Here is a 49370-nt window from a genome sequence, read left to right as displayed (position 1 = left end):
TATTTACAACGCGGAGCGGCCGCATCATGCGTTGAAATACAGAACCCCCGATGCGGTACATAGGGGGTTCTGAGTAGAGAAATGCTAGTTGAAAATGTGTAAACCTATTTCTGGACTAGACACGGGATCTGCCATCATTCATTGCAGAGCAGAGCAGAGCAGAGCAGAGCAGAGCAGAGCAGAGCAGAGCAGAGCAGAGCAGAGCAGAGCAGAGCAGAGCAGAGCAGAGCAGAGCAGAGCAGAGCATAGGCCATTGTGGAATAGGAAGAGTGGGTTAGTGCCAGATTTCAGCGCAGATGGTGGGGGGGAGGTGACGCCACACTAATGAACCTGATCTACATCTCTCTAGCGGGGCAGATAGCAAGAAGGGAGCCTGAGGCTCCCTTCTTTGTTAGCGGTAATGTGATGGCTGCTGGCTAGAACCAGAAGCCGATGATAAAGGAGCCCGCCAGGGTCAGCATCACGTTGGCCACCGCATAGGTACCGGCATAACCGAGCGCCGGAATGGAGCTGTTGGCTGCCTCGTTGACCACATCCATCGCCGGGGCACAGGTACGGGCACCTGTGATGGCACCGAGCAGCAGTGCCGGGTTCATCTTGAGCACCCAGACCCCGAACAGATAGCCGACCAGCACTGGCAAGGTGGTCACCAGCATGCCGGAGAAGAGCACTACCGTACCCACCTCGCTGAGGTGGTCGAGGATGCCGCCACCGGCTTTCAGGCCCGTGCTCACCATAAAGACCGCCAGACCAAGATCCTTGGCCAATCTGAGCGCGCCGGGCGGCACATAGCCGACCGTCGGGTGGTTGGCCCGCAGGTAACCCATCAGAATGCCTGCCAGCAGCAGGCCGACGGCGTTGCCGAGACCGAATTCGATCTGACCGAACACCAGCGAAACGGAGCCGATCAGCAGGCCGAGTACGAAGAAGGTGGTGAAGGCCACCAGATCCGTGGTCTGGCTGTGGATGCTGATAAAGCCGATCTTGTTGGCCAGCAGTTTGACCCGCTGCTTCTCGCCGCTGATCTGCAACACGTCGCCCTTTTGCAGCATGATGTTGCGATCGAACGGCATCTCGATCTGGGAGCGCACTACCCGGTTGAGGAAGCACCCTTTCTCGGTGAGGTTGAGCTCCACCAGATGGCGGCCTACCACGGAGTCATTCTTTACCACTATCTCTTCGGTAACGATCTGTAGGTCAAGCAAGTTGCGGTCGAAAACCTCTTTACCGTTGCGATAGTTGACGTCCAGCTTCTCGTGGCTCTCGGGATAGCCCACCAGGGCGATCTCATCCCCTTCCTGAATGACGGCATCGCCATCGGGACTGGCCAGAATGCCGTTGCGACGGATTCGCTCTACATAGCAGCCGGTATGGGGATAGATGCCGGTCTCGCGCAGGGTACGGCCACCGATCCAGGCTGCCAGTTCGGGGCCCACCCGATAGGCGCGGATGATGGGCAGATAGGTCTTGCGACTCTCGCTGTCGGAGAGACCCCGCTCGCGGGCGATTTTTTGCGCCTCGGTATTGAGATCGAGTCGTGCCAGCGACGGGAGATAGCGCACCACCAGCATCAGGCCAACCAGACCCACCAGATAGGTCAGGGCGTAGCCGATGCCCATGTTGTCCAGCACCGCCTGCATATCGGTTTGATGAGGCAGGTTGAGCAGACCGCTACGCAAGGCATCCTGGGCACCCACCAGCGCCGGGGTCGAGGTGAGGGAACCGGCCAGGATCCCCGCCGCCATGCCCGGCCCCAGATTGAAGAACTTGGCCAGCCCCACCGTCAGCAGCAGGGCGGTCAGCAAGATCACCAGGGTCAGGGTGATGTAGTGGATGCCGTCGCGCAGGAAGACGCTGAAGAAGTGAGGGCCTGCCTCGATCCCCACACAGAAGATGAATAGCATAAAGCCGACGTTTTCAGTGGTGGCCGCAAATTCGAAGCCCATCTGGCCAAACAGCAGGGCGGTAAACAGCACACCTATGGTGTTGCCAATCTGAAAGTTGCCAATTCGCACCTTGCCAAGCAGCAGGCCGAAGGCCAATACCACGAACAGCAGCAGGGAGTCGCTTTGATGTAGCAGTGTCACGAAATCTATGGTCATGCCCGGAAAAACCGAGGAAAAAAGTGGGGTCGATATTGTGCCGGATCTATCCCCAATAAAGAAGCGCAGGGAAGCGATTAATCGGACGTTATCGGACGCTATTTGTGGAACCGGCGGCGTGATAGGGAGACAAGCGGATGAAATCTGGCAATTTTTGCTGTAACCGTCGTTGTCAATTAGTGAAATCTGCTGCCCGCGACCGAAGTGCTCTGGCGCAGGCCGATATTTTAGATTCTGCTGTTCAGCTGCTTGGCGGGGATCAGTTTCAGCAGATTCAACCGATGGCCGCCATGGTGGATAGAGGGGCAAATCAGCTTGATATTTGCCCGTTCGCCCACGGGGCATGGGTTGGCAAAAAGATGCTTCTGAAAAGTGCCAATAGAGCCTGTCACCAGGTGGTTTCGGAGGGAGCAAAAAAACAGCATAAAATCAGGTTGGCCAGCAAAATGACTCTTTGCCGGGGGCCATCAAGGGCAATCCTGCGTCCTGACGGGGCTTGCTGCACTTACCCACAGAATCTGTGGATAACCCTGTTTATGAAACTTGTTTATCGCCCTGAAAGCCGCGCCAGCACTGGGATGCAAGGGCTGTTCAAAAAATACCGGAAGAAAAATGTTTGTATAAAAATCAAATAGTTAGATGCGACAGGAGAATACTCTGTCGTGCCGGAACGGGTAACAAAAGGGAGCGTCAGCAGCAAGAAGGATCTTGTGCATTAAAATTGGCAGGAGAGGGCACTAAAGTGGATAACTTGCACCGAGATGGTGAGAAATTGGCTCCCCCGACTGGACTTGAACCAGTGACATACGGATTAACAGTCCGCCGTTCTACCGACTGAACTACGGGGGAACATCAGGCAAGGAGGAGCATCATACAGAAGGTGTCCTGGGTGGTCAAGCCATTCGCGGGATGATGGCACCGGTGTACCGCTGCCAAACCCTCGGTTACACTGCTCCTCTGCTGTTTTGTGTCGGGAGTGTTCATGAGCAAATTGTTCAAGTTAGCCAGCCAGTTTCAACCCGCCGGGGATCAGCCCTCGGCGATTGCCCAACTGCTGGATGGCATCGAGTCAGGGCTGGCCCATCAGACCCTGCTCGGGGTGACCGGTTCGGGCAAGACCTTCACCATGGCCAACGTCATCGCCACCCTGAACCGCCCGACCATGATCCTGGCTCCCAACAAGACCCTGGCCGCCCAGCTCTATGGTGAGATGAAGGAGTTCTTCCCCGACAACGCGGTGGAGTATTTCGTCTCCTACTACGACTATTACCAGCCCGAAGCCTATGTGCCGACCACTGACACCTTTATAGAGAAGGATGCCTCGATCAACGATCACATCGAGCAGATGCGATTGTCCGCCACCAAGGCACTGCTGGAGCGGCGCGACGTGGTGATCGTCGCCTCGGTGTCGGCCATCTATGGTCTGGGGGATCCCCAAGCTTATCTGAGCATGATGCTGCATCTCAAAGTGGGGGATGTGATCAACCAGCGGGATATCCTGCGCCGTCTCGCCGAGCTGCAGTACACCCGTAACGACATGGCGTTTCAACGCGGTACTTTCCGGGTGCGCGGTGAAGTGATCGACATCTACCCTGCCGAATCGGACAAGCTGGCCCTGCGGGTAGAGCTGTTTGATGAAGAGGTGGAGCGCCTCTCCCAGTTCGACCCGCTGACCGGCGCCATCGAGCAGACGGTGGTGCGCTATACCATCTACCCCAAGACCCACTACGCTACCCCGCGGGAGACCATTCTGGGGGCTATCGAGCATATCAAGGAGGAGCTGCGCAGTCGCCGCGAGCAGCTGTTGTCTCTCAACAAGCTGGTGGAGGAGCAGCGCATCAGCCAGCGCACCCAGTTCGACATGGAGATGATGCAGGAGCTGGGTTACTGCTCCGGCATCGAGAACTACAGCCGCTACCTCTCCGGCCGTGCGCCGGGGGAGCCGCCGCCCACCCTGTTTGACTACCTGCCGGGGGATGGTTTGCTCATCATCGATGAGTCCCATGTCACGGTGCCGCAGATTGGCGCCATGTTCAAAGGGGACCGCTCCCGCAAGGAGACCCTGGTGGAGTACGGCTTCCGGCTCCCCTCGGCGCTGGACAACCGGCCGCTCAAGTTCGACGAATTTGAAGCGCAGATGCCGCAGACGGTGTTTGTTTCGGCGACTCCCGGCCCCTACGAGCTGGAGAAATCCGGCGGCGATGTGGTGCAGCAGGTGGTGCGCCCAACCGGCTTGCTCGATCCGGAGATCGAGGTGCGTCCGGTGACCACGCAGGTGGACGATCTGCTCTCCGAGATCCGCAAGCGGGTCGCCGTCGAGGAGCGGGTGCTGGTCACGACCCTGACCAAGCGGATGGCGGAAGACTTGACCGAGTATCTGGCGGAGCACGACGTCAAGGTGCGCTATCTCCACTCCGATATCGACACGGTCGAGCGGGTGGAGATCATCCGCGATCTGCGCCTCGGCAAGTTCGATGTACTGGTGGGCATCAACCTGCTGCGGGAAGGTCTCGACATGCCGGAGGTGTCGCTGGTGGCGATTCTGGATGCGGATAAAGAGGGCTTCCTGCGCTCGACCCGCTCGCTGATCCAGACCATCGGCCGGGCGGCGCGTAACCTCAACGGCAAGGTCATTCTCTACGGCGATACCATCACCAACTCGATGAAGGTCGCCATTGAGGAGACCGAGCGGCGCCGCGCCTTGCAGCATGCCTATAACCTCAAGCATGGGATCACCCCCAAAGGGCTCAACAAATCCATTGGCGATGTGATGGATATGGGGGGCAGCCGCACGGCAGGCAAACCAGGCAAGGGGATGCGCAAGGCAGCCGAGCCGCAAGGGGAGTACCATGTCCGCTCAGCCAGCGAGATTGCCAAAGAGATCAAGCGGATGGAGGAACAGATGTTCCAACATGCCCGGGATCTGGAGTTCGAACAGGCGGCGGCACTGCGGGATCAGATCCAGCGGCTGCGCAGCGAGTTGATCGAATCATGAGCCGTAAACGCTGGCTGATTTGGCAACGACTTCGTCGTCTTTATCAGGGCTTTCGCCATCCCGGTACCCCCTGGTGGGCGAGGGGCCTGGTGATCCTTATCCTGCTCTATGGCATCAGTCCGGTGGATCTTATCCCCGACGTGGTGCCCTTGCTGGGTTGGTTCGATGATGTGACCCTGCTGCTGGTGTTGCTATGGGGCTGGGAGCGTTGTCTTCCCCCAGCAGTGCGCAGCGAGCTGGAACAGGCCTCCTAGTTCACCTTTTCAACACCACGCTCGACATCACTCTTTGTGTTCCCACCCTCGACGGAAGCGGAAAAACGGTTTCATTTGAAGGTGGGCGCTGCGGGATGAAAAAGAGGCTGCCCCGGTGATTGTCGCCCGGATGGCATTGGCGTAGACTCCACGCCGTTCACTTTATGGGTATGGAAAAAATGGATCTGATCCTCTTTGCAATCGACTTTATCCTGCACGTTGACGTGCATTTGAAAGAGCTGTTCGAGAACTATGGCGTCTGGGTTTACGCCATCCTGTTTCTCATCATCTTCTGTGAAACCGGCTTGGTAGTGACGCCGTTCCTGCCGGGTGACTCCCTGCTGTTTGCCGCCGGTGCGCTTACCGTGGGCAGCGTGCTGGACGTCCATACCCTGGCGGCCGTGCTGATCATCGCTGCCGTGCTGGGCAACGTGGTCAACTACACCATTGGTCACTTCTTCGGCGAGCAGCTGTTCCGCAACCCGGACTCCAAAATCTTCCGCCGGGATTATCTGGAGAAGACCCACGCCTTCTATGCCAAGCATGGTGGCAAGACCATCATCATCACCCGCTTCCTGCCTATTGTGCGTACCTTTGCGCCGTTCGTGGCAGGGATGGGGGCCATGACCTATCCGCGCTTCCTGGCGTTCAACCTGGTTGGCGGCCTGCTGTGGGTACTCTCCTTCGTCTATGCCGGCCACTTCTTTGGCAATCTGCCGGTGGTGCGTCACAACTTTACCCTGCTGATCTTCGGCATCATCGGTATCTCCCTGTTGCCCATGGTAATCGGCGCGGTCAAGGCCAAGATGAGTACAGCCAAGGCATAACCAGAAATACGGTCAACCAGAACGAGAAGGGGGAGCCATGATGGCTCCCCCTTTTTATCTCCACACGGCCATGATGATCAGTTGCAGCAGCGCCCTTTCACCAGATTGCCGATGGCCACTACGGTGAAGACCAACAGGTAAGCGGCGAAGATGACGACCAGCCACTGGGGCATGGAGTAACCGAAGAACTGCCAGGTGATCTGGGCACAATCCCCTTCCGGCATAAAAAGCCAGGGGAGCCACTGATCGAGCGGAGCCCAGCTCGGGAAGTCGGCAAACGGGCTGCAGACGTTGAACGGGGAGGGGTTGACCTGATAGTCCACATGCTTGAGGGCCAGCTGGAAGCCGCGGAAGGCACTGTAGCCCCATAGCAACATGGCACTCCAGCGAACATACCACTTATCCGGCGCCACCATGCCGAGCAGACCGGCGGCCAGCACACCCAGGGTCGCCAACCGTTCGTAAACGCACATCACGCACGGGGAGAGGCCCAGCACATGCTGGAAGAAGAGGGCGCACAACTCGAGGAACAGGGCTGATGCTGCCAACAGACCCCAGGCCAGCCGATGGGCGGCGATACGGCGGAGAAACTCGATCATCTCATTGATCTCTCAGAAAAAACAGTGGCTGAATTAGAGCAGAGCGGGGCAGAAAAGAAAAGGGCCCTGAAAGGGCCCTCGGGTTCCGTTGCAGCGGATTAATGCAGCGCCGGCTGTACCGCTGGCAGCGCACTCTCCATCATCAGCCATCCATGCTGATAGAACCACTCGGTGGCAGGACCAAGCAGCAATTCGACAGAGAAAAAGCCGATCAGCCCCAGCACCAATGTGTAGGGCAGCGCCATCCAGACCATGCGGCCATAGGAGAGACGCAGCAGCGGCGCCAATGCCGAGGTGAGCATAAACAGGAAGGCGGCCTGACCATTGGGGGTGGCGACCGACGGCAGGTTGGTACCTGTGTTGATGGCTACCGCCAGCAGATCGAACTGGGCGCGGTCGATGGCACCATTGAGCATGGCCGTCTTCACCTCATTGATGTAGACGGTGCCGACAAAGACGTTGTCACTGACCATGGAGAGCACCCCGTTGGCCAGATAGAAGAGGGCCAGCTGGTTCTCCGGTTTGGCTGCCAGTACCAGCTGGATCACCGGCTTGAACAGCTGCTGATCGATGATGACGGCGACCACGCTGAAGAAGACCGCCAGCAGGGCGGTGAAGGGGAGTGCCTCCTGGAAGGCTTTACCCAGCGAGTGCTCCTCGGTGATCCCGGTCAGGGAGGTGGCCAGCACGATGACCGAGAGGCCAATCAGGCCAACGGCTGCCAGGTGCATGGCCAGACCGACGATCAGCCAGACCGCAATCAATGCCTGAACGATCAGCTTGGCCTTGTCTTGCGGGCTGCGTTTTGCCTCTTCGTAGCGGTTGTACTCCTCCATGATGGCACGCACCGTGTCCGGCAGGCGTGCACCATAGCCAAACCAGCGGAACTGCTCTACCAGCACGCAGGTCAGCAGACCGCAGATAAAGACGGGGACGGTCACAGGGGACATACGAATGGCAAATTCGGCGAAGTTCCAGCTGGCTTGCTCGCCGATGATGAGGTTTTGCGGCTCACCCACCAGGGTGCAGACACCACCCAGCGCCGTACCGATGGCGGCATGCATCATCAGGCTGCGCAGGAAGGCGCGAAAATCGTCGAGATCCTGGCGATTGAGCTCGGCGACTTCCTTATCATCGGTATGGTCATGGCTGTGACCAAACTCCTTGCCGGACGAGACCTTGTGATAAATGGCGTAAAAGCCGGTGGCGACGCTGATCACCACGGCAATCACGGTCAGGGCATCGAGAAAGGCTGACAGGAAGGCTGAGACCAGACAGAAGGAGAGGGAGAGCAGGATCTTGGAGCGTACACCGATTAGCAGCTTGGTGAAGACATAGAGCAACAGCTGCTTCATGAAATAGATGCCTGCCACCATGAACACCAGCAACAGCAGCACTTCGATATTGGCGACCAGCTCGTGTTTGACCTGATCGGCGGAGGTCATGCCGATCAACACGGCTTCGATCGCGAGCAGACCACCCGGTTGCAGGGGGTAGCACTTGAGGGCCATGGCCAGGGTGAAGATAAACTCAACGACCAGTAACCAGCCCGCAATGAAAGGATCAAGGTGGAAGGCAATCGGATTGATCACCAGAAATAGCAAGATGGCGCTTTTATACCACTGTGGTGCATTGCCCAAGAAGTTCTTGGCAAATGCCTGCCCTAGGCTTATTGGCATGATAATGGGTCTCAACTTTGTTGTTAGGATCTGCTTCTATGCAGTCAAGGATGATTCGACCTGTGCCTCCGGATGTTGGCCTTTATCTGTCTGATTCCTCGTGATTTTAATCAAAAAGCGTGACGATTATAAATGATAGCCGATGGATCTCTGCCCATGTGTCTGTTTTATAACCACCTTGTCGGGGTTGGCTGGCTCCCCTGCGGCGATTAGATACATATTCCCAACACTATATTTGCCATATGTGAGCAGAGGACTGACCTTATGCTTGCCAGCCATCATCGCTTTGATATCATTCGTCAGCCTTTTTACGCATTACAACAGAGTCAATTCATGGTTATAAAAGCGCAGAGCCCAGCTGGGTTTGCCGAGGAATACATCATCGAGTCCATCTGGAACAATCGCTTTCCTCCCGGATCTATTCTGCCCGCCGAGCGTGAATTATCCGAGTTGATCGGGGTGACGCGGACCACCTTGCGCGAAGTGCTGCAGCGACTGGCCCGTGATGGCTGGTTGACCATACAGCATGGTAAGCCGACCAAGGTGAATAATTTCTGGGAAACCTCCGGCCTCAATATTCTGGAGACGTTGGCTCGTCTGGATCAGGACAAGGTACCTGATCTGATAGCTCAGCTGCTTTCCGCCCGTACCCACATCTGCACCATCTTTATCCGCGGGGCGATCCGTCACAATCCGGAACAGGCCGCCGAGATCCTGCGTGGTGCCGATGGGGTCGAGAACAACGCCCAGGCTTATGCCGAGTTCGATTATCGCCTGCACCACCAGCTGGCATTTGCTTCCGGCAATCCGATCTACGCCCTGATCCTGAACGGTTTCAAAGGGTTGTACAGCCGGGTCGGCAGCTACTACTTCTCCGACAAGCAGGCCCGCGAGACCGCAGATGCCTACTACAAGACCCTGCTCAATCTGGCGGAGACCAAGAACCACGAAGCCGTGTTCATGACGGTGCGTCAGTACGGTATCGAGTCCGGCAAGCTGTGGACCCGTCTGCGTCAGGACATGCCAAGCGATCTGTGCGACAACTGATCCCTTGCCTGTGCTGTCCAAGAAACGCGCCATTCGGCGCGTTTTTTTATTCTGCCGTGTTTGTGTCTATCCTTGATTGGCGGTGGTAATTGCTTGAACTGCATGGATATTTGGCCAAAAAGCTTGATCCAGCGCAAATGAACCCTGCATTTATCACTTTGGTGGCATAGGACCCAACCGCTGATTGAGGTCAAATGGAGGCATCAAGAGCGGAGCCAATATCCGCCAGAAGGAACACACCTTTCACCGGATGAAGGACACAACAATGAGTCTTCTTGAACACACCATCTGGACAGTACTGGGATACGGGGCCATGCCCTTTATCTTTCTGAGCGGATTCGTGGCGGTGGCAGTGACCTGTTGCATGCTGCTGAACGCGTTCGGGGTACAGTCCGCCGAGAAGTGAGTCGCTTCTCCATGCCGCCAAATGCCAGTCTTCGGACTGGCATTTGTTTTTTGTGTCTTTTAAAGCACTTATCCCGGCAGGGAAGGGGAAATCTTTGGTCAGGATGGTCGAACCTGCCGCCGATTTTGATTACACTGGCGCCCGTATTTCCCACTCACCCTTCTCTTATCAGGTGTTCAAGGTTTTCTATGGCTCTCAAGGCAACCGTATTCAAGGCCCAGATCAGTTTGTCTGATATGGATCGCAATCTGTATCAGGACTTCTCCCTCACGCTGGCGCGCCACCCCTCCGAAACCGATGAGCGGATGATGATCCGGCTGGCGGCCTTTGCCTGGCACGCTGCCGAGCGACTGGAATTCACCAAGGGATTGAGCGCCGATGATGAACCCGAGCTCTGGTGCAAGAACTACTCGGACGAAATAGAGCTCTGGATCGAGCTGGGCCAACCCGATGAAAAACGGCTCAAAAAAGCCTGCAACCGCGCCCGTCAGGTGGTGCTCTACCTCTACGGCGGTCGTGGCACCAGCGTCTGGTGGAAGCAGAACCAGGGCAAGCTGAGCCAGCATGACAACCTCAGCATCATCGAACTCTCCGACAGCCAGACTCTGCCGCTCACCGCCATGGTCGAGCGCACCATGCAGCTCACCTGCACTATCTCCGATGGTCAGCTCTGGGTAAGCAATGGCGCACTGGAAGTGACGCTGGATCCGGTGGTGCTGATGGGCAAACCGGCCCGCGAACTGTAACGGACGCCGCCCATGTTCAGCGCCTTGCTCAATATCGTCATTCCGGTGTTCGGTGTGGTCGGGCTCGGCGCCCTCTACGGGCGATTGCGACCGGGGGCCGCGCTCGGTTACGTCAATCGGGCCAATATCGAGCTGTTTACCCCGGCGCTGGTCTTCTCCGCGCTGGTCAAGTATCCGCTGGTGCTGGCGGAGCATCTGCCGCTGATTGCTGCGGGGGCGCTGGTTATTCTGTTACCCGGTCTGCTGCTCGCGCTGCTCAAACTCAAAGGAATTGAGCGGGCAGCGCTGATCTTGCCCGCCATGTTCCGAAATACCGGCAATCTTGGTATCCCCTTGATGGTGCTGGCATTTGGCGAGCAGCAACTGGGGGCCATCGTGATCCTCTTTGTGCTCTCCAATCTGCTGCACTTTTCGGTCGGCATGTTTATCCTCTCGGCCAATACCTCCCGCTGGCTGTGGCTGCGCAGCCCTGTGTTGTGGGCCGCGCTGGCAGGTTTGCTGGTGGCCAACCTGCATATCACGTTGCCGGAATATGTGGTGACCACGGCCTCGCTGCTCGGCCAGATCTCGGTGCCCCTGATGCTCTTTGCGCTGGGTATTCGCCTGATGGAGGGAGAGCTCGATCACCTTGGCCTCGCGCTCAAGTGCAACCTGCTCTATCTGCTGGCGGGAGGATTGTCGCTGCTGCTGGCGATCTGGCTGTTGCCCCTCAAGACGGAGTGGATCCCGCTGTTGATGTTGTCGGTTTCCTTGCCCCCTGCGGTCTTGAATTACATGCTCTGCGAGCAGTATCACTGTCAGCCGGACAAGGTGGCCAGTATCGTGCTCGGCGGCAATGCCCTCTCTGTGCTGGTGATCCCGCTGGCGGTCTGGTTGGCACTTCATCTGCCCGGCTAAGTCAGATTGCATCGCTGCGGCTCTTCTCGTGGAAACGGTTCGTACCACATCATTGCCTCGTGATACATCTGTCGTCCCCCTATCCAACCCTGAGCCCCGGGCCTAACGGCGACAGCTATAGTTGAAAAAGAGCTGACTGACACTGTTTAACCAATGCCAGTGAGGGAAACCGGATGGGCACAAGTGAGCAATCTGATCCTGTGGGGCAGGCAAAATCGCGCTATGACCCGGCATTGCCTACCGGTTATGACTGGCGCAGACACCGCCGTTTTATCCTCAGTGGCGGTGGTTACAAGGCAGAATGTCGCCGTCGCAACTGGTTTCTGGAGTTGCTCAACCCGGTGCCCTATGTAGTAGTGCGCGACATAGCCATCGGCGGCATCGGTATTCTGGGGGCCATACGGTTGAAAGAGGGGGATGAGTTGGTGATTGCCATTCCCTCTGGCGAGAAGCTGCGCGGTCTGGTCGTGAGATCCCAGCCAGACCCACTTTTTCCCAAACTCTATCGCACCGGTATTCGTCTGCATCGATATCCGACGGCCGAGCTGTTTGCCCGCTGGCAAAGTTACATTCAGCCGCAAGATAAAGCGGATTTCGACCATGAGTGCCAAGTCTTGAAACAGGTACGCGGCGCGTGAACCAAATGTCATATCAGAGGTTGTTTTCCCCACATTCAGCATGATCTGTCGATGGAGTCCGCAGATCAGCAGGCTTGGTTGGCCCGAGTGGCTTATTCCACCGCATGTGTTTTCATCTTTATGTTTTTATTGAATTTTATCTGTGCCTCGGAAGTCGCAGTGGATGCGAGTGATTTTCCGTTTTTATGCTCTTTCGTAAATTTATTCATGGCGCAAATATTGCTTTGTTCGCCGCTTAGACGAGAGTGGAGAGCGAATAATGATCATTGGTACAGCCCGATATCAATTAGTGCAGCCAGCGCTGGGGACGACCCGGACGAGTGAATATGCCGAAACGCAGCAGAAAAGTATCCAGCTTGCTGACGACAAGGTGACCTTGAATGCAAGTCGGGATGCATTTAATGCGACCTATGAACGTCCTGTGTTGGCTCGCAAGGAGCAGGAGCGAAGCCTGACCCAGATTGCTTGGGATAATTTGGTGGCGCAGCGTATCGGGCTGAGCCGGGAAAAGCTTGATGAGCTGGAGCAGCAGAAAAAAGAGGTTGAGCATAACAGCGAGCTGTCAGATGAAAAGAAGCAGCAGTTATTGGCGGATCTCGACAAGCAGAAGGAGGAGCTCATCAAGGAAGCAATCGAGCGGCGTCAGGCACGTGGAGACGAAGAGCGCCAATCCAATCCAGACTCAGGCTCACCCAGTTAAAAATTGCTATTGGCGGCAACAGGTTGCCGAATGCCAGGCAGCCTTTTGCCGTTTATAACACCCCATTCTCTTTCCCCAGACCAGCCTGCACATAGTGCGAGCTGTAGCGACACGCCATTTCCCTTTTCGTGATCCCCCCCGAAGTAGTTCCCCCTGATATCCCTTAGTATCTGGCCAGCATGACTCCCTTTAGGGGGAGGATAACAAGAACAAAAAGGAATGATGGATGAGATCCGTGAGCAACCAGTGTCTGTTGATGCAGATCCAGCCGACCATCTTGCGCTTTGCCAAGATGCTGGCCAGTGTGCTGCAGCTTGAGGTCGAGATTGTGGATGCCGATATGGTTCGGGTGGCTGGCACCGGGCCCTATGGCAAGTTCTTCGGACGTCAGCTGGAGGGCGACTCCCGCCTGCTGCGCTATGTGATTGATAACCAGCGGGAGAAGATCGTTACCCACACCAGCGATGATCCCGTGTGTGACGGTTGTACCTGCAAGGAGAGCTGCCGTGAGCGCGCCTTCCTCGGGGTGCCCATCATGGTGGACGAGCGCTGCATCGGCGTGATCAGTCTGGTGGCCTTCAGCGACGAGCAACAGGCGCGCCTCAACAACAATCTGCAGGATGTGTGTGACTATGTGCGCCACATCTCCACCATCTTTGTGGCCAAGTTGCTCGATTCACGCGGGCTGTCGGACGGGGTCAACAAGGTGTTCCTCAATCTGATGACCAACATGGATCAGGGTTGCCTGCTGCTCGATGACAAGAGTCAACTGCTCTACGCCAACGAGGTGGCACTCCATCATCTGGGTTGCCAGCAGGAACAGCTGCAGGGGCGTGAAGTGGGGATCCGACCGCTCACCTTCTCCCAACAGGGGCTCAGTGGTCATCTTCAGCACATCATCACCTTTGAAGGTCGTCAGGAGCTGATCATCGGCCAGCTACATCATGTGCAGGGCCAGCAGCTCTTTTTGATGGCCTTTCACCAGTCCCACTCCGGTCAGGTTCAGGAGCCGGATCCGGATGTGCGGGTCGATCAGCTGATCGGCGAGAGCAAGCCGATGCGCACCCTCAAACGACTGCTGCACCGCATCGCCCAGAGTCCTTCCAGCGTGCTGATTTGTGGCGAGAGCGGCACCGGTAAAGAGGTGGTGGCCCGCGCTGTCCATCGCCTGAGTCCGCGGCAGGACAAGCCTTTTATTGCCATCAACTGTGCCGCCATTCCCGAACAACTGCTGGAGAGCGAGCTGTTTGGCTATGTGAAGGGCTCCTTTACCGGTGCCTCCAGCGGTGGCAAGCAGGGCCTGATCCAGGCGGCCCATCAGGGCACCCTGTTCCTTGACGAGATTGGCGACATGCCGCTCACCATGCAGGCCAAGCTGCTGCGGGTGCTGGAGCTGCGGGAGGTGACCCCCATCGGGGCCAGCCGACCGGTGCCGGTGGATATTCGCATCATCGCCGCCACCCACCAGCATCTCGATCAATACATAGCCGAGGGGAAGTTTCGCGAGGATCTCTACTACCGCATCAACGTCATCCCCCTCAACCTACCGCCACTGCGGGAGCGGGAAGGGGACGTGGAGCTGCTGACCCACTACTTCCTCAACCTCCACACCAGCCGCATTGGCATTGTCTATCCCGGTCTGGCGCCCGAGGTGATGGCGCTGCTCAAGGGGTATCGCTGGCCTGGAAACGTGCGCGAGCTCAGCAACCTCATCGAATATCTGGTCAACGTCAGCCAGGCGGGCGAGGTGATCGATGCCAGCCTGCTGCCCCCCAACATCATCCGCAATCAGGAGCCCCATCGCGTGGCGGCCCAGTCGATCCCGGTGACCAATCTGGATGCGGCGTTCAATGTGCCTGCCACAGCTCCACTCGCCGCCACGCCGGAGAAACTGCCTGAGCCCGTTCCGGGTGAGAGCGGCCTTGAGAGCATGGAGAAACAGATGATAGAAGAGACCCTGCAGCGGCTTGGCAACAAAAAACTGGCCGCACAGGCGCTGGGGATTGGGATTGCCACCCTCTATCGCAAGATAAAGAAGTACGAGATTGCCGTGCAGAGCTGAGGCGCTGGCGGCATAGATCTGGCCCGTGTCGTTTATCGGATGAGACGGGCTTTTTATGGGAACAAGGCTCTGCGCCATTGCCGAATTGTGCTGAACGGATTGGCGGGGCAGGGGAGTGGCTGCATGGCAGAATGCAAAAAGCCCGCTCTATGAGCGGGCTTTTTTAATCTGGTGCGTCCTAGTGGATTCGAACCACCGACCCCCACCATGTCAAGGTGATGCTCTAACCAGCTGAGCTAAGGACGCAGGGTGCGCAATGCGACTTTTATTTCTTTATGCAGAAGTGGTGGGTTTAATTGGATTCGAACCAACGACCCCTACCATGTCAAGGTAGTGCTCTAACCAACTGAGCTATAAACCCACATCTGCATTTCTTTCAAACTGAATGGTGCGTCCTAGTGGATTCGAACCACCGACCCCCACCATGTCAAGGTGATGCTCTAACCAGCTGAGCTAAGGACGCATAATCAGTGTTTTGTGATGGTGCGTCCTAGTGGATTCGAACCACCGACCCCCACCATGTCAAGGTGGTGCTCTAACCAGCTGAGCTAAGGACGCATCACAGAAAAAGTGGTGGGTTTAATTGGATTCGAACCAACGACCCCTACCATGTCAAGGTAGTGCTCTAACCAACTGAGCTATAAACCCACTTTCTCTTACTTCACTACGCCAGCGCTGCTGACGTGGTCGGCATACTACCCATGCCCCCCAAGGCTGTCAACAGGCCATATGCACAAAGGAGACTGTTTGCCCAGTTCTTGCGCAGCCTGTTGATTTTGCAGGCGAGTTGTCGCTTGCCAAGCCCTGTTACTGAGATCGCGACAGGGTGGTGCAGGCCTCCGGAGTGGCAAAACGGCCATAGATGTAGCGCAATCTCGCCCCCAGCATCAGGGCCGCACTGGTGAGGCCGACGATAAAGCCGATCCAGAAGCCCTGCGGCCCCATCCGCGGCACCAGCCAGTCGGTCAGACCCAGGATCATGCCGGTGGGCAGCCCCAGTCCCCAGTAGGCGACGATGGTGACGTAGAAGATCGCCTGGGTATCCTTGTAACCGCGCAGCGCGGCGGCCGCGACCACCTGCACCGAGTCGGAGATTTGATAGATGGCGGCGAAGAATAGCAAAATGGCCGCCAGGACGATCACCTGCTGATCATCGGTATAGATGGAGGCGATCTGCTCGCGCAGCAGTACCGTCATGGCGGCAGTGGCAGCAGCGATGGCCATCCCCAGCATCAAGCCGGTGCGAGCCGCCACTCGGGCGTGATGGGGTTGCCCTTCGCCGATGCTGTGACCGACCCGGATGGTGACACCCACCCCGATGGAGAGGGGCAGCATAAAGACCAGGCTGGAGAAGTTCAGCGCAATCTGGTGGCTCGCCACCGTTTCGGCGCCGAAGGGGGCCAGCATCAGGGCCACTACGGTAAACAGGGTCACCTCGCAGAAGATCGCCATGGCGATGGGGAAGCCCAAGCGGAACAAGCGCCAGATCCGGCTGCCGTTGGGGCGAGCCAGCTGGGAGAAGAGCCGGATCTCGGTGAAGTGACGGGAGAGCTTCACATAGAGGATCATCGCCAGCAGCATGGCCCACAGCACGATGGCCGTGGCCACGCCACAACCCACCCCGCCCAGTTTCGGCATGCCGAAGTGGCCGTGAATGAAGATGTAGTTGGCGGGAATATTGACCGCCAGCCCGACAAAACCGATCACCATGGTGGGCATGGTGTGGGAGAGCCCCTCACTGAAGTTGCGCAGCACCTGGAACATCACGAAGGCGGGCAGGCCCCACAGGATGGCGTGCAGATAACCAGTGGTCTTGGCCGCCATCACAGGCTCCACATCCATGAACTGCAACGCCAGCGGGCTGTAATAAAGCGCGATCATCGCCAGCGGGGTGACGATCAGTGCCAGCCAGAAACCCTGATGAACGGCCGGGCGAATGGCTTCGCGTTTACGGGCACCATTGAGCTGGGAGACGATGGGGGTGAGCGCCATGATGATCCCCTGCACCAGCAGGATCACCGGTAGCCAGAAGCTGGAGGCCACCGACACGGCAGCCAGATCGACCGCACTCACCTGTCCCGCCATCACGGTATCGACGAAGTTCATGGCGACCTGGGCCACCTGGGCGACCAGAATGGGGCTGGCTAGACGGACGAGCTGCTTCGCCTCGGACCAATAACGTTGCACTGACACCTCCGAGTGGATCAGATAGATAGAGAAAGAGCGGAAATCAGGAAGAGCCTTTGCACTTTCGGACGAAAGTGCAAAGGGTGGGGGAGGCATTCTAGCCTGAAATTCAGCCAGGACGAAATAGTTGCCACCCCGAGGGGCAGGATCAGGCGTCTTCGTGATCGCTGATCAGCAGGTTGGCGGCAGCATAGGCAGCCTGTTCACGCAGCTCGGCGGGTACCCGCTCATCGGCGGCGACCGCGTTGAGGGCGCGAATAGTGGCGGCAATGGCGTTTGGCACATAGCCCTGTTCGCCGGAGCCAATCTGGTTATAGGCGATACGGATCGCTTCACAACATTGATATACCTGCATTTCTTTTTTCCTTGTTTACCCGGATGTGAACGGCGTCACTATAGCGATCGGGCGCAAGCTTGTCAGCCTGTACCCTTGTCTCACCCTCTGCCCGAGGTTAACCTGCCCTTTTTGCCGTAGCAGGAGACGAGAGATGTTCACTGGCATAGTACAGGGGACCGCCGAACTGGTGGCCATCGAGGAGCAACCCAACTTCCGTACCCATGTGATCCGCATGCCCAGCCGGGAGTGCGGGGAAGGGCTGGCCCTCGGCGCTTCGGTCGCCCACAACGGCTGCTGCTTGACCGTTACCCGGGTAGAGGGTGAGCTGGTCAGCTTCGATCTGATGCAGGAGACCCTGCGCCTGACCAACCTCGGCAAGCTGCAGGTGGGGGACAAGGTCAATGTGGAGCGGGCTGCCCGCTTTGGCGACGAGATCGGCGGTCATGCCATGTCTGGCCACATTATCGGGATGGCGGAAGTAACCTCGGTGATCGACACCCCCAACAACCGTCAGGTGTGGTATCGCCTCGCCCCCGAGCTGATGAAATATGTGCTGACCAAGGGGTACATCGGCATCGACGGCATTAGTCTGACCATAGGTGAGGTGCGCGAGCGGGAGTTCTGCGTTCACCTGATCCCCGAGACCCTGGCCCGCACCAATCTGGGTTGGGTCAAGGCTGGTTGGCAGACCAATATCGAGATCGATCCTCAGACCCAGGCCATCGTCGATACGGTGGAGCGGGTACTGGCGGCGCGCGCGGGTCACTGAAAGGAAACGGCTCGGTTTCAATCGCCTCATAAGCAAGGGCCTGCAGTGTGCAGGCCCTTGTTTTTTACATGGTGAAAATATCCACTCAACCTTCTATGACTCGCAGTCACAACATCTGCTCAGCTCTTTGCGACTTGCAGGCAAAACAGATGCTCGGCCTTTTGTGACTCGCAATCAAAACAGTTGCTCGTCGTCTGCATCCACAAACAACTGCAAACAGTCGCGGGCTTCGTCGCGGTGAAGCCGCAGGTGGATCGGATTGCAACAGGCCATGCAATCTTCGTAAAACTCCTGATCACCCTGGCTGGCATCCAGCTCGACCCGGGTATGGTGGCCACAGTGAGGGCAGACGATGCGCTTGCTGGTGTACTCGATCATGATAACCTCCTCGGGCCATGAGGCCGCCTATCTACCCTGATTCTAGTCGGGCTGCAGGGGGTTAACCGCGAGCAAACGCACGTTTATGACAGAGGTCAAGTTAGAGCGATGGCAAGGTGCAATCGGCTGGAGTGGTCGTGTGCGAGAAGAACAATCTGGTTGTGAATGACGAGTGAAAAGAGGGGGATTGCCACCGGTTTTGTCTGGTAATAACAGGGGGCTGGAGCCCCCCGCGAGTATGAGAATGCGAGCGCAACAAGGCACCGATAGGCGCTACTTGACCCAGCTGGCCAACATGTCGGCATTCAGCTCGGCCAGCGAGCCGAGCTGGTAGTTGGCGATGGCAAGGCGTGTGTCACCCACTAAAGCGGGATCCGGCACGATCAGCGCGGTCATGGAGGCCGCCTTGGCCGCCAGCAGGCCGGTAAAGCTGTCTTCGATGGCCAGACAATGAACCGGCTCTACCCCCAGTTTCTCGGCGGCGTGGATATAGACATCCGGGTGCGGTTTGCCGAAACGCTCCACCTCTGCGGAGTGCACCGCCATAAAGCGGTCGCGAATGCCGAGTTTGCCGAGCACCGCTTCTACCATCGCAAAGGGGGAGGAGGTGGCCAGACCCACTTTCAGGCCGCGGGCTTCGATAAGGTCGAGCGCCTCCAGCACACCGGCTTTGGCTTGACCTTCGGAGAGGATCAGTGCGTTGACCCGATCCAGAATGCGCTGTACCACCTCTTCCTGAGTTGGGCCGCTCCACGGGCGCAGGCGATACCAGTGGGCAACCAGCTGATCGATGCGCACGCCGATGGTCGACTCACAATCCTCGACGGTGTGGGGGTGACCCAGTTCGGAGAAAACGGCGATTTGGGCCCGTTGCCAAAAGGGTTCCGAGTCGATCAGAACACCATCCATATCGAAGATCACGGCAGCTAACATCTTGTACTCCTGACAAATTTGAAGAGGGGATTATAAGCCTGACGGGGAAATGCAAAAGGGGCATTGCTATGCCCCTTGCGCCCGATCACATCGGCAAACGTTTGTTTTGCTGTGGCAAAAAAGCCCTTAGAACAGCACCTCGACCTTGGCGGCCACGGCTTTGGCTTTTTCCACCGCATCCTGGCAATCCGCTGCGCGGGCCAGCGCCACGCCAAGACGGCGGCGACCGGCGATCTCCGGCTTGCCAAACAGCCGCAGCTGGGCGCCCGGCACCAGAGCCAATGCCTCACCAATTCCCTGATAGCGAATATCCTGGCTGTGCCCTTCGCGCAGTACCACGGCAGAGGCACTCGGCCCGTACTGGGTGATGGTGCCGACCGGCAGCCCCAGAATGGCGCGCACATGCAGGGCGAACTCGGAGAGATCCTGCGAGATCAGGGTCACCATGCCGGTATCGTGGGGACGCGGTGAGACTTCGCTGAACCACACTTCATCGCCTTTTATAAAGAGCTCGACTCCGAACAGGCCGTAACCACCGAGGGCCTCGACTACCTTGGCCGCTACCTCTTTGGAGCGGGCCAGCGCCAGCTCGCTCATCACCTGCGGCTGCCAGGATTCGCGGTAGTCGCCATCTTCCTGACGGTGGCCGATCGGCTCGCAGAAGTGAATGCCATCGACGGCGCATACCGTGAGCAGGGTGATCTCGTACTCAAAGGGAACGAAGCCCTCGACGATCACCTTGCCACGACCGGCGCGGCCACCCTCCTGGGCGTAGGTCCAGCTCTCATCTAGCTTGGCGAGATCGCGCAGTACGCTCTGCCCCTTGCCGGACGAACTCATCACAGGTTTCACCACGCAGGGCAGGCCGATGGCTTCAACTGCGGCGACAAACTCCTCCTTGCTCTGGGCAAAGCGGTAGGGTGAGGTGGGCAGACCCAGGGTCTCGGCGGCGAGGCGGCGGATCCCTTCCCGGTTCATGGTGAGCTGGGTAGCGCGGGCGTTGGGCACTACCTTGACCCCTTCTTGCTCAAGGGCAGCAAGGGTATCGGTGGCAATCGCTTCAATCTCGGGGATGATGAGGTCGGGTTTAACCTCGGCGACCAGGGCACGCAGGGCGTTGCCATCGAGCATGTCCAGCACGTGGGCTGCGTGGGCCACCTGCATGGCGGGGGCATTGGGGTAGCGGTCGGCGGCGATCACTTCGATCCCGAACCGTTGCAACTCGATGGCGACCTCCTTGCCAAGTTCGCCGGAGCCCAGCAGCAGGGCACGGGTGGCGCCGGGGCGGGTTGCGGTTCCAAACATACGATCTCTCCTGATGTCGATGGTCATTGTTGATGATCGCTATTACACAAATAGCGGACAAAAAAAGAGGCACGCATGGCGTACCTCAGGAAACGGGTTTGTGAGCGCGCTGCTCCAGATGGGTCAGCAAGGTAATGGCGCCAATGATGATGGCGGCGCCAAGCCACAGACGGCCGGGGGGCGCCCAGCCAAATACCAGCCAGCCCGCCAGCACGTTCATCGGCAGCTTGGCAAAATCGAAAGGTTGTACGAAGGAGGCCTCCGCCACGCTGTAAGCGCGAGCAATGGACATCTGGGCCAGTGCCGTCAGCACGCCGGAAGCGGCTACCAGCAGCCACTGGTTCTCATTTGGCCACTGCCACTCCGGCAGGGCCAGCATGACGTTGAACGGGGTACTGAAGATAAGCAGATACACCACTATGGTGTGGGATGATTCGTTGGCTGCCTGATAGCGCACCATCAGGGAGTAGCCGGCCCAGAACAGCGCCGCTGCCACCGGCAGCAGGGAGGCCCAGTTGAATTCGTCAGTCCAGGGGGCGAGGATCAGCATGGCGCCGGCAAAGCCCGCCAGGGTGGCCAGAATGCGGGCGCGGCTCACCTGCTCCTTGAGCAGCAGTGCGGAACCCAGGGTGGCAAACAGCGGCGAGGTCATCAGCAGGGCGATCCCCTGCCAGATGGGGACGGGGTACGCCAGCGCCCAGAGCCAGAGCTGGATGCCGATCACCGCCAGCAATACCCGCAACAGGTGCAGCCGGAACTGATTGGTCATCAGGGATTGGCGCAAGCCATGACGAACCAGCCAGGGCAACAGGCAGATCAGGGCGATCAGGTATTGATGGAAGGCGACCTGGGTAGAGGCAAGGCCGAGTTTGAAGCTGACATACTGGCTCAGGCTGTTGACGGCGGCGAAGCAGAGTCCTGCCACCATCATCCAGACTGCACCGGCCAAAGGAGAGTGCCTGCGCGAGGGTATCATGGGATCCGGGTCGCTGGAAAAAAGTGCGGCGGATCATAACGGCAATCGTTTGTTCTGCCAAGGGTTGAAGCGCGGTCGCGGGGCTGGCTGGCGAGGAAGTGGCCTTGTATCAAAAATTTTGAACAAGTTGAGCATCTATTTTCGCTATCAGCAAATAAGCACAATGTTTAGAGTGACCTCCATCGACAGCAACGCTGTTCAACCGACAACCAAATGGAGTTTCACCATGGCCAATATCCTCGTACTCAAATCCAGCATCCTGGGTCAATATTCCCAATCCAACGCCCTGATCGACGGCTTCCTGGCTGATCATCAGGATGATGCCGTCACCGTGCGTGATCTGGCTGCCCTCAACCTGCCGGTGCTGGATGGCGAGTTGGCCTCCGGCCTGCGCGGTGGTGACAACCTCAATGAACGTCAACTGGCGGTGATCGCCCAGTCCGACGAGCTGATCGCCGAACTCAAAGCGAGCGATCTGGTGGTGATTGCGGCCCCCATGTATAACTTCAACATCCCGACCCAGCTGAAAAACTGGATCGATCTGGTGGCTCGCGCTGGCGTCACCTTCCGCTATACCGAGACCGGTCCGGTCGGTATGGTTGAAAATACCCGTGCGCTGGTGATCAGCCCCCGTGGCGGCATGCACGTCGGCAGCGCCACCGATCTGGTCACTCCCTACATGCGTACCGTGCTCGGTTTCATCGGTATCAAAGAGGTGGATTTCATCTACGCCGAGGGGATGGGTATGGGCCCGGATGCCCAGAGCAAGGGGATGGAAGCGGCCAAAGCGCAGCTTGAGGCTCTGGCTATCTAAGGGCTCTCTTCTATAAGGGCTCTCTATCCAGTCAGGGGTTATCTCTTCAAGGGGTTGCCCGCCAGATACCACAACGCAGCCATCAGGCTGCGTTTGTTTTTTGGTTAGATATGATTGCGACAGACGTTGCTGCTACAGAGAGTATCGTGGCAAGCGGTCGGTATAGACGCTCTGGCGGAGTCACTACTCCATCATAAAGCGGCGACAACCACGTACCAGCAGCAATGCCACCATGACCAGCAGGCCAAGCAAGAGGGTGGTTAGCCACTGTTCGGTACTTTGCGGTAAGTGGGGTGTGAAGAGGCTGATCATCAACAGGGTACAGAGCGTGATCAACAGGCTCTGTCGGGTCATCAATATCATGGGGTCATCCTTGGTTTGCTCACCTGAAACGATTTTAATGCCCTCTTGTGACAGGGTGATGTATCCGTGCATCACCCTGTTGGGGCTCTTCAGACCATATCAGGTTTTTACCGCAGAGCCAGCGCCATCACTGGCGCTGTGATCCCGATCCCGCTAGCTCTCTTTATCTGAACTGTTTCTGCGCTGGCTGGTAGTGAAAATCGCCGCTGGCGAGCCGCGCTTCCAGTGCAGCCTGATCGATCTCCTGAGCCTTGCAGAGATCATCCAGATCGTCATAGCGATCACGCAGCTGCATATTGACGACGCTCAGCAGCATGTTGATATCCATGGTGGCGAACTTTTTCAAATCCATGATTATTTCTCCCGATCCAGTGATTGCAGCTGCTCAATGGCGGCGCTGACGCTGTGCAGATGCTGGCGGATCGCCTCGCGGGATTCGCTCGGCAGATAGTCGGTCAGGGTGTGTTGCCAGCTGCCCGCTTCGCTCTTGAGTTGCAGGAAGAGGGCGAGCCCGGCATTGGTGAGGGAGACCAGGCTGATGCGTTTATCCTGCTCGCTGCTCTCGGTAAAGATGATCCCTTTTTCGACCAGACGGCGGATCTCACGGGAGATGCGCACCTTGTCCATGCCGCTCGCCTCGACCAGCTCTTTCTGACTGATGGGGTAGTTGGGGCCGAGCACCATCATCAGGCGCCACTGCGGCACGGTCAGCTGGTAACGCTGCTCATAAAACTGTTCGAAGGTATCCCGTAGCATCTCGGCGGCATGTACCAACTGATAGGGCGGGTAGTGAGCGAGTAACGCTATGATTTTTGACATATTACACCCTGCTGTGACGGCTGCATCAGATGCAGTTTCTTTTGATACTTTGACATTGATGATACGAAACTCAAGCTGATTTGTCTGACCCGGTTGCGATGAAATGTGCGGTGGCGCACGCCCTCAAGTAAAAACCGGGTCTGACCGACGGGATTTTAAGCCAACGCTGTTCAGCCTTTACGCAACCAGATGAGGGCGTTCTGCTTGAGCCAGGCCTCGCGAGTGTGGATGGCGTAGAGCGCGGCCTCGTCGCGGCTGCCCGCTTGCCAGCTTTGTGGCTCCTGTTTGGGCAGCTTGCGCTGACCCAGCAGGCAGGCCGGAATGTGCGGGTTGGCCTCGATGGCGACCAGCAGATGAGGCTTGGCTGCCTCGGTACCCTCGGTGGCAAAGACCATCAGAGCCTTGTTATAGAGCAACCAGCTGGAGGCTTCATCGAAGCGCACCAGCAGGGCGGCCAACGCCTGCCAATCCCCTTGCAGTGCATAGAGGGTGGAGAGGTTGTAGCGGCAACCCAGCTCATCGGCCATGCAGATTGTCAGCAGCGCCAGATACTCCGCTTTGGCCTCGCCCAGCTTGCCAAGGCGCAGCAGGCAGTCGGCGCGGCCGGCTCTGGCGGCCAGCAGAGGACGCAGCTCGGGGGCACTCCAGCCGTGGCCGGCGATTTGCTGCCAGAAGGCGTCGTCAAAGAGCGGAGTGGCATCGGCGATGATCTTCTCGAACCAGCCGAGGCGGGCCTGATGATCGCGGCAGCTGTCGGCCAGTTCGAACCAGGTCTGCCACTGTTGGGCCTGCTCGCCATTGAGGGCCACATCAGCGCTGGGGGCGGCCTGATACTGGTCGAGGTTGAGCAACTGGTTGAGGGCGGTTTTCATGTTCTGGCGCTGGCGTTTGCAGAACTCGACAAAGGGGAGTTCACTGGCGGCGGCGCTATAGAGCATCTGGGCCATCTGCTTGTCGCGAAACAGGCTCAGCTCGGCGGCCAGACTGAAGCGGTACTGGGTGGTCGGGTCGTTCAAATCCTTGGGCTTGGGCCAGGTGGCAAAACCCATGCTGAAGCCATAACACCATTGACCGAGGGGGTGGCTCTGTTCGAACACCTGCTCGGGGCTATCGCTGGGCAGGCGGCATTGACTCGGCAGGGACAGCTGGGCGTCGTCGGCTTGGGATTCAAGCTCGGCGATCAGGTGGTTGAGGGCTTCTGCGCATTTTTCATCCAACTCAGCATCCTGTTCCAGCAGACCAGCCAGCGGGCGTTGCCAGTCAGGGGTCTCTGGCCCCACCAGACGGGCACAGAGAAAACCGTGCAGGGCCGGGTAGGTCATATCCTGATCGCTGTGGCTCTGGATCCATTGATTAAGATGGCGGGTACGAGTGGATGGGTTCATCGACAGTTCCTCTGGATTTGAACAGCCGCGAAGTCTACCTAAAAGTGGGGTTATTTGCAGCAAATGGCCGCCTGTTTGGCGATTTAATCACCATTGGCGGATAAGATAAGGGCGAAAGGGCGGCTCGTGGTGGCTTGGGGACTAGGCCGGATCACCGCTCTTGAGGTAACATGCGCGCCCATAGGGGCCATGTTCAGTTGGCCCATCCGGGTAATGAAAAAAGAGAGCACCATGATACAGATTGGCAAGATGAACACCCTCACCGTTGTTGAACTCGAAGATCGCGGCGCCTGGCTTGCGGCCGATGAGTACGGTGAACTGCTGCTGCCCAAGCGTCAACTGCCGGAAGGGGTGAAAGAGGGGGATAGCGTGCAGGTCTTCCTCTATCTGGATGCCGATTGCGAGCCGGTGATCACCACCGACAAGCCATTTGCCATGGTGGACGAATTTGCCGGTCTGAAAGTGGTCAATGCCAACAAGATTGGTGCCTTCCTCGACTGGGGCATGAAAAAGGATCTGTTTGTGCCCAGCCGCGAGCAGAACAAGCCGATGCAGGTGGGCCACGTTTATCTGGTGCGCCTGCAACTGGATAACGAAGGGCGCATGGTAGGCACCAGCCGCATCGAGAGCTTCCTGACCCCGGCCGGCAGCAATTTCAAGGTTGGTGACGAAGTGACCGCGCTGCCGGGGGAGCACTCGCCCCTTGGCATCAAGGTGATCGTCAACGGTCAGTATCCCGGCATGCTGTTCAAGAACGAAGTGTTTGGCCGGGTGATGACCGGTCGGCCGCAAACCGCCTGGGTCAAGCAGGTGCGCGAAGATGGCAAGCTCGATCTGACCCTGCAAAAGCCGGGTCTGGCGCGGGTTGATGATGCCGGTGAACGCATTCTGAGCCGGATGAAAAAGCAGGGCGGCAGTCTGGCGGTGGGTGACAAGAGCGAACCCGAGCTCATCTACAAGCTGTTCAGCATGAGCAAGGGCACCTTCAAGAAGGCGATCGGCGGCCTCTACAAGCAGGGCAAGATTGTCATCGAAGATAACGCCATCACTCTGGTGGCCACAGAGACCGACTCGGCAGTGGATAGCGAATAAGATGCCGAGCCCCTGTGTTGGCCTCTGCAAGGCGAAAGATGGGCTTTGCCTTGGTTGTGGCCGCACCCTGAGCGAGATCGGCCACTGGTCGGCGATGGATAGCAAGGCCCAACTGGCGGTGATGGCCGAGCTGAATGGCTCGAAAAGCACCCACCGCTGCCCGGGTTGTGGCGAACCGGCCTATTGCGCCGTCTCTGCCGGTCAGACCATCGCCCAGTGCTGGTGCAGCCAGTTGCCGGTATTGCCGATGCAGGAGGCCAGCGCTTGCTGGTGCCGCCGCTGTCTGGCCAAGGCCATCGCGGCGCAGGATTAGCAGAGAACAGCAATAAGAGTGCACAGAAACAAGAAAGGCGCCGATGGCGCCTTTTTTATGCCTGCTGCTGGCGATGCCAGCGCACATGCACTTGATCTTCGGTCAGTAAACGGGGCAGCAGGAAGGTGGCGAAGATCACTTCAAACTCATCCTGATGATCCAGCAAACCGACCCACACTTCGACCCAGCGCTCCATATCGACCGGCTCACCCAGCTCGGTCGACCAGTCGGCATTGGGCAGAGTCGCCTCCACGGCGCCACGCTGCTCAAACTCCAGGGTGATGTCGACTATTTGTTCGGGGGCCAGCATATCGGCGGCCTGCTCAAGAAACTGATCATAGGCCCATTCGACCAGCTGATCCGGGGTACGCTGTTCCATGAAATCACTCCAGATACATCGAGGTTCGCTACTGTAACAATTATTGGCTGTGGCGGCCAGACCAGTGCGCCGGGCGTGCCTGACCTGTCCAAGTTGCCGTTGGGGGAGTATGGTTAAGGCGCGGATCATCTGGCAGGGAGTAAGGGGATGAAGCAGCGGGGACGGCGGCAACAGATCAAGCGACGGCGCGAGGCCTGGTGGTGGCACTATCTGCCGCTTCACCGCGAGACGGTGGGCGGTCATCTGGGCCCACCGGAGAAACCCGATGGAGCCCTGAGGATCAGTCGGCCTGATGCACCCGATTGAGGGTGATCTGACCCAGTTGCCCCATCTGGCGGCGGATCCAGACCGAGCGCTTCTGCACATAGGGTGAAGGGGGCTTGACCCGATAACGCCACGGATTGGGCAGGGCGGCGGCCAGCAGGGATGACTCGTAGCGGGTCAAGCGGCTGGCCGGTTTGCCAAAGTAGGTGCGGGCGGCGGCTTCGGCGCCATAGATGCCGGGGCCGAACTCCACGATATTGAGATAGACCTCGAGAATGCGGGCCTTGTCCCAACCCAGCTCCATCAGCAGGGTAAACCAGGCCTCCAGCCCCTTGCGCAGGAAGCTGCGATCACTCCACATAAAGAGGTTTTTGGCGGTCTGCTGGCTGAGGGTGCTGGCGCCGCGCACCCGTTCGCTGTGCTGGTTGTGCTTGAGTGCGGCGTTGATGGCATCCATGTCAAAGCCGTTGTGATCGGCAAAGCGCTGATCCTCGGCGGCGATCACCGCCAGCTGCAGCTCCTTGGAGATAGACTCCAGACCTACCCATTGATGGCGCACCTGGGTGATCTTGGCGGGCGGAAACAGGGCCCGCTCGATACGCCAGCTCCACATCGGCGGATCGATAAAACGCAGCAAGGCGACCGAGCCGACCGAGCAGAGCAGCCCGGCCAGCGCGATCTTGCCTGCCCACCTCAACACCCGGCGCCCAAACGATGCAGATGGGCGTACGGGGGCCACGGCGTCAGGGCCAGACTCCCACTGATAGTGGCTGGGATCATCGGGATCCGGAATTATTGGGGCAGCCATTCGATGTGGCAGAACTTCTCGTCAACACGGCGGGAGAGCAGCATGCGGGCAAACAAGTGCTCATACTCTTGTTCTTCATTGCCAAGGCCAACCCAGATCTCGGCATAGTCGGTGTCGCTCACCGCAAATCCCACGTCCGCTTCCCAGTCATCGGCCGGGTCGGTTTCGGCCAGCAGGCCGCGGTCGTTGAACTCCTGATTGAAGCGGGCGATCTCCTGCTCCGGCAGGTTGTCAGAGGCCAGCTCCATAAAGAGTTCGAGGGCGGTATCGAGCAGTTCCTCGACGCTGTGCATTTCGTCATTCATAGACATAAGCGGTCTGTTCCAGAAAAGAGAAAAAGGTGCCATCGCAGATCACAGCCTGCGGGGCGGCGCTATTCTAGCGGTCGGCAGACCCCTTGGCGAGATGAGGCGAGCCGCTGTGGCCTGTTTTGTGCCAATAAAAAACCGGATCCAGTGACAGGATCCGGTTTTTTATTGGGGGAAGGGGTCACGCATAGGGCGTCAGCTCATCCCTTCTTGTCATCGGCGAAGGTGATGTTGAGCTCCAGTACCGACAGCTCATCACTCTTCTGATCCAGTTGGACGGTTATCTTCTCCGGATCAATGTTGACGTATTTGCGGATCACATCGAGGATGTCCTGCTTGAGCTGGGGCAGGTAATCCGGCCCCCCTCTGGATGAACGCTCGTGAGCAACAATGATCTGCAACCGCTCTTTGGCCAGTTGTGCGGTGTTCTGTTTCTTGTTGGAACGAAAATAATCCAATAATGACATGTTTAACTCCCGAACAGTCGGCTAAAGAAGCCCTTCTTCTCTTCTTCCAGAAAACGAAATTCCTTGGCATCACCCAGCAGGCGGGACACAGCATCTTCGTAGGCCTGACCGGCATCGGACTCCTTGTCCAGAATAACCGGTTCGCCGGAGTTGGAGGCGCGCAGCACCGCCTGGGACTCCGGGATCACCCCGAGCAGCGGGATGGCCAGGATCTCCTGTACATCCTGCACGCTCAGCATGTCGCCGCGGTTGACGCGGGTCGGGCAGTAGCGGGTCAGCAGCAGGTGCTCCTTGATGGGGTCTTCGCCACGCTCGGCGCGGCGGGACTTGGAGGCCAGGATACCAAGGATGCGGTCGGAGTCACGCACGGAAGAGACTTCCGGGTTGGTGGTGACGATCGCTTCATCGGCAAAATAGAGCGCCATCAGCGCGCCCGCCTCGATCCCTGCCGGGGAGTCGCAGACGATGTAATCGAATTTCATCTCCGCCAGTTGATCCAGGATCTTCTCGACCCCCTCACGGGTGAGGGCATCTTTGTCCCGGGTCTGGGAGGCTGGCAGGATAAACAGATTTTCCGAGCGTTTGTCCTTGATCAGCGCCTGATTGAGGTTTGCTTCCCCATTGATGACGTTGACGAAGTCATACACCACGCGCCGCTCGCAGCCCATGATGAGATCCAGGTTTCTCAGACCGATGTCAAAGTCAATGACCACTGTCTTGTGACCACGCTGGGCTAAGCCGGTGCTCAGGGCCGCACTGGTTGTGGTCTTGCCAACGCCACCTTTACCCGATGTAACGACTATGATTCGCGCCATTCTCGCTTCCTTGTAACTCTATTTGATACGGTCTATTCGGAGTTGTTCGTTGTCCAGCCGGACGTGTACCGGTTGCTGGATCAGGCCTGCCGGCAATGCATCGCTCAGCTGGAATGTGCCCGCGATGGAGAGCAGCTCGGCCTGTAATTGCTGGCAATAGATCCGGGCCTGGGTATTGCCCCGGGCACCGGCAATGGCTCTGCCACGCAGGGTGCCATAAATATGAATGCTGTCGTCGGCGAGCACTTCAGCTCCCGGACTGACGGACCCCAGCACCACCAGCGAGGTGCCGGCGGCGTAAATTTGCTGGCCGGAACGAACCGGTCCCACATGAACCTTGCTCGGGATCAAGGGGGCGGGTTCGGGCTCGGGAACAACCTCAGGGGCGGCTGGCGCGGGGGCAGGCTCGGGTTCCGGTTCGCTCTTGCGACTCTTGCCCGAGGCCATTACAGCCAGTCCCACCGCCTTGGCGGCCGTCTTCATCTCTTCACTGCGCGCACCCGTGATGCCGACCAGCACAAACTCTTCGGACTCCACCAGCTCCTTGAGCTGTTCGAAATCGGGAATATGTTCCAGTCGGGAAACATTGATCACCAGCGGCGCACAATTAAAAAAGTAGGGTGCCTGGGCCACTTTTTCGGCCAACAACTGACGGATCCGCTCAGGCTCGCCATCGCTGATATGCAACACAGAAATAGTGAAGGTGGTCCCTTTCAATTCGTTATCGCGCTCAACCATGAATCTTCCCCGAGGCAGAGATGCTAATCCGTTATTGTTATTCAATTCCTGATGTTATAGTTTGCCCCCATCAGAGGCAATAAACTCGTCGGATTATATCAATTTCCATGTTGTGTGCAGTCTATAAAAGTCGCAAAAAAGCCGAGACCTACCTTTTTGTTGAAAAAAGAGAGGATTTCTCCCGCGTTCCCGAGCCATTGCTGAGCGCATTCGGGCGTCCCGAGCTGGTGCTGATGACCAAGCTGGATCCGGCCAAGCCCTTGGGGCTGGCTGATGTCGGCAAGGTGATGGCCGCGCTGACCAACCAGGGGTTCTACCTGCAGGTGCCACCGCCCCCCGAGAATTTGCTGGAGCAGCACAAGGCCAGCCTGAAAAAACCATCCTGAATATCCAGCCCCGTTGTGCGTTCTGCCCAGCGGGGCTAATTCTTTGTGACTCTGCATGACGCATTCCGGCCCCGGTGAGGTAGCTTGCGATAATCCCGTGACAGGATCTGGCCAAATTAAACCCTCCCTTTGGTGATATTCACTTTTCGCTGTTTAAATAGAAAGTCAATCTGCTCCCAACACCATATCCTCAACCTTTGCTGGCGCTCACAAAAATAGCGAGTGGCGCGTACTCATATCCTCCATTCCAACGGCTATTGGCTCATTCATCGATTATTTTCAGCCTCTTCCTTGGGCGCTTTTTTGGCCTCCACTGCGTGATGATTTGTCCATCAAAGGGCGCGTAAAGAGGGCGGTGATAACGGTGCTAAAACCAGTTTGCGCGATGCGTTGTGGCCAAAATGATGAGCTAACCCCCTGTTTGTGTGCTTGATTGTTTGCCCTGATCACGAAAGTGCCACATAGGTGGAAATCAATGTGGCGGCGTGATAATCCGCAGGGGGAGTGGTAACCGCGTCTTGCCAAACAAGGGTATGCCCAAAGTGGAGGGGATTGAGCTTAGGGGCCATCTCGATATCGATTAGTTGTGAAACCGTGACAGGGGCAAGATAGCGGGTAAAGGTTACTGGCAGGGCAGAACGTCGCTTCCAATCCATTGAGACGAGTTAATCAAGGTATGTAATTAGAGAGGCATTTAGACAAGGCAATCCACATTGCGGTGGCGTAGCAGGGGTATATCAGCAACGCCCTACAGTGAAATGGTCGGTATGCCGGTATAAGTGCTCGGCATCCCATTCGGGCAATAAAAAAGGCGGGATATCCCGCCTTTGTTCAGATGAGGGTCGCAACCCCTATTTATTCGCAAGCAACCTGCATCACCTTGATGGCCAGACCACCACGGGAGGTTTCACGGTACTTGGAGTCCATGTCCTTGCCGGTGATGTACATGGTCTCGATCACCTTGTCCAGGGAGACGCGCGGCTTGGAGGTACGACGCAGGGCCATACGGGAGGCGTTGACCGCTTTCATGGCTGCGATGGCGTTACGCTCGATGCAAGGCACCTGTACCTGACCGGCAACCGGATCACAGGTCAGACCCAGGTTGTGTTCCATGCCGATCTCGGCAGCTTCGCAGACGTGCTCCGGGCTACCGCCCATCAGCTCGGTCAGACCGGCAGCGGCCATGGAGCAGGAGACACCCACTTCACCCTGACAGCCCACTTCGGCGCCGGAGATGGAGGCGTTCATCTTGTAGAGGATGCCGACGGCACCGGCAGCCAGATAGAAACGGGTGTACTCGTCGCGGCCAACCGGCTGGATGAACTTGTCGTAGTAAGCCAGTACGGCCGGGATGATACCGGCAGCGCCGTTGGTCGGGGCAGTGACCACGCGGCCACCGGCAGCATTCTCTTCACTCACGGCCAGAGCGAACATGTTGACCCAGTCAACGATGTTCATCGGATCGCTCGAGAGGTTCTCGTTGGTGTTGAGCTGACGGTAGAGCGGTGCGGCACGACGGGGTACGCGCAGCGGGCCGGAGAGAACACCTTCGGTACGGCAGCCGCGCTCGATACCTTCACGCATGGTGTTCCAGATCTTGCCGAACTTCTTGTAGATCTCTTCCGGAGTGTTGAAGCACTTCTCGTTTTCCATCATCAGGGCAGAGATGGAGAGACCGGTCTGGCTGCAATGGGCAACCAGCTCAGCGGCGCTCTTGAACGGATAGCGTACGGACATGTCGCCGCTGTCAGCCTTGCCGAAGTTCTCTTCGTCAACGATAAAGCCACCACCGATGGAGTAGTAGGTCTTGCTGTAAACCACTTCATCTTCGATCAGGGCAGTCAGCTTCATGCCGTTTTCGTGCAGCGGCAGGGCTTCGTCGTGGAATACCATGGCGTCGCGCGGGAAGCTGACGGTGTGGCAGTGCAGGCCGATCGGCAGGCGCTCGGTCTGCTCAACACGGGAGATAAACTCGGGGATGGCATCGATATCAACATTTTCCGGCAGGTTGCCAGCCAGGCCCATGATGATGGCAGTGTCGGTATGGTGGCCTTTGCCAGTCCAGGAGAGGGAGCCGTAGACATCGACATTGATCCGGGTTACATCGCGGATCTTGCCGCCCGCGCGCAGCTCGTCAACAAACTGTTTGGCCGCTTTCATCGGGCCAACAGTGTGGGAAGAAGAGGGGCCTACACCGATTTTGAAGATATCAAAAACGCTGATCATGTCACTATTACCTCAGGGTAGAAGGGGGCGGCATGCCCACTCACAGAAATTTGGGAGATCCATGGAGCGCGCTTGTCAGCGCAGGTCACAGAACCAGATAACCGTAGTGTAACGGTTCCAGACCTAAAAAAAGTTGAAATAGATCTATTTTTGTTGAATCTGAGGCGCGAGTATAAAATTTATTTTTGTGCTTATCCATTTTGTTAAGCGTTTGCCCATAAAAATACCCGGCGATGCCGGGCATTTCGGAACCAAATGGAGTCATTTGCCGTTTTTTAACATTCGGTAATGTTAACGGCGAGGCCGCCACGGGCCGTCTCCTTGTATTTGGTCTTCATGTCGTTGCCAGTCTCCCACATGGTCTTGATCACCTTGTCGAGCGACACCTTGTGCTCGCCAGTGCCGCGCAGGGCGAGGCGGGCGGCATTGATCGCCTTGACCGCCCCCATGGCGTTGCGCTCGATGCAGGGCACCTGCACCAGTCCGCCTATGGGATCGCAGGTGAGGCCGAGATTGTGCTCCATGCCTATTTCGGCGGCGTTCTCCACCATGGCCGGACTGCCCCCCAAGAGTTCGGTCAGTGCGCCAGCCGCCATGGAACAGGCGACTCCCACTTCTCCCTGACAGCCCACTTCGGCCCCGGAGAGGGAGGCGTTCTTCTTATATAAGATGCCGATGGCAGCCGCGGTGAGGAAGTAGCGGATCAGCGTCTCGTCATCCACCTTGTGCACGAAGCGATCGTAGTAGTGCAGCACGGCGGGGATGATGCCCGCAGCGCCATTGGTGGGGGCTGTGACCACCCGGCCACCGGCGGCGTTCTCCTCGTTGACCGCCAGCGCAAAGAGATCGACCCACTCCATCACCATCAGCGGATCCTTGTTGAAGTTGGTCTCGCAGCTTAGCTGGCGGAACAGTCCCGGGGCGCGGCGCCGTACCTTGAGGCCGCCCGGCAGCACCCCTTCGCTTTTGCAGCCTCGCTCGACGCAGCCTTGCATCGCCTGCCAGATCTTGCGCAGCCCCGCTTTTATCTGCTCATCGCTGCGAAATATCCGCTCATTGGCCAGGATAAGCCCCGAGATGGAGAGGCCGCTCTCCTGACAGTGGGCCAGCAGCTGGGCGCCGCTGTCGAACGGATAGGGGACAGGGTGTTCGGCATCAGACTTGGCGGCCTCTTCCTTGGCGGTGGCAAAGTGGCTCTCTTCAATGATGAAGCCGCCCCCGATGGAGTAGTAGGTCTGGCTGAAGCGCAGGTTTTCCTCTTTATCAAAGGCCCGCAGAGTCATGCCGTTGGTGTGGGCCGGCAAGGTTTTGCGACGGTTGAAAATGATGGCACCGGTGCGGGGAAAATGGCTTGGTTGCTCGCCTGCCAGCGGCAGGCTCTGTTCCTTTTCCACTCGAGCCAGAATGGCGGGAATCGCATCGATATCGACCGATTCCGGTTCAAAGCCCGACAACCCCAGAATGATAGCCTTGCCGGTACCGTGCCCTTTGCCGGTCTGGCCCAGCGAGCCGTAACACTCCACTTCGACCCGCATGACTTGTGGCAGATGCCCTTGAAGCTTGAGCTGCTGGACGAAGGCATAAGAGGCACGCATGGGGCCGACGGTATGGGAAGAGGAGGGGCCAATTCCGATGGAAAACAGGTCAAACACGCTGATCATGACATCAATCCGGTGATGGTTTATGTCTGTTTATTCTAGGATTTTTGCCGTGGATGGAAAGCGGGGATGTGCGGTGCTGTGACATGGACACAGATAATAGGGCTGGGGGGAACCAAGAAGGTTGAAGGGGCTGATCCCCTTCAACCGGCCTGATCAGTCGAGAAATTCGCACAGATAAGCTGTGGGGGTTTTCACTTCCAGTTTGAAGGAGGAGTGACCGGCCACCAGGAAGGATTCACCCTGGTTGTAGGTGTGCCACTCATCTTCATCAGCCAGCTGGATGGTGAGGGCGCCCTTGATCACTGTCATCCGTTCGGGGGCGGCAGTGTTGAACAGGTAGTCACCGGCGTTCATCACCCCGACGGTTGATTTCTCGCCTTTTTGTTCGAAACCGATGGATTTTACATTTCCGTCGAAATACTCGTTAACTTTCAGCATCTTTACATCCCTGTGTGTACGTTTGTGCAGCCAAACTAGCACAATCTTTTGCCAGTTGTCATGGGGGATGAGGTAAAAATAGCCGAGACCGCTTTGAATCTTCACTTTTTCGCAAACTTATTAATAGCCAAGGTTAATGATTTGCTGATTTAAAACAGCAATTAAATGTGAGATAACACGCGCAAACAGGGGAATGGGCAGCCGCTCATTCCCCTGTTTGGTTAATTGCACTGGGAAAAGTGTGAATTTTGCTACATAAAGGAACATATTGTGTTAACTAAAGGACTCATTAAAAACATCGGCTTCCAGGTTGTGGTCGCCATGGTACTGGGCGCAGTGGTCGGCGCGTTCATGGGTGAACAAGCCACCGTGTTTGCACCGCTCGGTACCCTGTTTATCCAGCTGATCAAGATGCTGGTGATCCCGCTGGTGGCGGTTGCCATCCTCTCCGGCGCCGCCAATCTGGGTGCCAGCCCGGCGGCGGGCAAGATCGGTGCGGCTACGCTGGCCTTCTTCCTCGTGACCTCAGCGTTGGCCGTGTTGCTGGCGCTGGTGATGGGGCAGATCTTCAAACCGGGTGTCGGGGTCGATTTCGCTTCCGTTGCCTCCATGTTTGGCGGTGACTACGCCGATAAAGGGGCGCTGCCGGATGCCGTCGCCACCCTGCTTGGCATGATCCCCACCAACGTCTTCAACTCCCTCAACGAGGCTAACATCCTGCAGATCCTGGTGTTCTGCATGTTCCTCGGCATTGCGCTGGCCAAACAGCCGCGCGAGCGGGCCAAACCGCTGGTCGATGGGCTCAATACTCTGGTGGATGCCTTCGTCTGGATGATCAACAAGGTGATGATCATCGCGCCGCTCGGGGTGTTCGGTCTGATGGCAGAGGCCATCGGTACCTATGGCTTCGACGTACTGACCCTGGTGCTCAAGCTGTTCGTGGTTTATGTGGCTGCCATCCTCATCTTCGGTTTTGTGGTCTATCCGCTGCTGGTGATGATGTTCTCCAACACGCCGGTAATGAAGTACCTATCTGCCATGAAAAAGCCGCAGATCGTGGCCTTCTCCACCGCCTCTTCCATGGCGACCCTGCCGGTCAATATGGAGACCTGCGAGCATGATCTGAAAGTGACCAACGCGACCGCTTCCTTCGTGCTGCCGCTGGGTGCCACCATCAATATGAGCGGCAACGCCATCTATTACGGTCTGGTCGCTATCTTCTTCGCGCAGGTTTACAACATCGATCTGAGCGTCGGTGCCTGGGCCGCCATCATTGTGACCTCCACTCTGGGCGCGATCGGTCAGGCCGGTGTGCCGGGCCCAAGCTTCCTGGTGGTTGCCGTGCTGCTGGCGGCCGGGATCCCCATCGAAGGGTTGCCGCTGCTGTTCGCGCTGGATCGTCTGTTCGACATGATCCGCACCTCCCTCAATATCACCGGCGATGCGGCCTGTGCTGTCATTGTTGACCGCTTCAGCCCGGAATATGACCCAGAGCGCTGGAACAAGGCATAACTGCTTTGAGCTGGACTGAGATATAACAGCCTTAAGCTGACACTGGGTAACGCGAGCCCCTGCCATGATGGCGGGGGCTTTTTTATATCTGCCGGACAAGTATCAGAGCAAAGGTGTGCACAAGAGATTGCTGACGGATTTAGCTGTGTTGAATGGAGAGCATGGGAGGGAAAACATCAGTTGTGGGCATGGGCCGTATGGCGTCAACCGGCCTGTTGTAGATGCCGGGGTAGGGGATTGTCAAATGGCGGGTAACAAAAAGGGGAGCCTTGCTCCCCTCGGATATGATCTGCTGCTGGTTCTACTCCATCAGGCCATATGGTTAAACCATCCTGGTTACACCCTTGTGGCGAAAGAAACAGCGTCAACGTGATGAAATCATATCTATGTTGACCATCTCGGCATTGTCACTGAAAAGCGCCAGTTGGTGGCGATTAAACAGACATGGCAAAGAGGGTCGGTCCGGATTGATGCCTCTCTATCCGGCTCAGAACTGTGACAGTGAGGGCAGAGAGACAGCAACCAGGGTGAAAAACACCGTGAAAACGGCAGTAACGACAAACTCTTTCATTTTTCTCTCCCTAAGTTGTTGGTTGATGTAGTCAAGATACCATATCAAGGGGGTAAAACAAGGTGTAAGTTGATAAAATGGCTGCTTTATGTGTGTGGTTGGTTGAGATGGCTATTTTTGTCATATTGAGCTGATTTTATCACCTGCTCTGGCATGGCAGGCATTCAAGATTCTGTTTTTATGGTTATTTCATTTAAATTCAATTAGTTGGTGAGCTGTTGGCTGGTTTGCTGAAGGGTTTTGTATGGAGCTCAAGTGGAGTTTTATAAGTTTTCACCCTCGTAATAGTGTCATTGAGGCCATAAAAAGTGCGCAAGGCAATGATTTGACGATTCCTGGCGTAGATAGCCCATCCAAAAGAAGTCTATGGAGACAATCTGGTTGCCAACCCTTGTCACACCATCACTTTATCAGTCCGGAGTCTCCGCATTTTTACAGCAATACACTGGGTTCATAGGGAGGAGAGCGGTGCATCGGGGGGATACAGAGTGGCAGCTGGCTGTTTTATCACCACCAATTTCCCCGTTGGCCTAGGAGTAGACATGGCCGCAGCAAGAGTAAGGTGGGCAATAGGCCAGAGGCATACTCTCTGGCTGGGCTGGGCTGGGCTGGGCGCGAGTAGCGATTTGCGTAGCCGGTGCATCTGCGTGAGTCATGTGAGTGCAATACGAGAACTGCGCCGGAGCATGGTTGGGGAAGATATCTGAATCCCTTCTGCAAGATTGAGATATAAAAAGCGGCGTATGACGAGGAGGCTGAACAAGCTCGTTTCAGGGGCGACAGTGCGCAGTTCAACGCAATCCGGTTCGCAGTGATAAAACATCCACGACAATACCGGAACTCTGTTCGTAGGCTGAAGCCGGTTGCTGTGAGGAGAGGAAGGCTGGTGATCAGTCAGATGGCGCAAGGGTTGGGGATCAGGCAACCCTTATGGTGATGGCCACACAGCGTGCCGATGCACCCGTTTTTGTAAGATATTAAAAAACCCTCCGATGGAGGGTTTTTGTCATCAACAGCCGGTAAAAAGCCGCGTGGCTTAGAACAGGGTGGTGGAGAGGTTGTACAGCTCCTGATCGAACGGACGCTTCATGTTCTCGATGCAGTCGATGATGTCGTGGTGTACCAGCTCGTTGCGCTGGATACCGACGCAGCGACCACCGTGACCAGCCAGCAGCTGCTCAACGGCATAAGCACCCATACGGCTGGACATGATGCGGTCACGGGCAGTCGGGGCACCGCCACGCTGGATGTGGCCGAGGATGGTGGCGCGAGTTTCACGACCGGTCAGGGCTTCGATGTCCTTGGCCAGAGCGTTCACGTCGGTAACGTGCTCGCAGATGGTGATGATGGCGTGCTTCTTGCCCTTGGCTTCGCCTTCCTTGATCTGCTTGAGCAGCTTCTCTTTGTCGAAGGCTACTTCCGGCACGATCACATACTCGGCACCACCGGCAACGGCGGCAGACATGGCCAGATCGCCACAGTGGCGGCCCATGATCTCGACCACGGAGATACGGTGGTGGGAGCTGCAGGTGTCACGCAGACGGTCGATGGCGTCAACCACCACGTTCAGAGCGGTATCAAAACCGATGGTGAAGTCGGTACCGGCGATGTCGTTGTCGATGGTGCCCGGCAGGCCGATGCAGGGGAAACCCTCTTCGGTCAGCTTCTTGGCACCCATGTAGGAGCCGTCACCACCGATGACGACCAGCGCATCGATACCGTGTTTTTTCAGGTTTTCGATCGCTTCGGCGCGCACTGCGGGGTCTTTGAAGGCAGGGAAACGGGCGGAACCGAGGAAAGTGCCACCACGGTTCACCACGTCGGAGACGCTGTGACGCTCCAGCTTGACGATGCGATCCTGGTGCAGACCGAGGTAGCCATCATAAATACCGTAAACTTCCAGGCCATGATGCAAACCGGCGCGAACCACGGCGCGAATGGCTGCGTTCATACCCGGTGCGTCGCCACCACTGGTCAAAACACCAATACGTTTGATTTGTTTGGTCATGAGTGCCTCTGGATCTGAGTTGTCAAATACGAATGTTTAAATAGACAAGCCACTTTTACTATATCGGCTTTCATATGGGATGCGGGGGCCACCATAGGAAAAGCGATACAAGAGAGGGGACGAGCCCCTCTCTTTGCCGTAATCAGCGATTACTTGGCAGCGCCAGCGATGATCTGGGAGAAGTCGTCCACTTTCAGGGACGCACCACCGACCAGGCCACCGTCGATGTCCGGCTGACCGAACAGGTCGGCTGCAGTGGCACCAGTGACGGAACCGCCGTACAGGATCTGTACTTTGGCAGCAACAGCGGCATCAAAACCGGCCAGGTACTGACGGATGTGAGCGTGAACGGACTGAGCGATCTCCGGAGTGGCAGTCTTGCCAGTACCGATGGCCCATACCGGCTCGTAAGCGATAACGGCGTTGTTGAAGGAAGCTATGCCGCAACGGTCGATAACGGCTTTCAGCTGGGTCTCAACCACGTTCTTGGTCACGCCGGCTTCGAACTGCTCCAGAGTTTCACCGATGCACAGAACCGGCACCAGGCCGCCTTTCTGGATCGCTTCGTACTTGGCAGCAACCACGTCGTCAGTCTCTGCGTGCAGGGTACGACGCTCGCTGTGGCCGACCAGAGAGTAGGTGCAACCAAAGGCTTTCAGCATGGAGGGGGCGTTTTCGCCGGTGAAGGCACCAGACTCGTGAACGTCAGCGTTCTGGGCACCGTAGGCAATCTTGCTGCCAGCGGTCAGTTGCTCAACCAGACCCAAAAAGATAACCGGCGGGCAGACGGCGACTTGCACAGAAGGATGAGCGGCAGCAGCCGGGGTCAGTCCTTTGATCAGAGCTTCTACAGAAGCCTTGGTGCCGTTCAGTTTCCAGTTACCCATTACCAGGTGCTGTCTCATCTTGTATATCTCCTAGGCATTTGATTGCGCGACATTATATGAATTGAACCGAGCCCAAGATAGCTGACCCGGCGGCAAATGACGTAATTTTTTTTCGCTTTCCTGATCCAAATCAGGAATGAAACGCTTGATCGCTCATTCGTTAACCTGCCCCCGCAAGCGAGCCCACCATACCCCAATCCATTCGTGGATGGCAGCTTCGGAATACATCAAATAACGCCCTTTGGGTAAATAACTGTAGAGGGGCTGAGGTACCTGGCTCTGCTTGGCGGTGTAGTCAGTGGGGGCTGGCACGGCCTTGAGTCCCTGACCCTGATAGAGGGCCATGGCGCGCGGCAGGTGAGTGGCAGAACTGACCAGCGCTACCTCTTTTCCCTTGAGGTGGCGGCTGATACTGACCGCTTCATCATGAGTGTCTTTGTTGTTTTCAAACAACGTCATTCGCGAACGGGGAATACCAAGGCTCTCGGCCATCCGGGCATTGACCTCGGCATTGGAGAGGGGATCCCCCGACACATAGCCGGAGAAAACCAGCTCGGCGTCGGGATAGGCCTGGGCGAGGCGAACCCCTTCGAGAGTGCGGGCTAGGGCAATATTGTTCTGCCAACTGCGCATCGGCACCGCCGGGTCGCTGACATGGCCATTGCCGAGCACCACGATGGCATCGATGTTGGGATGCTGGCTCACCTCGAACGGCGGGTAGATCTGCTCCAGCCCGCGAGCCAGCTCATAGCTCATCGGTCGCATTCCCATCAGCGCCACAATGAGCAGCGAGAGGGTGGCCAGCAGCTTGCCGGTTTTCTGAAATCGGGTGAACCAGAGCAGCAGCAGGGCGACCAGCAGCAGGGAGAGGGAGAAGGGGAGCGGCATCAACAGCTGACCCAGCCACTTTTTGAGCACAAACACGACAGACACTTCCTTGAGTTTTCAGCAAATTCGGGATGTGACAGAATACCTCTCTTTTTTGGGATGGCCACAACCCTGTGGCGCTAATGTTGAGTTTCTCCTTGAAGCACGATCAGAGTTTTGACGGGCGCGCCGACAAGTTCGCCCGCAACATTTACGACTCCACCAAGGGGCGCATCCGCACCACCATTGTCTGGAGCGACATCGAAGCCTGCCTGGCCCGCCTTGGCAACCGACCGCTGCGCATCCTCGATGCGGGGGGCGGTTTTGGCTATTTTGCCCAGAAGCTGGCGGCCATGGGCCATGAGGTGGAGCTGTGCGATCTGTCAGCAGAAATGCTGGAACTGGCCCGCAGCCAGATCGCCGAGAAGGGGCTGGAAGACAAAATTCGTCTCATCCATTGCCCCATTCAGGATCTGAAGCAACACGTGACCGGGACCTTTGATCTGGTGCTTTGCCATGCGGTGCTGGAGTGGCTTGCTGAGCCGCGCCAGACCTTGCTGGGTCTGTTCCCTTTCGTCAATGCCGGGGGCATACTGTCGCTGCTTTTCTACAACCGTCATGGTTTGCTGTTCCAGAGCCTGGTGGTGGGCAATTTTGACTATGTGCGTCTTGGCCTTCGCAAGAAGCGCCAGACAGCGCTTACGCCCACCAATCCCCAATTGCCGGAGCAGGTCTATGACTGGATTGGTCGCGGGGGGCTGCGCATCATCGGCAAGACCGGGGTGCGGGTGATCCACGACTATATGCGTCACAAGCAGGATCAGGTGGAGAAGTTCGACGATCTGCTGGCCATGGAGCAGCAATATTGCCGTCAGGAGCCTTTTGTCGCCCTCGGTCGCTATATCCATGTGATGGCCCAGAAGCCGGCCAGCTGATTGCTCGCTATTCACGTAAATGTGAACCATGTTTTCGATGCTACCGGATGTAGCCGCGCGCACGATTTTGCGCCAATACAACAACGAGATGACAACATCATGATGAGTACATCCCGTACCCTGCCAGAGCGTTCTTTGCCGGAGCTAGTAGGGTGGGTCAGGCAGGAGGGGTTGGCGCTGAGCCTGCCGACCGACCGGCTGGCCTTTCTGATTGCAATCAAGACCCTGTCCGAAGATGAGTCGGACTTGTCGGAAGCAGCACTGCACGACGCTTTTGGCTATGTCAGCAGCGCCTTCGGCCAGATGGACGAGACCCTCACCGGTCGCGCCAACAACGCCATCAACGATCTCATTCGCCAGCAGCTGCTGTCGCGCTTCAACACCGACATGGTGGCGGGGGAGAGCCTCTACCGCCTGTCGCGCCTGGGGGTGAGCATCGTCGACTTCTTTATGGATCAGCGTCAGGTTGACTCCATCAAGCTCTCCATTCTGCTCGAACACCTGGCTGCCGAGCTCGACACCGCCCGCAAGGCGGCGCTGGAAACCAACACCCGCGAGCAGTGGGATGCCGAGGTGCTGCCGCGCCTCACCTTCTCGCTGGAAGAGACCCTGGGGCGGATCGATCTCACCCAGCGTGCCATGGATGAGCAGCAGAATCAGGTCAAGAGCGAAATCGCGGCCCTGCTGACCCAGAACTGGGTCGATGCCATTCACAGCTGCGAAAAGCTGCTGCACGAGACCGGGCAGACCCTGCGCGAGCTGCAGGATACCCTGGACGCTGCTGGCCACCGCTTGCAGGCGGGGCTGCTCAACATTCAGGAGGCGGCGCAGGGGCGCGACGATCTGTTCCACGTCGAGGAGCTGACTCACGCCTTGCAAGGGCGGCTCGACGTCATCACCAGCTGGGGTCAGCAGTGCATCGAGCTCTGGTCCCGCTACGACAGACACGTCCACAAATTTATCCGCAACGCCATCGACATGGACAAGAACCGCGCCTTCAGCCAACGGCTGCGCGAGTCCATCCGCAATTTCGAGCAGCACAACTGGCAGCTGCGGGTGGCCGAAGAGCCCCGCCTGCTGGAGCTGCGCGACGAAACCATCGCTATCCACGACGAGGAGGTGACCGGTGAGGTGCCCCTCGAGATGGAGTACGTCGAGATGGTGGACATCAACCAGGAGCTGGCCGAGCGCATCGAGCGTTATCTGGCCCGCTACCCCGAGCAGGGCCAGCAGCTGGATCTGGCCGATGTGCTGCGGGAATACCTGCTGGACTACCCGGCCCATGCCCACTTCGATGTGGCGCGTCTTCTGATCGACCAGGCCGTGCGCCTGGGCCATGCCAGCGGCGAGCGCGAACTGCATCGCCAACCCGCATGGAAACCCATTAACCAAGCTGGATCCAAGGTTCAGGCCTATGTCATTGATCAATACTGAGTTTCCCTTGCCGCTGCGGCTCGCAGAGGCGATTGCCAACCCCTTGTTTCCGCGCATCGACACCGCCTTGCGCTCCGGCCGCCACATCAGTGCCGACGAGTTCGAGCAGCATTCGGCGCTGGTCGAATATCACAGCGAGCTGGAGATCTTCTACGGCCGCTATCAGGTGGAGCTGATCAAGGCGCCGGAAGGCTTCTTCTACCTGCGCCCGCGCCCGAGCTCCGACATCGGCACCACTGTGCTCTCCGAGCTCGATATGCTGGTGGGCAAGGTGCTCTGTTACCTCTACCTGAGCCCGGATCGTCTGGCCTCGGAAGGGGTATTCGCCATGGCCGAGCTGCAAGAAGAGGTGCTGAGCCTCGCCGACGAGAAGCAGCTGCTGCGGATGGTCAACAGCCGCTCCGGCGGTACCGATCTCGACAAGAAGAAGTTGCTCGAAAAGATCCGTACCTCCATGCGCCGTCTGCGCCGCCTTGGCATGATTACCGCCCTTGGCAACGGAGATAAATTCCGGGTCAACGAATCGGTGTTCCGTTTCGCCGCGGATGTGCGCTCCGATGAAGATCCGCGCGCCGTCCAGCTGCGGATGATCCAGGAGGGTGAAGCCATCTTCCACGACGACGAAATGCCGAGCAGCGACTCGCTCTTTGATGACATCGAGGCGGATCTCGATGAAGAACAACTGGATCTGGAGGTATAACCGGTGCGAGGCAAGTTCAAATCCCTGACCATGGTCAACTGGAACGGCTTCTTTGCCCGGACCTTCGATCTTGACCAGCTGGTCACCACCCTTTCCGGCGGCAACGGCGCGGGCAAGTCCACCACCATGGCGGCCTTTATCGCGGCGCTCATCCCTGACCAGTCACTGCTCCATTTCCGCAATACCACGGAAGCGGGATCGAGCAGCGCCTCCCGTGACAAAGGGCTCTACGGCAAACTGCAGCGTGGTCACTGCTACTCACTTCTGGAAGTGATGAATAGCCGCGAACAGCGGATCTGGGTCGGCGTGCACCTCGAGCAGGTGGCCAACCGCGACAACAAGGTCAACATCACTCCGTTTGCGCTGGTGGATGTGCCGGAAAATCTGGCACCGACCGATCTGCTGCTGGAGAAGCTCGATGGCGGCAAGGGGCGGGTACGCGCCTTTACCGATCTGAAAGGTGCGGCCGCCGAGCTGGGGGCGCTGAAAGTCGCCAAATTCAATACGGTGACCGACTATCACAACTTCATGTTCGAGTTCGGCATCACCCCGAAGAAGCTGCGTGATCAAAAAGATCGCGGCAAGTTCTATCGCCTGATCGAGGCATCCCTCTACGGCGGCATCTCCTCGTCCATCAGCCGTTCCCTGCGTGAATACCTGCTGCCGGAGAACTCCGGGGTGCGCAAGGCGTTTGCAGACATGGAGGCGGCCATCTATGAAAACCGCCGCACGCTGGAAGCGATCAAGGAGACGCAAGGTCAGCGGGATCTGTTCAAGAACCTGATCACCGAGACCACCCACTATGTGGCAGCGGACTATGTGCGTAATGCCGCCGAGAAGAGCCGCCTCTCCGAGCTGGCCCTCAAGGCGCGCCAGGAGCTGGCCGACAAGCGCCGCATTCTGGCCGAAGAGAAACAGCGCGCTATCTATCTGGCCGATGAAGTGGAGCAGCTCACCAACCGCGAAAAATTGCTGACCGACGAGCTGGAGTCTGCCTCCGAGCATCTGGCCAAGGTGATGGCGGCTGTCAGCTTGCAGAAGAAGATCGAGATGTACCGCGCCGATCTGGCGGATCTCTCTGACAAACTCGAGCAGCAGCAAGCGGTGGTGGAAGAGATCCACGGCCAGCTGCTGGAAGTGGAAGAGCGCAAGGAGTTGGCGCAGGCAGAAGTCGACAGCCTCAAGACCCAGCTGGCCGATTATCAGCAGGCGCTCGATATTCAGCAGACCCGCGCCATCCAGTACCGTCAGGCGGTGCAGGCCCTCGATGCTGCCCGCGAGCAGTGCGAGCTGCCGGGGCTGACCGCCGAGCAGGCGAGCGACACCCTGCACCAGTTCCGCGCAGCCGAGCAGAGTCTCACCAGCCGGGTGCTGGGGGCCGAGCAGCAATTGGCGCTGGCGAAGGCGGCGGTGGCCGAGCATGAAGCGGCGTTGGCGCTGCTTTTGAGCATCGCCCCCGAAACAGTGCGCGAGGCCGCCTGGCCCACCGCGCAGGCGCTGCTCAAGCGTCACATCGAAGACAAGGCTCGCATTGCCCAGGGGCAGGGGTTGCGCGCAGCGCTGGCTCGCCTCGAGAAAGAGAGCGAAAGCCAGAAGAGCCTCTTCAAGCTGCGTGACGAGCTGCAGCAGGCCTCTGGCCAGCTGATTGCCAGCAGCGATGAGCTGGAGATCTTCCTCGAAGCCCAGCGCACCCGTCAGGAGGAGCTCTCCGAGCAGCAGGCGGAGGTGAACCAGCGCCGCGCCAGCCTCGAGCATCAGGGTACCCAGCTCGGCCGCGATATTGCGGAGCTCACCAAGCTTGCGCCACGCTGGCTCAAATCCTTTGAAAAGCTCGAGCAGCTGCGCGAGCAGAGCGGCCTGCCGCTTGCCACCGCCGAAGAGCTTTCGGCCGGTATGCAGACTGTGCTCGACAAGGAGCGCGAGTTCGAGCAGGAGAGCAATCGCATCGCGGCGCAGAAACAGGCGCTGGAGCTGCAAATTCGCAACCTGCAGTTGGGTGCTGGCGAGGCGGATCCCCGTCTTGCCCGCATCGCCGAGCAGGTGGGGGGCGTGCTGCTCTCCGACGTCTATGACGATATCTCCATCGACGATGCCCCTTACTACTCCGCGCTTTACGGCCCGGCTCGCAGCGCCCTGGTGGTGCTCGACCTCGAAGGCGCCATCGAGCGGCTGAAAAAGCTGGAAGATTGCCCGGAAGATATCTACCTGATTCAGGGCAACCCCGACTCCTTTGACGAGGATCTGGTGGAAGCGGACGAGCTGGGGGATGCCGTGCTGGTGCGCACCAGCAAGCGTCAGGTGCGCTTCTCCCGCTACCCCGAGCTGCCGCTGTTTGGTCGCGCCGCCCGGGAAAAACGGATCGAGCAGCTCGACCTTGAGCGCGAAGGTCTCATCGAGGGCTACGCCAAGGCCGCCTTCGAGCAGCAGAAGTATCACCGTCTCTACGGTCACTTCCGCGACTTTATCGGTCAGCATCTGGATATCGCCTTCCGCCCCGACCCGGAAGCCGAAGTGCAGGCCAAACAGGCCGAACTGCGCGCGCTGCAAGGTGCCATCGGCGAGTGCGACAAGCAGCTGAGTGATGCCAAAGCGGCCGCCGCCCAGCTGACTCGCCATATCCAGCTGGTGCAGGGGATGCTGCCCTTTGCCCACCTGTTTGCCGAGACTGATCTGGCGGCCCGCCTCGAGGCGGCTCATGCCGACGTTGAGGCCCTTAAAACAGCCGAAGCCTTTATCGCCAAGCACGGCAAGTCGCTGGAAAAACTGGAAACCATGGTGCAGGTGCTGCGTCAGGATCCGCAGGATCTTGCGGCGCTACAGGCTGCTTACGATGAGGTGAGCGATCTGCTGGCCGAGCAGAAGCGCCGTTGCTACGCCCTCGATCAGCTGGTTGCCCGCCTGCCGCACTTTGCCTATCAGGATGCGCAAGACCTGCTGGGCAAGGCCTCCGAGATGAGCGAGCGACTCAAAGAGAAGCTGAAAGCGGCTGAGCTTGCGGCCCGCACCGCTGGTGAGCAGCACAAGCTGATTGCCCAGCGTCACACCGAGGCGTTGCAGCTTCGCACCGCGCTTAACTCCAGCGTCGAAGCCAAGCGCCAGACCCTGACCGAGTTCGAGCAGGAGCTGGCGGCCATGGGCCTGACCCTCTCTGATGACATGGAAGAGAAGGCGCGCGCCCACAAGAAAGAGATTGAAGAGCTGCTGATCCGCACCCGTTCCCGTCGCACCAGCGCCGAGGCCCAGTTGCAGGTCACCAAGCGCGAGATCGAATCCCTTGGCGGCCGTCTCAAGCTGGAAGGCAAGGATTACTACAGCGCCCGTAAATCCCTGGTGGGTCACAAGGCGAGCTGGTCGCGGGTGGTGCGACTGGCGCGGGAGACCGACGTCGAGAAGCGCCTCAACAAGCGCGAGCTGGCGTACCTCGACAGCGACGAGCTGCGTTCCATGTCGGACAAGGCCCTCGGCGCCCTGCGGGTGGCGGTGGCCCACGACGAAGCTCTTCGCGATGCGCTGCGTCTCTCCGAGGGCAATCGCAGCACCGAGCAGAAAGTGGCCTTCTACGTGCAGGTCTACCGTTACCTTAAAGATCGCATCCGCAACGACATTATCCGCTCCGATGATCCGGTTGAGGCGATCGAGGAGATGGAGATCGAGCTGGCCCGTCTGGCTGACGAGCTCAAGCAGCGGGAAACCCACCTGTCGCTCTCCTCCCACGAGGTGGCGGCCAAGATCACCAACATCATCCGCCGCGAGCAGAACCGCATCCGGGTGCTCAACCAGGGCTTGCAGAACATCGCCTTCGGTCTGGTGCGCGGGGTGCGCCTCAACGTCAATATCCGCGAGGCCCACACCCGTCTGCTGACGGCGCTGGCCGATCAAACCGCCATGCACAACGATCTGTTCGCCGACAAGGAGCTCAGCTTCTCCGAGGCGATGGCCAAGCTGTTCCAGCGCCTGAACCCGCAGATCGAGCAGGGCGATCGCAGCTATCAGGTGATGGGCGACGTGCTGCTCGACTATCGCAACTATCTGGAGCTGGAGATCGAGGTGCAGCGCGGCGCCGATGGCTGGCTGCGGGCCGAGAGCGGTGCGCTCTCCACCGGCGAGGCGATCGGTACCGGCCAGGCCATCCTCTTGATGGTGCTGATCAGCTGGGAGGAGGAGTCCCGCCGTCTGCGCGGCAAGGATATCGCCCCGTGCCGCTTGCTGTTCCTCGACGAAGCGGCCCGTCTGGATGGCAAATCCATCGCCACCCTGTTCGAGCTGTGCGAGCGGCAGGATATGCAGCTGCTTATCGCGGCGCCCGAGAACATCAGCCCCGAGAAGGGCACCACCTACAAGCTCATCCGCAAGGTACAGGGCAAGCACGAGCATGTGCATGTGGTAGGCCTGCGCGGCTTCGGCTTTAGCGATGATAAGCTGATTGCCTGATAGGTAACGTATGAAAACGGGAGGCAGGCCTCCCGTTTTCAAAAAATTGAAGAGGGCTATTATGGTGATAGACAAAGATGTTGTTCTGCCAATTGTCACAGCCCTAGTCGGCTTTCTGTCCGCTCAGTTCTATGCATTTATACAGGCTCGCATCAATAGAAATAAAATTAAAAAGAATATGTTTCTTGAGCTTTCTGATATTGATGCTCAGTTAGAGAATGCACAATTAACTCTAGAGGGAAGTATAAAGCATATCTGTAATAAAGAGTTTAGTGGTGCATTTCCAAGCAAGATGAGAGCTTGTGTTTTTAATGGTTTTTTTGTTGATGTCGCCATCCATCTTAATCGCTCCCAACGAGTATCATATCAAATCATTCATGGGTATTTGGATGATATTAATAATGAGTTGTCATATTTGGTTGGTGAAACTAGAGTTTTTAGAGATGAGGTTTTTAGTAACGGGGGAATAGATCGAAGCAAGCTTAATATCTGGATGGATAGATATAGAACGATTTATACGAACATTTGCATGGCTCGTTGGCATATCAGACATCACATAGATAATAAAACAAATCCAGAGCTTCCGCTATCTGGTTGTGTTTATGATGAGTATCAGGTTTTTTGTAGGAATATTGATAAAACATTGAGTGATTTCATACATGAAAGTATAGATAAATAATTTTCATGTTAGATGCTTTATTTAACAAGGATAATGTTATGCATAATAGAGTGGGAGAAATTCTAGTAATATCACTCTGTTTGCTACTTGTAGCCTGTAGCAGCCGTTATGATGTACAGATCTAGTTATCACCTGACACCGGCCTCAAACCGGTGTCTTGTTTACGCTACTTTAGAGCGCACTTCCTTCGGTATCAATTTCAGACCCTTTTTGAACATGCTGTAAGGGGTCTG

The 49370-nt window shown here is 57.7% G+C and carries 48 protein-coding genes and 6 tRNA genes; 23 read left to right on the top strand and 31 right to left on the bottom strand.

What is annotated here, in order from left to right; genetic code table 11:
* Positions 1-416: 416 nt before the first annotated feature.
* Positions 417-2102 (bottom strand): aspartate:alanine antiporter, encoded by a 1686-nt coding sequence (locus tag ACB040_RS18775; protein ID WP_005336899.1) that lies wholly within the window; start codon positions 2100-2102, stop codon positions 417-419.
* A gap of 137 nt (positions 2103-2239) precedes the next feature.
* Here ACB040_RS18775 and ACB040_RS18770 point away from each other — a divergent pair, with 137 nt between their 5' ends.
* A complete protein-coding gene (locus ACB040_RS18770) occupies positions 2240-2737 on the top strand; it encodes a hypothetical protein (RefSeq protein WP_047437735.1) in 498 nt (165 codons plus the stop codon).
* 138 nt (positions 2738-2875) lie between these two features.
* On the opposite strand, the gene ACB040_RS18765 is transcribed toward ACB040_RS18770, so the two are convergent.
* Positions 2876-2951 (bottom strand) — tRNA-Asn (locus ACB040_RS18765).
* A 133-nt stretch (positions 2952-3084) separates the two neighbouring features.
* Here ACB040_RS18765 and uvrB point away from each other — a divergent pair.
* From uvrB to ACB040_RS18750, 3 genes are all read left to right on the top strand, one after another.
* On the top strand, positions 3085-5097 hold the full coding sequence (gene uvrB / locus ACB040_RS18760; RefSeq protein ID WP_371156007.1) for an excinuclease ABC subunit UvrB: 2013 nt from the start codon (positions 3085-3087) through the stop codon (positions 5095-5097).
* Positions 5094-5351: a YkvA family protein gene (locus ACB040_RS18755; RefSeq protein WP_043820318.1), complete on the top strand. Its 258-nt coding sequence runs from the start codon at positions 5094-5096 to the stop codon at positions 5349-5351. The genes uvrB and ACB040_RS18755 overlap by 4 nt, the downstream gene beginning before the upstream one ends.
* Before the next feature lie 179 nt (positions 5352-5530).
* Positions 5531-6178 carry a DedA family protein gene (locus ACB040_RS18750; RefSeq protein WP_041202713.1) on the top strand — a complete coding sequence of 216 codons (648 nt, stop codon included), beginning with the start codon at positions 5531-5533 and terminating at the stop codon, positions 6176-6178.
* 77 nt (positions 6179-6255) lie between these two features.
* On the opposite strand, the gene dsbB is transcribed toward ACB040_RS18750, so the two are convergent.
* On the bottom strand, positions 6256-6777 hold the full coding sequence (gene dsbB, locus ACB040_RS18745; RefSeq protein WP_005336895.1) for a disulfide bond formation protein DsbB: 522 nt from the start codon (positions 6775-6777) through the stop codon (positions 6256-6258).
* 98 nt (positions 6778-6875) lie between these two features.
* Positions 6876-8456 (bottom strand): Na(+)/H(+) antiporter NhaB, encoded by a 1581-nt coding sequence (gene nhaB / locus ACB040_RS18740; protein ID WP_107683068.1) that lies wholly within the window; start codon positions 8454-8456, stop codon positions 6876-6878.
* Between the two features lie 333 nt (positions 8457-8789).
* Between nhaB and fadR the strand changes: the two genes are divergently transcribed.
* The 7 genes from fadR (at position 8790) to ACB040_RS18705 (ending at position 14952) form a co-directional block, all read left to right on the top strand.
* Positions 8790-9503, top strand: coding sequence for a fatty acid metabolism transcriptional regulator FadR (fadR, locus tag ACB040_RS18735; protein WP_026034983.1), 714 nt, complete (start codon positions 8790-8792; stop codon positions 9501-9503).
* A 265-nt stretch (positions 9504-9768) separates the two neighbouring features.
* Positions 9769-9909 (top strand): TIGR02808 family protein, encoded by a 141-nt coding sequence (locus ACB040_RS18730; protein WP_005345965.1) that lies wholly within the window; start codon positions 9769-9771, stop codon positions 9907-9909.
* A gap of 188 nt (positions 9910-10097) precedes the next feature.
* Positions 10098-10655, top strand: coding sequence for a YaeQ family protein (locus tag ACB040_RS18725; protein ID WP_005336887.1), 558 nt, complete (start codon positions 10098-10100; stop codon positions 10653-10655).
* Between the two features lie 12 nt (positions 10656-10667).
* Positions 10668-11552 (top strand): AEC family transporter, encoded by an 885-nt coding sequence (locus tag ACB040_RS18720; RefSeq protein ID WP_201946795.1) that lies wholly within the window; start codon positions 10668-10670, stop codon positions 11550-11552.
* A gap of 173 nt (positions 11553-11725) precedes the next feature.
* Complete coding sequence (locus tag ACB040_RS18715; RefSeq protein ID WP_042055892.1) at positions 11726-12190, top strand: hypothetical protein; 465 nt, start codon at positions 11726-11728, stop codon at positions 12188-12190.
* Positions 12191-12449: 259 nt separating this feature from the next.
* A complete protein-coding gene (locus ACB040_RS18710) occupies positions 12450-12890 on the top strand; it encodes a hypothetical protein (protein ID WP_371156002.1) in 441 nt (146 codons plus the stop codon).
* 226 nt (positions 12891-13116) lie between these two features.
* Positions 13117-14952: a sigma 54-interacting transcriptional regulator gene (locus ACB040_RS18705; RefSeq protein ID WP_322861948.1), complete on the top strand. Its 1836-nt coding sequence runs from the start codon at positions 13117-13119 to the stop codon at positions 14950-14952.
* Between the two features lie 169 nt (positions 14953-15121).
* Here ACB040_RS18705 and ACB040_RS18700 read toward each other — a convergent pair.
* The 7 genes from ACB040_RS18700 to ACB040_RS18670 form a co-directional block, all read right to left on the bottom strand.
* A tRNA-Val gene (locus ACB040_RS18700) sits at positions 15122-15198 on the bottom strand.
* 38 nt (positions 15199-15236) lie between these two features.
* Positions 15237-15313, bottom strand: a tRNA-Val gene (locus ACB040_RS18695).
* 25 nt (positions 15314-15338) lie between these two features.
* Positions 15339-15415, bottom strand: a tRNA-Val gene (locus tag ACB040_RS18690).
* An 18-nt stretch (positions 15416-15433) separates the two neighbouring features.
* Positions 15434-15510 (bottom strand) — tRNA-Val (locus ACB040_RS18685).
* A gap of 13 nt (positions 15511-15523) precedes the next feature.
* Positions 15524-15600 (bottom strand) — tRNA-Val (locus ACB040_RS18680).
* 159 nt (positions 15601-15759) lie between these two features.
* On the bottom strand, positions 15760-17139 hold the full coding sequence (locus ACB040_RS18675) for an MATE family efflux transporter (RefSeq protein WP_040069252.1): 1380 nt from the start codon (positions 17137-17139) through the stop codon (positions 15760-15762).
* A gap of 148 nt (positions 17140-17287) precedes the next feature.
* The gene (locus ACB040_RS18670; RefSeq protein WP_005345813.1) at positions 17288-17494 is read right to left on the bottom strand and encodes a YaeP family protein; all 207 of its coding nucleotides are present in this window, start codon (positions 17492-17494) and stop codon (positions 17288-17290) included.
* A 133-nt stretch (positions 17495-17627) separates the two neighbouring features.
* Between ACB040_RS18670 and ACB040_RS18665 the strand changes: the two genes are divergently transcribed.
* Positions 17628-18245: a riboflavin synthase subunit alpha gene (locus ACB040_RS18665; protein ID WP_371155998.1), complete on the top strand. Its 618-nt coding sequence runs from the start codon at positions 17628-17630 to the stop codon at positions 18243-18245.
* 174 nt (positions 18246-18419) lie between these two features.
* Here the strand turns inward: ACB040_RS18665 and ACB040_RS18660 are convergent, their stop codons facing one another.
* From ACB040_RS18660 to ACB040_RS18645, 4 genes are all read right to left on the bottom strand, one after another.
* Entirely contained in the window at positions 18420-18623 is a 204-nt protein-coding gene (locus tag ACB040_RS18660) for a CPXCG motif-containing cysteine-rich protein (RefSeq protein WP_005336871.1), read from the bottom strand.
* Between the two features lie 273 nt (positions 18624-18896).
* Entirely contained in the window at positions 18897-19556 is a 660-nt protein-coding gene (gene hxpB, locus ACB040_RS18655) for a hexitol phosphatase HxpB (protein WP_371155996.1), read from the bottom strand.
* A 126-nt stretch (positions 19557-19682) separates the two neighbouring features.
* The gene (gene purT / locus ACB040_RS18650) at positions 19683-20861 is read right to left on the bottom strand and encodes a formate-dependent phosphoribosylglycinamide formyltransferase (RefSeq protein ID WP_371155994.1); all 1179 of its coding nucleotides are present in this window, start codon (positions 20859-20861) and stop codon (positions 19683-19685) included.
* Positions 20862-20946: 85 nt separating this feature from the next.
* Entirely contained in the window at positions 20947-21789 is an 843-nt protein-coding gene (locus tag ACB040_RS18645; RefSeq protein ID WP_371156009.1) for a DMT family transporter, read from the bottom strand.
* A 274-nt stretch (positions 21790-22063) separates the two neighbouring features.
* On the opposite strand from ACB040_RS18645, the gene ACB040_RS18640 reads away from it, so the two are divergent.
* A complete protein-coding gene (locus ACB040_RS18640) occupies positions 22064-22651 on the top strand; it encodes an FMN-dependent NADH-azoreductase (RefSeq protein WP_005352326.1) in 588 nt (195 codons plus the stop codon).
* Between the two features lie 183 nt (positions 22652-22834).
* Here the strand turns inward: ACB040_RS18640 and ACB040_RS18635 are convergent, their stop codons facing one another.
* From ACB040_RS18635 to ACB040_RS18620, 4 genes are all read right to left on the bottom strand, one after another.
* On the bottom strand, positions 22835-23014 hold the full coding sequence (locus ACB040_RS18635) for a hypothetical protein (RefSeq protein WP_139741912.1): 180 nt from the start codon (positions 23012-23014) through the stop codon (positions 22835-22837).
* Between the two features lie 163 nt (positions 23015-23177).
* Positions 23178-23366, bottom strand: a complete 189-nt coding sequence (locus tag ACB040_RS18630) for a DUF4250 domain-containing protein (RefSeq protein ID WP_019445848.1) — start codon at positions 23364-23366, stop codon at positions 23178-23180.
* Between the two features lie 2 nt (positions 23367-23368).
* Positions 23369-23833: a MarR family winged helix-turn-helix transcriptional regulator gene (locus ACB040_RS18625; RefSeq protein WP_005336856.1), complete on the bottom strand. Its 465-nt coding sequence runs from the start codon at positions 23831-23833 to the stop codon at positions 23369-23371.
* A 170-nt stretch (positions 23834-24003) separates the two neighbouring features.
* A complete protein-coding gene (locus ACB040_RS18620) occupies positions 24004-25218 on the bottom strand; it encodes a UPF0149 family protein (protein ID WP_371155991.1) in 1215 nt (404 codons plus the stop codon).
* Positions 25219-25449: 231 nt separating this feature from the next.
* Here ACB040_RS18620 and ACB040_RS18615 point away from each other — a divergent pair, with 231 nt between their 5' ends.
* Together ACB040_RS18615 and ACB040_RS18610 are read left to right on the top strand one after the other, a co-directional pair.
* Entirely contained in the window at positions 25450-26310 is an 861-nt protein-coding gene (locus ACB040_RS18615; RefSeq protein ID WP_234898082.1) for a S1 RNA-binding domain-containing protein, read from the top strand.
* Position 26311: 1 nt separating this feature from the next.
* Positions 26312-26623 carry a DUF1289 domain-containing protein gene (locus ACB040_RS18610; protein WP_021229998.1) on the top strand — a complete coding sequence of 104 codons (312 nt, stop codon included), beginning with the start codon at positions 26312-26314 and terminating at the stop codon, positions 26621-26623.
* A gap of 55 nt (positions 26624-26678) precedes the next feature.
* Here the strand turns inward: ACB040_RS18610 and ACB040_RS18605 are convergent, their stop codons facing one another.
* The 6 genes from ACB040_RS18605 to minC form a co-directional block, all read right to left on the bottom strand.
* The gene (locus ACB040_RS18605; RefSeq protein ID WP_005336851.1) at positions 26679-27002 is read right to left on the bottom strand and encodes an HI1450 family dsDNA-mimic protein; all 324 of its coding nucleotides are present in this window, start codon (positions 27000-27002) and stop codon (positions 26679-26681) included.
* Positions 27003-27282: 280 nt separating this feature from the next.
* The gene (gene mtgA / locus ACB040_RS18600) at positions 27283-28074 is read right to left on the bottom strand and encodes a monofunctional biosynthetic peptidoglycan transglycosylase (protein WP_371155988.1); all 792 of its coding nucleotides are present in this window, start codon (positions 28072-28074) and stop codon (positions 27283-27285) included.
* On the bottom strand, positions 28059-28385 hold the full coding sequence (locus ACB040_RS18595) for an HI1450 family dsDNA-mimic protein (protein WP_005352317.1): 327 nt from the start codon (positions 28383-28385) through the stop codon (positions 28059-28061). Before ACB040_RS18595 ends, mtgA begins: the two co-directional genes overlap by 16 nt.
* A gap of 197 nt (positions 28386-28582) precedes the next feature.
* Entirely contained in the window at positions 28583-28849 is a 267-nt protein-coding gene (minE, locus tag ACB040_RS18590) for a cell division topological specificity factor MinE (protein WP_005336848.1), read from the bottom strand.
* Positions 28850-28851: 2 nt separating this feature from the next.
* Complete coding sequence (gene minD, locus ACB040_RS18585) at positions 28852-29664, bottom strand: septum site-determining protein MinD (RefSeq protein WP_005336847.1); 813 nt, start codon at positions 29662-29664, stop codon at positions 28852-28854.
* 18 nt (positions 29665-29682) lie between these two features.
* Positions 29683-30402 carry a septum site-determining protein MinC gene (minC, locus tag ACB040_RS18580; protein WP_013723728.1) on the bottom strand — a complete coding sequence of 240 codons (720 nt, stop codon included), beginning with the start codon at positions 30400-30402 and terminating at the stop codon, positions 29683-29685.
* 107 nt (positions 30403-30509) lie between these two features.
* Between minC and ACB040_RS18575 the strand changes: the two genes are divergently transcribed.
* Positions 30510-30788, top strand: coding sequence for a YcgL domain-containing protein (locus tag ACB040_RS18575; RefSeq protein ID WP_005360946.1), 279 nt, complete (start codon positions 30510-30512; stop codon positions 30786-30788).
* A gap of 855 nt (positions 30789-31643) precedes the next feature.
* Here ACB040_RS18575 and ACB040_RS18570 read toward each other — a convergent pair.
* The 3 genes from ACB040_RS18570 to ACB040_RS18560 all read right to left on the bottom strand — a co-directional run bounded on the left by ACB040_RS18570 (position 31644) and on the right by ACB040_RS18560 (position 35113).
* Positions 31644-33014 carry an L-serine ammonia-lyase gene (locus ACB040_RS18570; RefSeq protein ID WP_005336844.1) on the bottom strand — a complete coding sequence of 457 codons (1371 nt, stop codon included), beginning with the start codon at positions 33012-33014 and terminating at the stop codon, positions 31644-31646.
* Positions 33015-33289: 275 nt separating this feature from the next.
* Entirely contained in the window at positions 33290-34675 is a 1386-nt protein-coding gene (locus ACB040_RS18565) for an L-serine ammonia-lyase (RefSeq protein WP_350236228.1), read from the bottom strand.
* Between the two features lie 153 nt (positions 34676-34828).
* A complete protein-coding gene (locus ACB040_RS18560; RefSeq protein ID WP_042055930.1) occupies positions 34829-35113 on the bottom strand; it encodes a pyrimidine/purine nucleoside phosphorylase in 285 nt (94 codons plus the stop codon).
* Positions 35114-35383: 270 nt separating this feature from the next.
* On the opposite strand from ACB040_RS18560, the gene ACB040_RS18555 reads away from it, so the two are divergent.
* Together ACB040_RS18555 and ACB040_RS18550 are read left to right on the top strand one after the other, a co-directional pair.
* Entirely contained in the window at positions 35384-36625 is a 1242-nt protein-coding gene (locus tag ACB040_RS18555; protein ID WP_005360943.1) for a dicarboxylate/amino acid:cation symporter, read from the top strand.
* A gap of 64 nt (positions 36626-36689) precedes the next feature.
* Positions 36690-36998: a hypothetical protein gene (locus ACB040_RS18550; RefSeq protein WP_371155983.1), complete on the top strand. Its 309-nt coding sequence runs from the start codon at positions 36690-36692 to the stop codon at positions 36996-36998.
* A 1234-nt stretch (positions 36999-38232) separates the two neighbouring features.
* On the opposite strand, the gene pfkA is transcribed toward ACB040_RS18550, so the two are convergent.
* The 3 genes from pfkA to elyC all read right to left on the bottom strand — a co-directional run bounded on the left by pfkA (position 38233) and on the right by elyC (position 41015).
* Entirely contained in the window at positions 38233-39204 is a 972-nt protein-coding gene (gene pfkA, locus ACB040_RS18545; RefSeq protein ID WP_005336840.1) for a 6-phosphofructokinase, read from the bottom strand.
* Between the two features lie 149 nt (positions 39205-39353).
* Positions 39354-40109: a triose-phosphate isomerase gene (gene tpiA / locus ACB040_RS18540; RefSeq protein ID WP_005336839.1), complete on the bottom strand. Its 756-nt coding sequence runs from the start codon at positions 40107-40109 to the stop codon at positions 39354-39356.
* Positions 40110-40244: 135 nt separating this feature from the next.
* Positions 40245-41015 (bottom strand): envelope biogenesis factor ElyC, encoded by a 771-nt coding sequence (elyC, locus tag ACB040_RS18535; protein ID WP_371155980.1) that lies wholly within the window; start codon positions 41013-41015, stop codon positions 40245-40247.
* Positions 41016-41116: 101 nt separating this feature from the next.
* On the opposite strand from elyC, the gene cmoM reads away from it, so the two are divergent.
* From cmoM to ACB040_RS18510, 5 genes are all read left to right on the top strand, one after another.
* Positions 41117-41893, top strand: coding sequence for a tRNA uridine 5-oxyacetic acid(34) methyltransferase CmoM (cmoM, locus tag ACB040_RS18530; protein ID WP_371155978.1), 777 nt, complete (start codon positions 41117-41119; stop codon positions 41891-41893).
* A gap of 99 nt (positions 41894-41992) precedes the next feature.
* Positions 41993-43327: a chromosome partition protein MukF gene (gene mukF, locus ACB040_RS18525; RefSeq protein ID WP_005345760.1), complete on the top strand. Its 1335-nt coding sequence runs from the start codon at positions 41993-41995 to the stop codon at positions 43325-43327.
* Positions 43308-44027 (top strand): chromosome partition protein MukE, encoded by a 720-nt coding sequence (gene mukE, locus ACB040_RS18520; RefSeq protein WP_005345759.1) that lies wholly within the window; start codon positions 43308-43310, stop codon positions 44025-44027. Before mukF ends, mukE begins: the two co-directional genes overlap by 20 nt.
* A 3-nt stretch (positions 44028-44030) precedes the next feature.
* Positions 44031-48458 (top strand): chromosome partition protein MukB, encoded by a 4428-nt coding sequence (gene mukB / locus ACB040_RS18515; RefSeq protein WP_338771018.1) that lies wholly within the window; start codon positions 44031-44033, stop codon positions 48456-48458.
* Between the two features lie 61 nt (positions 48459-48519).
* Positions 48520-49137, top strand: a complete 618-nt coding sequence (locus tag ACB040_RS18510; protein ID WP_338771015.1) for a hypothetical protein — start codon at positions 48520-48522, stop codon at positions 49135-49137.
* Positions 49138-49370 lie beyond the last annotated feature (233 nt).

This window comes from Aeromonas sp. S11(2024), from assembly GCF_041402345.1.
GTDB lineage: Bacteria > Pseudomonadota > Gammaproteobacteria > Enterobacterales > Aeromonadaceae > Aeromonas > Aeromonas veronii.
Note: the sequence above shows the minus strand (reverse complement) of the source record. Positions and strands in the feature narration are given on the sequence as shown.

Excerpts from the sequence above, each read along its gene's own strand:
- ACB040_RS18775 (WP_005336899.1), bottom strand. The coding sequence starts at position 2,102 with ATGACCATAGATTTCGTGACACTGCTACATCAAAGCGACTCCCTGCTG.
- ACB040_RS18770 (WP_047437735.1), top strand. The coding sequence starts at position 2,240 with ATGAAATCTGGCAATTTTTGCTGTAACCGTCGTTGTCAATTAGTGAAA.
- uvrB (WP_371156007.1), top strand. The coding sequence starts at position 3,085 with ATGAGCAAATTGTTCAAGTTAGCCAGCCAGTTTCAACCCGCCGGGGAT.
- ACB040_RS18755 (WP_043820318.1), top strand. The coding sequence starts at position 5,094 with ATGAGCCGTAAACGCTGGCTGATTTGGCAACGACTTCGTCGTCTTTAT.
- ACB040_RS18750 (WP_041202713.1), top strand. The coding sequence starts at position 5,531 with ATGGATCTGATCCTCTTTGCAATCGACTTTATCCTGCACGTTGACGTG.
- dsbB (WP_005336895.1), bottom strand. The coding sequence starts at position 6,777 with ATGATCGAGTTTCTCCGCCGTATCGCCGCCCATCGGCTGGCCTGGGGT.
- nhaB (WP_107683068.1), bottom strand. The coding sequence starts at position 8,456 with ATGCCAATAAGCCTAGGGCAGGCATTTGCCAAGAACTTCTTGGGCAAT.
- fadR (WP_026034983.1), top strand. The coding sequence starts at position 8,790 with ATGGTTATAAAAGCGCAGAGCCCAGCTGGGTTTGCCGAGGAATACATC.
- ACB040_RS18730 (WP_005345965.1), top strand. The coding sequence starts at position 9,769 with ATGAGTCTTCTTGAACACACCATCTGGACAGTACTGGGATACGGGGCC.
- ACB040_RS18725 (WP_005336887.1), top strand. The coding sequence starts at position 10,098 with ATGGCTCTCAAGGCAACCGTATTCAAGGCCCAGATCAGTTTGTCTGAT.
- ACB040_RS18720 (WP_201946795.1), top strand. The coding sequence starts at position 10,668 with ATGTTCAGCGCCTTGCTCAATATCGTCATTCCGGTGTTCGGTGTGGTC.
- ACB040_RS18715 (WP_042055892.1), top strand. The coding sequence starts at position 11,726 with ATGGGCACAAGTGAGCAATCTGATCCTGTGGGGCAGGCAAAATCGCGC.
- ACB040_RS18710 (WP_371156002.1), top strand. The coding sequence starts at position 12,450 with ATGATCATTGGTACAGCCCGATATCAATTAGTGCAGCCAGCGCTGGGG.
- ACB040_RS18705 (WP_322861948.1), top strand. The coding sequence starts at position 13,117 with ATGAGATCCGTGAGCAACCAGTGTCTGTTGATGCAGATCCAGCCGACC.
- ACB040_RS18670 (WP_005345813.1), bottom strand. The coding sequence starts at position 17,494 with ATGCAGGTATATCAATGTTGTGAAGCGATCCGTATCGCCTATAACCAG.
- ACB040_RS18665 (WP_371155998.1), top strand. The coding sequence starts at position 17,628 with ATGTTCACTGGCATAGTACAGGGGACCGCCGAACTGGTGGCCATCGAG.
- ACB040_RS18660 (WP_005336871.1), bottom strand. The coding sequence starts at position 18,623 with ATGATCGAGTACACCAGCAAGCGCATCGTCTGCCCTCACTGTGGCCAC.
- hxpB (WP_371155996.1), bottom strand. The coding sequence starts at position 19,556 with ATGTTAGCTGCCGTGATCTTCGATATGGATGGTGTTCTGATCGACTCG.
- purT (WP_371155994.1), bottom strand. The coding sequence starts at position 20,861 with ATGTTTGGAACCGCAACCCGCCCCGGCGCCACCCGTGCCCTGCTGCTG.
- ACB040_RS18645 (WP_371156009.1), bottom strand. The coding sequence starts at position 21,789 with ATGGTGGCAGGACTCTGCTTCGCCGCCGTCAACAGCCTGAGCCAGTAT.
- ACB040_RS18640 (WP_005352326.1), top strand. The coding sequence starts at position 22,064 with ATGGCCAATATCCTCGTACTCAAATCCAGCATCCTGGGTCAATATTCC.
- ACB040_RS18635 (WP_139741912.1), bottom strand. The coding sequence starts at position 23,014 with ATGATATTGATGACCCGACAGAGCCTGTTGATCACGCTCTGTACCCTG.
- ACB040_RS18630 (WP_019445848.1), bottom strand. The coding sequence starts at position 23,366 with ATGGATTTGAAAAAGTTCGCCACCATGGATATCAACATGCTGCTGAGC.
- ACB040_RS18625 (WP_005336856.1), bottom strand. The coding sequence starts at position 23,833 with ATGTCAAAAATCATAGCGTTACTCGCTCACTACCCGCCCTATCAGTTG.
- ACB040_RS18620 (WP_371155991.1), bottom strand. The coding sequence starts at position 25,218 with ATGAACCCATCCACTCGTACCCGCCATCTTAATCAATGGATCCAGAGC.
- ACB040_RS18615 (WP_234898082.1), top strand. The coding sequence starts at position 25,450 with ATGATACAGATTGGCAAGATGAACACCCTCACCGTTGTTGAACTCGAA.
- ACB040_RS18610 (WP_021229998.1), top strand. The coding sequence starts at position 26,312 with ATGCCGAGCCCCTGTGTTGGCCTCTGCAAGGCGAAAGATGGGCTTTGC.
- ACB040_RS18605 (WP_005336851.1), bottom strand. The coding sequence starts at position 27,002 with ATGGAACAGCGTACCCCGGATCAGCTGGTCGAATGGGCCTATGATCAG.
- mtgA (WP_371155988.1), bottom strand. The coding sequence starts at position 28,074 with ATGGCTGCCCCAATAATTCCGGATCCCGATGATCCCAGCCACTATCAG.
- ACB040_RS18595 (WP_005352317.1), bottom strand. The coding sequence starts at position 28,385 with ATGTCTATGAATGACGAAATGCACAGCGTCGAGGAACTGCTCGATACC.
- minE (WP_005336848.1), bottom strand. The coding sequence starts at position 28,849 with ATGTCATTATTGGATTATTTTCGTTCCAACAAGAAACAGAACACCGCA.
- minD (WP_005336847.1), bottom strand. The coding sequence starts at position 29,664 with ATGGCGCGAATCATAGTCGTTACATCGGGTAAAGGTGGCGTTGGCAAG.
- minC (WP_013723728.1), bottom strand. The coding sequence starts at position 30,402 with ATGGTTGAGCGCGATAACGAATTGAAAGGGACCACCTTCACTATTTCT.
- ACB040_RS18575 (WP_005360946.1), top strand. The coding sequence starts at position 30,510 with ATGTTGTGTGCAGTCTATAAAAGTCGCAAAAAAGCCGAGACCTACCTT.
- ACB040_RS18570 (WP_005336844.1), bottom strand. The coding sequence starts at position 33,014 with ATGATCAGCGTTTTTGATATCTTCAAAATCGGTGTAGGCCCCTCTTCT.
- ACB040_RS18565 (WP_350236228.1), bottom strand. The coding sequence starts at position 34,675 with ATGATCAGCGTGTTTGACCTGTTTTCCATCGGAATTGGCCCCTCCTCT.
- ACB040_RS18560 (WP_042055930.1), bottom strand. The coding sequence starts at position 35,113 with ATGCTGAAAGTTAACGAGTATTTCGACGGAAATGTAAAATCCATCGGT.
- ACB040_RS18550 (WP_371155983.1), top strand. The coding sequence starts at position 36,690 with ATGATGGCGGGGGCTTTTTTATATCTGCCGGACAAGTATCAGAGCAAA.
- pfkA (WP_005336840.1), bottom strand. The coding sequence starts at position 39,204 with ATGACCAAACAAATCAAACGTATTGGTGTTTTGACCAGTGGTGGCGAC.
- tpiA (WP_005336839.1), bottom strand. The coding sequence starts at position 40,109 with ATGAGACAGCACCTGGTAATGGGTAACTGGAAACTGAACGGCACCAAG.
- mukF (WP_005345760.1), top strand. The coding sequence starts at position 41,993 with ATGATGAGTACATCCCGTACCCTGCCAGAGCGTTCTTTGCCGGAGCTA.
- mukE (WP_005345759.1), top strand. The coding sequence starts at position 43,308 with ATGTCATTGATCAATACTGAGTTTCCCTTGCCGCTGCGGCTCGCAGAG.
- ACB040_RS18510 (WP_338771015.1), top strand. The coding sequence starts at position 48,520 with ATGGTGATAGACAAAGATGTTGTTCTGCCAATTGTCACAGCCCTAGTC.